The organism is Campylobacter concisus, from assembly GCF_003048445.1.
Classification (GTDB): Bacteria; Campylobacterota; Campylobacteria; order Campylobacterales; family Campylobacteraceae; genus Campylobacter_A; species Campylobacter_A concisus_BF.
In genome coordinates, this window is the sequence record NZ_PIQW01000007.1 from 1 (window position 1) to 55,576 (window position 55,576).

64 protein-coding genes, 1 tRNA gene and 1 CRISPR repeat array (1 of these 66 cut by a window edge) are annotated in these 55,576 nt (G+C 39.2%); of the genes, 29 read left to right on the forward strand and 36 right to left on the reverse strand.

Translation table 11 applies throughout. The features are described 5' to 3' along the window. Window positions 1–2 precede the first annotated feature (2 nt). Window positions 3–75: transfer RNA gene (locus CVT14_RS05115), tRNA-Lys, on the reverse strand. 210 nt (window positions 76–285) lie between these two features. On the opposite strand from CVT14_RS05115, the gene CVT14_RS05120 reads away from it, so the two are divergent. The 10 genes from CVT14_RS05120 (at window position 286) to CVT14_RS10825 (ending at window position 10,272) form a co-directional block, all read left to right on the forward strand. Beyond that, on the forward strand, window positions 286–969 hold the full coding sequence (locus CVT14_RS05120; protein ID WP_107849862.1) for a CRISPR-associated endoribonuclease Cas6: 684 nt from the start codon (window positions 286–288) through the stop codon (window positions 967–969). Between the two features lie 63 nt (window positions 970–1,032). Continuing rightward, complete coding sequence (locus CVT14_RS05125; protein WP_107849863.1) at window positions 1,033–2,424, forward strand: TM1802 family CRISPR-associated protein; 1,392 nt, start codon at window positions 1,033–1,035, stop codon at window positions 2,422–2,424. Between the two features lie 2 nt (window positions 2,425–2,426). Next, the gene (locus CVT14_RS05130) at window positions 2,427–2,843 is read left to right on the forward strand and encodes a hypothetical protein (protein WP_021089608.1); all 417 of its coding nucleotides are present in this window, start codon (window positions 2,427–2,429) and stop codon (window positions 2,841–2,843) included. Then, window positions 2,836–3,711, forward strand: a complete 876-nt coding sequence (gene cas7b, locus CVT14_RS05135; protein ID WP_107849864.1) for a type I-B CRISPR-associated protein Cas7/Csh2 — start codon at window positions 2,836–2,838, stop codon at window positions 3,709–3,711. The genes CVT14_RS05130 and cas7b overlap by 8 nt, the downstream gene beginning before the upstream one ends. Continuing rightward, a complete protein-coding gene (gene cas5 / locus CVT14_RS05140; RefSeq protein ID WP_107849865.1) occupies window positions 3,711–4,451 on the forward strand; it encodes a CRISPR-associated protein Cas5 in 741 nt (246 codons plus the stop codon). The genes cas7b and cas5 overlap by 1 nt, the downstream gene beginning before the upstream one ends. After that, window positions 4,448–6,661 carry a CRISPR-associated helicase Cas3' gene (cas3, locus tag CVT14_RS05145; RefSeq protein WP_199907322.1) on the forward strand — a complete coding sequence of 738 codons (2,214 nt, stop codon included), beginning with the start codon at window positions 4,448–4,450 and terminating at the stop codon, window positions 6,659–6,661. Before cas5 ends, cas3 begins: the two co-directional genes overlap by 4 nt. Next, window positions 6,661–7,161: a CRISPR-associated protein Cas4 gene (locus CVT14_RS05150; protein WP_107849866.1), complete on the forward strand. Its 501-nt coding sequence runs from the start codon at window positions 6,661–6,663 to the stop codon at window positions 7,159–7,161. The genes cas3 and CVT14_RS05150 overlap by 1 nt, the downstream gene beginning before the upstream one ends. A gap of 8 nt (window positions 7,162–7,169) precedes the next feature. Beyond that, window positions 7,170–7,448 (forward strand): CRISPR-associated endonuclease Cas2, encoded by a 279-nt coding sequence (gene cas2, locus CVT14_RS05155; RefSeq protein ID WP_021089505.1) that lies wholly within the window; start codon window positions 7,170–7,172, stop codon window positions 7,446–7,448. 9 nt (window positions 7,449–7,457) lie between these two features. Further along, complete coding sequence (gene cas1, locus CVT14_RS05160; RefSeq protein ID WP_021089609.1) at window positions 7,458–8,456, forward strand: CRISPR-associated endonuclease Cas1; 999 nt, start codon at window positions 7,458–7,460, stop codon at window positions 8,454–8,456. A 152-nt stretch (window positions 8,457–8,608) separates the two neighbouring features. Then, window positions 8,609–10,164: a CRISPR direct-repeat array (repeat unit 30 nt; unit sequence ATTAAAATTTACTCCGTTGGAGTTTGAAAC). A gap of 9 nt (window positions 10,165–10,173) precedes the next feature. Beyond that, window positions 10,174–10,272 (forward strand): S26 family signal peptidase, encoded by a 99-nt coding sequence (locus CVT14_RS10825; protein ID WP_222703071.1) that lies wholly within the window; start codon window positions 10,174–10,176, stop codon window positions 10,270–10,272. Window positions 10,273–10,434: 162 nt separating this feature from the next. On the opposite strand, the gene CVT14_RS11045 is transcribed toward CVT14_RS10825, so the two are convergent. The 17 genes from CVT14_RS11045 to CVT14_RS05250 form a co-directional block, all read right to left on the reverse strand. Beyond that, entirely contained in the window at window positions 10,435–10,956 is a 522-nt protein-coding gene (locus CVT14_RS11045) for a ComEA family DNA-binding protein (protein ID WP_021089554.1), read from the reverse strand. 136 nt (window positions 10,957–11,092) lie between these two features. Further along, on the reverse strand, window positions 11,093–11,449 hold the full coding sequence (gene rplS, locus CVT14_RS05175) for a 50S ribosomal protein L19 (RefSeq protein ID WP_002941851.1): 357 nt from the start codon (window positions 11,447–11,449) through the stop codon (window positions 11,093–11,095). 8 nt (window positions 11,450–11,457) lie between these two features. Next, a complete protein-coding gene (trmD, locus tag CVT14_RS05180; RefSeq protein WP_021089527.1) occupies window positions 11,458–12,150 on the reverse strand; it encodes a tRNA (guanosine(37)-N1)-methyltransferase TrmD in 693 nt (230 codons plus the stop codon). After that, complete coding sequence (gene rimM / locus CVT14_RS05185) at window positions 12,147–12,677, reverse strand: ribosome maturation factor RimM (protein ID WP_021089591.1); 531 nt, start codon at window positions 12,675–12,677, stop codon at window positions 12,147–12,149. Before rimM ends, trmD begins: the two co-directional genes overlap by 4 nt. Next, a complete protein-coding gene (locus CVT14_RS05190; protein ID WP_009293991.1) occupies window positions 12,670–12,912 on the reverse strand; it encodes a KH domain-containing protein in 243 nt (80 codons plus the stop codon). Before CVT14_RS05190 ends, rimM begins: the two co-directional genes overlap by 8 nt. After that, entirely contained in the window at window positions 12,912–13,139 is a 228-nt protein-coding gene (rpsP, locus tag CVT14_RS05195) for a 30S ribosomal protein S16 (protein WP_021089583.1), read from the reverse strand. The genes CVT14_RS05190 and rpsP overlap by 1 nt, the downstream gene beginning before the upstream one ends. Window positions 13,140–13,210: 71 nt before the next feature. Then, complete coding sequence (gene ffh / locus CVT14_RS05200; RefSeq protein WP_021089517.1) at window positions 13,211–14,551, reverse strand: signal recognition particle protein; 1,341 nt, start codon at window positions 14,549–14,551, stop codon at window positions 13,211–13,213. A 62-nt stretch (window positions 14,552–14,613) separates the two neighbouring features. Further along, window positions 14,614–15,372 (reverse strand): RluA family pseudouridine synthase, encoded by a 759-nt coding sequence (locus tag CVT14_RS05205; RefSeq protein ID WP_107849867.1) that lies wholly within the window; start codon window positions 15,370–15,372, stop codon window positions 14,614–14,616. Continuing rightward, complete coding sequence (gene waaA, locus CVT14_RS05210) at window positions 15,369–16,505, reverse strand: lipid IV(A) 3-deoxy-D-manno-octulosonic acid transferase (protein ID WP_107849917.1); 1,137 nt, start codon at window positions 16,503–16,505, stop codon at window positions 15,369–15,371. Before waaA ends, CVT14_RS05205 begins: the two co-directional genes overlap by 4 nt. Window positions 16,506–16,513: 8 nt before the next feature. Continuing rightward, the gene (locus CVT14_RS05215; protein ID WP_002941798.1) at window positions 16,514–17,221 is read right to left on the reverse strand and encodes a zinc ribbon domain-containing protein; all 708 of its coding nucleotides are present in this window, start codon (window positions 17,219–17,221) and stop codon (window positions 16,514–16,516) included. A gap of 16 nt (window positions 17,222–17,237) precedes the next feature. Further along, window positions 17,238–17,960, reverse strand: coding sequence for a Nif3-like dinuclear metal center hexameric protein (locus tag CVT14_RS05220; protein WP_107849868.1), 723 nt, complete (start codon window positions 17,958–17,960; stop codon window positions 17,238–17,240). Between the two features lie 6 nt (window positions 17,961–17,966). Beyond that, window positions 17,967–18,827 carry a glycine--tRNA ligase subunit alpha gene (gene glyQ, locus CVT14_RS05225; RefSeq protein WP_107849869.1) on the reverse strand — a complete coding sequence of 287 codons (861 nt, stop codon included), beginning with the start codon at window positions 18,825–18,827 and terminating at the stop codon, window positions 17,967–17,969. Window positions 18,828–18,837: 10 nt separating this feature from the next. After that, a complete protein-coding gene (locus CVT14_RS05230; RefSeq protein ID WP_103557713.1) occupies window positions 18,838–19,254 on the reverse strand; it encodes a GyrI-like domain-containing protein in 417 nt (138 codons plus the stop codon). 3 nt (window positions 19,255–19,257) lie between these two features. Then, window positions 19,258–19,731 carry a DUF3972 domain-containing protein gene (locus tag CVT14_RS05235; protein WP_107849870.1) on the reverse strand — a complete coding sequence of 158 codons (474 nt, stop codon included), beginning with the start codon at window positions 19,729–19,731 and terminating at the stop codon, window positions 19,258–19,260. Between the two features lie 11 nt (window positions 19,732–19,742). Then, on the reverse strand, window positions 19,743–20,237 hold the full coding sequence (purE, locus tag CVT14_RS05240; protein WP_021088047.1) for a 5-(carboxyamino)imidazole ribonucleotide mutase: 495 nt from the start codon (window positions 20,235–20,237) through the stop codon (window positions 19,743–19,745). Beyond that, on the reverse strand, window positions 20,234–21,493 hold the full coding sequence (locus tag CVT14_RS05245) for a peptidase U32 family protein (RefSeq protein ID WP_107849871.1): 1,260 nt from the start codon (window positions 21,491–21,493) through the stop codon (window positions 20,234–20,236). The genes purE and CVT14_RS05245 overlap by 4 nt, the downstream gene beginning before the upstream one ends. Then, window positions 21,493–22,242: a chemotaxis protein gene (locus CVT14_RS05250; RefSeq protein ID WP_103596045.1), complete on the reverse strand. Its 750-nt coding sequence runs from the start codon at window positions 22,240–22,242 to the stop codon at window positions 21,493–21,495. The genes CVT14_RS05245 and CVT14_RS05250 overlap by 1 nt, the downstream gene beginning before the upstream one ends. A gap of 136 nt (window positions 22,243–22,378) precedes the next feature. On the opposite strand from CVT14_RS05250, the gene CVT14_RS05255 reads away from it, so the two are divergent. Next, complete coding sequence (locus tag CVT14_RS05255) at window positions 22,379–23,158, forward strand: histidinol-phosphatase (protein WP_107849872.1); 780 nt, start codon at window positions 22,379–22,381, stop codon at window positions 23,156–23,158. A gap of 87 nt (window positions 23,159–23,245) precedes the next feature. Continuing rightward, window positions 23,246–24,676: a type I glutamate--ammonia ligase gene (gene glnA, locus CVT14_RS05260; RefSeq protein WP_009294014.1), complete on the forward strand. Its 1,431-nt coding sequence runs from the start codon at window positions 23,246–23,248 to the stop codon at window positions 24,674–24,676. Between the two features lie 682 nt (window positions 24,677–25,358). Here the strand turns inward: glnA and CVT14_RS05265 are convergent. Next, a complete protein-coding gene (locus CVT14_RS05265; protein WP_107849873.1) occupies window positions 25,359–27,020 on the reverse strand; it encodes a DNA polymerase III subunit gamma/tau in 1,662 nt (553 codons plus the stop codon). Between the two features lie 117 nt (window positions 27,021–27,137). On the opposite strand from CVT14_RS05265, the gene CVT14_RS05270 reads away from it, so the two are divergent. Further along, complete coding sequence (locus CVT14_RS05270) at window positions 27,138–27,746, forward strand: LysE/ArgO family amino acid transporter (protein WP_199907323.1); 609 nt, start codon at window positions 27,138–27,140, stop codon at window positions 27,744–27,746. On the opposite strand, the gene ccoS is transcribed toward CVT14_RS05270, so the two are convergent. From ccoS to CVT14_RS05285, 3 genes are read right to left on the reverse strand one after another with little or no spacing between them, the layout of a single operon-like run. Then, window positions 27,681–27,950, reverse strand: coding sequence for a cbb3-type cytochrome oxidase assembly protein CcoS (gene ccoS / locus CVT14_RS05275; RefSeq protein ID WP_103640143.1), 270 nt, complete (start codon window positions 27,948–27,950; stop codon window positions 27,681–27,683). The two genes, CVT14_RS05270 and ccoS, sit on opposite strands and share 66 nt — an antisense overlap. After that, on the reverse strand, window positions 27,950–30,328 hold the full coding sequence (locus CVT14_RS05280) for a heavy metal translocating P-type ATPase (RefSeq protein ID WP_107849875.1): 2,379 nt from the start codon (window positions 30,326–30,328) through the stop codon (window positions 27,950–27,952). The genes ccoS and CVT14_RS05280 overlap by 1 nt, the downstream gene beginning before the upstream one ends. Further along, window positions 30,325–30,945, reverse strand: coding sequence for a transcriptional regulator (locus tag CVT14_RS05285; RefSeq protein WP_107849876.1), 621 nt, complete (start codon window positions 30,943–30,945; stop codon window positions 30,325–30,327). Before CVT14_RS05285 ends, CVT14_RS05280 begins: the two co-directional genes overlap by 4 nt. Before the next feature lie 147 nt (window positions 30,946–31,092). Here CVT14_RS05285 and CVT14_RS05290 point away from each other — a divergent pair, with 147 nt between their 5' ends. The 3 genes from CVT14_RS05290 to rho all read left to right on the forward strand — a co-directional run bounded on the left by CVT14_RS05290 (window position 31,093) and on the right by rho (window position 34,072). Beyond that, complete coding sequence (locus CVT14_RS05290; protein ID WP_103607701.1) at window positions 31,093–31,476, forward strand: RidA family protein; 384 nt, start codon at window positions 31,093–31,095, stop codon at window positions 31,474–31,476. An 11-nt stretch (window positions 31,477–31,487) separates the two neighbouring features. Beyond that, on the forward strand, window positions 31,488–32,564 hold the full coding sequence (locus CVT14_RS05295; RefSeq protein ID WP_107849877.1) for a pyridoxal-phosphate dependent enzyme: 1,077 nt from the start codon (window positions 31,488–31,490) through the stop codon (window positions 32,562–32,564). A gap of 164 nt (window positions 32,565–32,728) precedes the next feature. Further along, window positions 32,729–34,072, forward strand: coding sequence for a transcription termination factor Rho (gene rho / locus CVT14_RS05300; protein ID WP_002941811.1), 1,344 nt, complete (start codon window positions 32,729–32,731; stop codon window positions 34,070–34,072). 130 nt (window positions 34,073–34,202) lie between these two features. Here the strand turns inward: rho and CVT14_RS05305 are convergent, their stop codons facing one another. Then, a complete protein-coding gene (locus tag CVT14_RS05305; protein WP_002941953.1) occupies window positions 34,203–34,415 on the reverse strand; it encodes a transcriptional regulator in 213 nt (70 codons plus the stop codon). A gap of 161 nt (window positions 34,416–34,576) precedes the next feature. Here CVT14_RS05305 and CVT14_RS05310 point away from each other — a divergent pair, with 161 nt between their 5' ends. Then, window positions 34,577–35,167: an outer membrane beta-barrel protein gene (locus tag CVT14_RS05310; RefSeq protein ID WP_107849878.1), complete on the forward strand. Its 591-nt coding sequence runs from the start codon at window positions 34,577–34,579 to the stop codon at window positions 35,165–35,167. Between the two features lie 63 nt (window positions 35,168–35,230). Here the strand turns inward: CVT14_RS05310 and CVT14_RS05315 are convergent, their stop codons facing one another. Then, window positions 35,231–35,710, reverse strand: coding sequence for a GNAT family N-acetyltransferase (locus CVT14_RS05315; protein ID WP_107849879.1), 480 nt, complete (start codon window positions 35,708–35,710; stop codon window positions 35,231–35,233). Further along, window positions 35,710–36,813: a transcription termination factor NusA gene (gene nusA, locus CVT14_RS05320; RefSeq protein ID WP_107849880.1), complete on the reverse strand. Its 1,104-nt coding sequence runs from the start codon at window positions 36,811–36,813 to the stop codon at window positions 35,710–35,712. Before nusA ends, CVT14_RS05315 begins: the two co-directional genes overlap by 1 nt. Window positions 36,814–36,985: 172 nt before the next feature. On the opposite strand from nusA, the gene CVT14_RS05325 reads away from it, so the two are divergent. The 8 genes from CVT14_RS05325 to CVT14_RS05360 all read left to right on the forward strand — a co-directional run bounded on the left by CVT14_RS05325 (window position 36,986) and on the right by CVT14_RS05360 (window position 42,338). Further along, window positions 36,986–37,228, forward strand: coding sequence for an HP0268 family nuclease (locus CVT14_RS05325; RefSeq protein WP_002941786.1), 243 nt, complete (start codon window positions 36,986–36,988; stop codon window positions 37,226–37,228). Continuing rightward, window positions 37,228–38,529 carry a tRNA (N6-isopentenyl adenosine(37)-C2)-methylthiotransferase MiaB gene (gene miaB / locus CVT14_RS05330; RefSeq protein WP_021087930.1) on the forward strand — a complete coding sequence of 434 codons (1,302 nt, stop codon included), beginning with the start codon at window positions 37,228–37,230 and terminating at the stop codon, window positions 38,527–38,529. The genes CVT14_RS05325 and miaB overlap by 1 nt, the downstream gene beginning before the upstream one ends. Continuing rightward, window positions 38,510–39,289, forward strand: coding sequence for a lysophospholipid acyltransferase family protein (locus tag CVT14_RS05335; RefSeq protein WP_021089516.1), 780 nt, complete (start codon window positions 38,510–38,512; stop codon window positions 39,287–39,289). Before miaB ends, CVT14_RS05335 begins: the two co-directional genes overlap by 20 nt. Beyond that, complete coding sequence (locus CVT14_RS05340) at window positions 39,279–39,725, forward strand: hypothetical protein (RefSeq protein ID WP_021089585.1); 447 nt, start codon at window positions 39,279–39,281, stop codon at window positions 39,723–39,725. The genes CVT14_RS05335 and CVT14_RS05340 overlap by 11 nt, the downstream gene beginning before the upstream one ends. 60 nt (window positions 39,726–39,785) lie before the next feature. Then, complete coding sequence (locus tag CVT14_RS05345; RefSeq protein WP_021089561.1) at window positions 39,786–40,790, forward strand: hypothetical protein; 1,005 nt, start codon at window positions 39,786–39,788, stop codon at window positions 40,788–40,790. Then, window positions 40,787–41,308: a membrane protein gene (locus CVT14_RS05350; protein WP_002941847.1), complete on the forward strand. Its 522-nt coding sequence runs from the start codon at window positions 40,787–40,789 to the stop codon at window positions 41,306–41,308. The genes CVT14_RS05345 and CVT14_RS05350 overlap by 4 nt, the downstream gene beginning before the upstream one ends. Continuing rightward, window positions 41,301–41,837 (forward strand): hypothetical protein, encoded by a 537-nt coding sequence (locus tag CVT14_RS05355; RefSeq protein WP_002942078.1) that lies wholly within the window; start codon window positions 41,301–41,303, stop codon window positions 41,835–41,837. The genes CVT14_RS05350 and CVT14_RS05355 overlap by 8 nt, the downstream gene beginning before the upstream one ends. A gap of 246 nt (window positions 41,838–42,083) precedes the next feature. Beyond that, window positions 42,084–42,338 carry a winged helix-turn-helix domain-containing protein gene (locus CVT14_RS05360; protein ID WP_107849881.1) on the forward strand — a complete coding sequence of 85 codons (255 nt, stop codon included), beginning with the start codon at window positions 42,084–42,086 and terminating at the stop codon, window positions 42,336–42,338. 44 nt (window positions 42,339–42,382) lie between these two features. On the opposite strand, the gene CVT14_RS05365 is transcribed toward CVT14_RS05360, so the two are convergent. From CVT14_RS05365 to CVT14_RS05380, 4 genes are read right to left on the reverse strand one after another with little or no spacing between them, the layout of a single operon-like run. Beyond that, window positions 42,383–43,006 (reverse strand): tetratricopeptide repeat protein, encoded by a 624-nt coding sequence (locus CVT14_RS05365; RefSeq protein WP_107849882.1) that lies wholly within the window; start codon window positions 43,004–43,006, stop codon window positions 42,383–42,385. 12 nt (window positions 43,007–43,018) lie between these two features. Then, complete coding sequence (locus CVT14_RS05370) at window positions 43,019–43,678, reverse strand: tetratricopeptide repeat protein (RefSeq protein WP_087582363.1); 660 nt, start codon at window positions 43,676–43,678, stop codon at window positions 43,019–43,021. A 10-nt stretch (window positions 43,679–43,688) separates the two neighbouring features. Beyond that, window positions 43,689–45,029 carry a dihydrolipoyl dehydrogenase family protein gene (locus CVT14_RS05375; protein ID WP_107849883.1) on the reverse strand — a complete coding sequence of 447 codons (1,341 nt, stop codon included), beginning with the start codon at window positions 45,027–45,029 and terminating at the stop codon, window positions 43,689–43,691. Further along, the gene (locus CVT14_RS05380) at window positions 45,026–45,343 is read right to left on the reverse strand and encodes a hypothetical protein (RefSeq protein WP_012139947.1); all 318 of its coding nucleotides are present in this window, start codon (window positions 45,341–45,343) and stop codon (window positions 45,026–45,028) included. The genes CVT14_RS05375 and CVT14_RS05380 overlap by 4 nt, the downstream gene beginning before the upstream one ends. 77 nt (window positions 45,344–45,420) lie before the next feature. On the opposite strand from CVT14_RS05380, the gene CVT14_RS05390 reads away from it, so the two are divergent. Further along, on the forward strand, window positions 45,421–45,972 hold the full coding sequence (locus CVT14_RS05390; protein ID WP_021089511.1) for a tetratricopeptide repeat protein: 552 nt from the start codon (window positions 45,421–45,423) through the stop codon (window positions 45,970–45,972). 406 nt (window positions 45,973–46,378) lie between these two features. Here CVT14_RS05390 and prfB read toward each other — a convergent pair whose 3' ends face one another. After that, window positions 46,379–47,479: a peptide chain release factor 2 gene (prfB, locus tag CVT14_RS05400; protein ID WP_021089507.1), complete on the reverse strand. Its 1,101-nt coding sequence runs from the start codon at window positions 47,477–47,479 to the stop codon at window positions 46,379–46,381. A gap of 120 nt (window positions 47,480–47,599) precedes the next feature. Between prfB and panC the strand changes: the two genes are divergently transcribed. From panC to tilS, 3 genes are read left to right on the forward strand one after another with little or no spacing between them, the layout of a single operon-like run. Then, window positions 47,600–48,421 carry a pantoate--beta-alanine ligase gene (gene panC / locus CVT14_RS05405; RefSeq protein ID WP_107849885.1) on the forward strand — a complete coding sequence of 274 codons (822 nt, stop codon included), beginning with the start codon at window positions 47,600–47,602 and terminating at the stop codon, window positions 48,419–48,421. 2 nt (window positions 48,422–48,423) lie between these two features. Beyond that, window positions 48,424–49,734: a 30S ribosomal protein S12 methylthiotransferase RimO gene (gene rimO, locus CVT14_RS05410; protein ID WP_107849886.1), complete on the forward strand. Its 1,311-nt coding sequence runs from the start codon at window positions 48,424–48,426 to the stop codon at window positions 49,732–49,734. Beyond that, complete coding sequence (gene tilS, locus CVT14_RS05415) at window positions 49,731–50,723, forward strand: tRNA lysidine(34) synthetase TilS (RefSeq protein WP_107849887.1); 993 nt, start codon at window positions 49,731–49,733, stop codon at window positions 50,721–50,723. The genes rimO and tilS overlap by 4 nt, the downstream gene beginning before the upstream one ends. A 34-nt stretch (window positions 50,724–50,757) precedes the next feature. On the opposite strand, the gene CVT14_RS10965 is transcribed toward tilS, so the two are convergent. The 6 genes from CVT14_RS10965 to gmhB all read right to left on the reverse strand — a co-directional run. Continuing rightward, on the reverse strand, window positions 50,758–50,886 hold the full coding sequence (locus tag CVT14_RS10965; RefSeq protein ID WP_021089606.1) for a hypothetical protein: 129 nt from the start codon (window positions 50,884–50,886) through the stop codon (window positions 50,758–50,760). 1,054 nt (window positions 50,887–51,940) lie between these two features. Continuing rightward, the gene (locus tag CVT14_RS05420) at window positions 51,941–52,336 is read right to left on the reverse strand and encodes an SseB family protein (protein ID WP_009294047.1); all 396 of its coding nucleotides are present in this window, start codon (window positions 52,334–52,336) and stop codon (window positions 51,941–51,943) included. A 1-nt stretch (window position 52,337) separates the two neighbouring features. After that, a complete protein-coding gene (gmhA, locus tag CVT14_RS05425) occupies window positions 52,338–52,907 on the reverse strand; it encodes a D-sedoheptulose 7-phosphate isomerase (protein WP_021089569.1) in 570 nt (189 codons plus the stop codon). Then, window positions 52,882–54,300, reverse strand: coding sequence for a D-glycero-beta-D-manno-heptose-7-phosphate kinase (rfaE1, locus tag CVT14_RS05430; protein WP_021089562.1), 1,419 nt, complete (start codon window positions 54,298–54,300; stop codon window positions 52,882–52,884). The genes gmhA and rfaE1 overlap by 26 nt, the downstream gene beginning before the upstream one ends. Next, entirely contained in the window at window positions 54,293–55,282 is a 990-nt protein-coding gene (rfaD, locus tag CVT14_RS05435; protein WP_021089610.1) for an ADP-glyceromanno-heptose 6-epimerase, read from the reverse strand. Before rfaD ends, rfaE1 begins: the two co-directional genes overlap by 8 nt. Next, window positions 55,279–55,576, reverse strand: partial view of a D-glycero-beta-D-manno-heptose 1,7-bisphosphate 7-phosphatase gene (gmhB, locus tag CVT14_RS05440; protein WP_413784377.1) — the 3' portion only. Its footprint extends 275 nt past the window's final position; the window shows 298 of its 573 coding nt (coding positions 276–573); its start codon lies off the right edge, out of view; its stop codon occupies window positions 55,279–55,281. The genes rfaD and gmhB overlap by 4 nt, the downstream gene beginning before the upstream one ends.

Sequence of the window (55,576 nt, forward strand, 5' to 3'; positions counted from 1 at the left end):
GGTGTCCTGCGTTGGATTCGAACCAACGGCCCCCTCATTAAAAGTGAGATGCTCTACCGACTGAGCTAGCAAGACATGATTATTTAAAAAAGAATTGAGATTATACAAAAAACATTATTATATGTCAAGAAAAGATCATTTAAATTTTAGAATAAGTTTTTGATTTTTCTAAAAACATTATTTTAATATAAAATTTAAAATCTAAAAAATTTATTTTATATAATTGTCTATTTTTTTACAAAATTTTGAGTTATAATCCATTTTATCAACAAATAAGGAGCAAGGATGATCATTATAAATTCACGCCTACCTACTCAAAATTTAAAAATAACAAAGTCTTTATCCAAGCTCATACAAGGCTATATTTACAGCTATTTGCCAAAGGCTGAACATGACGGATACACCCATAAAGAGAGTGGTAAAAATTTTAAAAGATCAAATTTTGATTTTAGATTAAATGGTTTAAGTTTAGAGATAAGATTTAGCTCGTTTGTACCAGAATTTGAAAAAACGATCGCTTTTGCTGTGCTAAAAGATGGATTAAAACTTGGCAATATTTGTTTGCTTGATACGTCTGTGTCAGTTAAAGAGCATAGAATTTCACAAAATGAGGCTGTTTTACAAGGATACGTAGCGTGTTCGGTCGTTGGACTTTTGAGATATAAAGTGTATCTTGAGCCGCAAGACTCCAGGCATCTTGAAATGATGAAAACAAACGCTCTGCAAAGATTTGAAACACTTATGGGGTATAAATATGAGGGTGAGTTTGAGCTAAAATTGCTTTGGCAAAATTTACAAAAGCCTTTATATTTTTACTATGGTAATAATAATATGCCAGTCAAAGCTTGGCCTGCAAAATGGCATATCAAAGCAAAGCCAGAGCTTATAAATTTGATCCTTGATGTGGGTGTTGGTAGTGGGTGCATGAACTGCGGACTTGGGTTTTTAGAAGTAGTGGAAGATAAATAAATTTTATAAATATTTAAGGTATGTTGTCTTAATATTAATAAAAATTTTTAAGGTCAATTTAAAATGGGACTTGCTCATAAGTTACATGTGATCGGAAATTTAATAAGCGATGACGACACTATCGCTATGATAAAAAATTCAAATTTTAAAGATAGCGAACATATTGTTTTAGCTATTGATTTTAAAATAGAAAATTTAAAACTTGTCGATAAGCCAAAAATATCTAGAGCCTCGCTAGATAATATAAAGACGCTTTTTACCAAAAAGATAGGCGGCACGAGCAATTCATACTATCTATATCCAAATTTTGAGTATCAAGGCGAAAAAGATATATATAAGAAATTTAAAGCCATCTCACATACACTACAAAATTCGGTTATGGTCTATGCAAACGACGACAATAAGCGTGTTGCCGCCTTGGTATTTGAATACATTAAAAATTATGAAAATGACGAGCTTGAGCTAAAAAATTTTAAGCAGGATGATTATTTTTTGGTTTTGCTTGTAAATGGCAAGAGTTTTTATGAGCTTATGCCTGAAGTTTTGCAAAACTATCTTAATGAATTCGTTCGCCCTCATATTAAAAACAGCAGAGATGAGCCAGTTCTAAAAGAGCTAACCGATGTCGTCACAAAAGAAAAAATAGCTTGCGGATACAATCCTGATATTAAATTTTTTACCATGGATAATTATGATGATAGCTACGGCATACAGCAGATAAACAAACTGCCTATGTCTCTAGAAAGCGCAAAGGCAATAAAAAAAGGTTGGATGTTTGCGATAAATAACTTAAAATTTTACTACAAAGGCTTAGAGTACATAATCATCCCTTCTATGGCAAATTTCAATGCTGAAATTTTCAAAGGATTAATAAGCTTTCTTAAAAATGCAAAAAATATGCAAGAAGAGTCCGAAAGAGAAGAGAGCTTTATGAGAAGATTGCGAAAGCAAATCGAAAATTACGACCAAATAAATAGCTTTACGATTGATATTTTATTCACCGAGGTTGATCAGACAAATTTATCCGTTAAGATATTTTCTACGCTTGAAGACGTTTTGCCAAGCAGGATAGCAAAGGTCGTAAATTTAATGCAAAAGCAGCATATCACCGACTCTTCAAAGCAAATTCAAGATACAGATGATGATATCAAATTTGCCTATCTCAAAGATTATTTTGGAGTTATTGAAAAATATGCTGCCGCTACAAAAGTCAAAGGACTTGATAATAAAATCATGCAGGAGAAAATTTTTCTAGCAAAGTTGTTACTTGGATATGCAAAAGTAAAATATATTGAGCTTTTGAAACGATTTGAACATTTTAGAGAATTTGATGCCAAAAACAAGAAAAAGATAAAGGACGGCGTCAAATACTGGATAGTCTTTCCTGAAAATATCATCAAAAATGAAAATAAAATTTTAGAGTTTTTACAAGAGATAAACGCGATAAGGATGTGATTATGAAGCTTTTTTCTGATTATTTTAAGGAGTTGTTGGAAAAGCAGTCAGATTATTTTAAAGATGATCTAATCAAAGGTGCTTATTTGATAGGTGCTTATTCAAAGAGTATTATAAATAGCTCTTTTGCCTCAGACGTTTCTAAAGAAAATAAGACATTTGAAAAGTGGCTTTCAAATCAAAAAATAATAGCGCCAAATTTAAAGAAAATTTTTAATAAAGCAAATGAGTTTGAAAGAAAACTGAAGCTAGGCAGCGCAACAAATAGCGATCTGTCACAGCTGATAACTACGCATTTTTGCAATGAAAAAAGCAAGAGCGTTTCTCGCTATGAAATTTCATTTGCATTTATACGAGGCATGAATGACTACATTAAATTTAAAAAAGATAATCAACAATCAGGAGAAAATAATGAGTGAGATAGCAAAACATAGTGAAATTTTGTTTTTATGGGACGCAAAGATGACAAATCCTAACGGAGATATGCTAAACGACAATGCGCCAAGATACGATGAGAGCGACAGAAAAGCTATCGTGAGCGACGTAAGAGTAAAGCGAACCATCAGGGATGATCTGCAATACAGAAAGTCTCAAACAATCTTTGTAAATAATGCCGAACAGGTACAGTCGGCAGAAACTAGATTTGCCGAAGTAAAGAAAATTTTAGCCGAATCAGACGATAAAAAGGCATTTTTAAGCTGCATAGACAATAGACTTTTTGGAGGCGTGGCACCAAGAAGCAATATCCAAATCATAGGCGCAGTGCAATTTTCTTGGGCTAAATCGCTAAACGAGACAGAGACTATAATGTCTCAAGGAACCGGTGCATTTGGTAAAGACGGTAGCGGCAATAAAACATTTAGAACCGATAACTACATACCGTATGGCTTATTTGCCATGTATAGCACTATAAATTCACTAAATGCTGCCAAATCAAACGCTAGCGAAGAAGATGTCGCACAAATGCTTGACTCGATGTGGCAAGGTACAAAGCTACTAAACACAAGAAGTAAGGTCGGCCAAAAGCCAAGAATGCTTATAAGAGTTATCTATAAAGACGCTTATATGATAGGCTTGCTTGACGAGCTTGTGAAGCTAGATAACGCAGACTCGGATCAGATCAGAAGCATTGACGAGTGTGAGCTAAATTTTAAAGCCCTTACTAGATCACTAAAAAATATGAGCCAAAAGATAGGAAAGGTTGTGATCTTTTACGATGACTCTTTTAGGAGGTATGTGGATCAGTTTAAAGAGCTGGGACTAGAAATAGACGCAAGAGAGCTATAATGTTTGCATTTAAAATTTGGGGTAAATTTGCTTGCTTTAGAGATCCACTTTCCATAAGCCAAAATATAACCTTACCGCTACCACCAAAAACCACCGCAGGCGGTATGCTAGCGGCGCTACTTGGTGTGGATGACTATTTAGGCGACGAAAATTTTATGGATTTTGGATATAGCGTCGTTTTGGGCGGCGCCATTTCAAAGAAAACCTTTTCGCAAAACTACATAAACGACTACACCAAAAAAACAAAAGCTCATCTAAATAGTCTTAAAAATTTAGATATGCAAAAGATTTCAAATGGTCTAAGAGACAGCTCGGCACCACAAAAACCTATAAACAGAGAATTGTTAATCGATCCAAGATATACGATCTTTATCGATAAATTTAAATTTGAAAACGAAGCGATAGATAGTCTAAAAAATAGAATTTCCAAATTTCCTTTTTATCTTGGCAATAGCGAATTTGCAGGCAATTTTGAGTTTATGGAGATAGCAAATTTTGTAAATAAAAATTTTGATGAGGTAAGTATTGACTCGTTTGTGCCGCAAAGCATGGCGCAAAAAATATGCTTTGATGAAAATGTTTTATACTCGCCAATCTGCTTTGCTAAAAGCCTAGATAGCGACAGATCTCCAAAAACGCACATAAATTTGATAGTTTCAAACGACCAAATAAGGACAAAAAATATAGAGGCTTGCGAGGTGATTTGCGCCCAAAAAACTTATCGATGCATATTTGTATGATGCAAATTTCAGACATTTTTAACTCACATCCGCAAAAATCATACAACTCACACATTAAAAATATAGCCAACAGCTTTGATGACGATGAGCACAAGGAAGCAGCATCTTTTCACGATCTAGCTAAAATTTCACAAAAATTTCAAGACTATATAAATTTAGACGCTAAAAATTTTAACTCGGTAGATGAATTTGAAAAAGCACGGCAAAAGCTAAAAACTACACACACGCTAGAAAGCGCTTTTATATACTTTTTTGCTAGAGCCAACAAGGATATAAATTTCTTAGCAAATTTCTTTGCTATCTTAAAGCACCACTCTGATTTGCCGGATATAGACTACTTTCTCTCAAGTATAGGCTCCACAAAAGCAAAATTAATAGACAGGCTTAAAAAGATAGATGAGGTAGCCCAAAGAGCAAATTTAGATATCGATATAGATATCTACGATTTTGTAGATTATTTTTTAGACTTAGAAAATGAACTATCAAAATATTATGGTTTGGAGAGCTTTTTTATTTTTAAAAAAAGATACTCAAGGCTCATTTTGGCTGATAAATTTGAAGCCATTTTTTCAGAAAGCTATCAAAATTTAGCCGTTTTAAATGCCAAAAAGATAGATCTTTACATAGACCGCATAAAGAGCTTAATAGCCACCAAAAAGCAAGATGATTATAAAGACAAAGCAAGAGAGATTATATTTAAAAATTTTAACTCCAACAAAGACAAAAAAACATTTCTCATAAAAGCGCCAACAGGTATCGGCAAAACGTTTTTGGCATTAAATTTAGCCCTAGAAATTGCTAAAAACGGCAATAAAAGGCGCATTATAACGGCTATACCTTTTACCTCTATCATAGATCAAACACACACCGAATATCAAAAGATCATAGCGGACCAAGACGTTTTAAAGTATCACCACCTAACAAGCTATAAAAGCCAAAACGACGATGAGCAAGAACAGTTTATGCAAAAGATATTCTTAGCCGACATCTGGCATGAAAATTTTATAGTCACGACTTTTAACCAGCTATTTTTTGCTTTTTTCTCAAACCACAATAAAGACAATCTCAAGCTTGAAACTCTGCGAGATAGCGTCATCATCATAGACGAGATACAAAATATTCCGCGAGTGCTGCTAAAATCCATCGCAGCTGCTTTTAACGAATTTTCAAAAAGATACAATATCCATTTTATAATCATGTCAGCAACTATGCCTCATATCGCAGCTGAGCTAGAGAGCTTTACCGAGCTTTCGGAGCCTATTTTATATAAACGTGAAAAAGATAGATATGAGATCACCTATGAGCCGGATATAAAAGGGCTTGATGATTTGGTAAGTGAAATTTTAAAACATCAAGACGAAAGCGCACTTTGCGTCGTAAATACAATTTCAAAAGCCAAAAAACTATATGAAACCCTAAAAAACAGTGGCAAAAAAGGCGTCTATCTTTTGACGACGCATCAGATCCCACTTCACAGAGTAAAAATAATAGACGAGATAAAAGAGAAGCTTAAAAGTGGTGAGAAAATCACTCTAGTCGCCACTCAGCTCATCGAGGCCGGAGTTGATCTTAGTTTTGACGTGGGGTTTCGCGAATTTGCACCCATTGGCGCCATCATCCAGGCAGCTGGTAGGGTAAATCGCAACGCCACATCTAGCAAGCCGGCAAAAGTCGTGGTTTTTGACTACATAGACGGCGAAACATTTCCATACCACGATATAGACCTACAAGAAGAGAAGGTAAAAGAAATTTTATCTCGCTCCATAAAAGAGAGTGAAATTTATCAAATTTTAGAGAGTTATTTTCAGAGCACCAAAGACGAAACGACAAGCATAGATCTGCTAAGCCTTGCTAAAGAGTTAAAATTTCAAACGTTATTTGATAAATTTAATGCCAACTTCATGCCAAAGCAAGACTACAAAGTATCGCTTTTTATAGAGCAATACAATGGTCATTTCAATGAATTTTTAGAAAAACGAGAGGCTCTTTTGACATCAGACAAAGATAAATTTATCATCTTGGCAAATATCAAAGAGCTTGAAAAAGAGCTAGCGCTATATACCATTGCGGTTGGCAAAAATATGCTTGGCGATATTAAGTCTTATACTAGAGAGTTTTTTGGCAGATATGTTTTAGCGCCTAGCAATTTTTATAATAAATTTGACGGATTTTTGCCTGAGCTAACGGTAGCAGACGAGGTATTTGACTAATGTTCTCAAAAGATCAGATCACCGGCACGCTTGTGAATTACTACGTCACCTGTAAGCGCGAGGCGTGGCTTTACGCGCATCAGATCCACGCAGATCAAGAAGACGAAAACGTGCTAATGGGCAAGGCGCTAGCGGAGATCAAAGAGAGCGATTTGCAGGATTTTGCATTTTCAAATTTGAAATTCGACAAACTCTCAAAGCAGCACGGTCACTACCTCATCACGGAGTATAAGAAAAGCCTAAAAAACGAGCTTGCAGGCAAGATACAGCTACTTTTTTACATCTATCTTTTAAAAACTGGCTTAAATTTAAAAGAGGTAAAAGGCAAACTAATAAGCGGTAAAAAGGTGATATTAGTGGAAGATAGCAGTGAAAATTTCGCTCTGATCGAACAAATTTTAGGCGAGATAAGCGCACTTGCAAATTTAGAAAAGCCGCCCAAATTTACGCAGGGTAAATTTTGCCAAAACTGCGCATATCACGACTATTGCACTGCTTAGGAGGCAAGATGTATGTGATACTTTTTTACGACATCGCAGGGCGCGAGCAAAAAGAGCGAAATAACGCAAATCGTATCAGAAAAGCGGTCGAGAAATTTCTGCCTCGCGTGCAGTTTTCAGTCTATGAGGGCGAGATCCGCGAGAGCGACTTTAAAAAACTAAGCAAGACGCTGCAAAAAGAGTGCGTAAGCGAGCTAGACTCCATCGTCATCTATACATTTAACTCACTAAAATACTCCGAGCGCATCGTCATTGGCGTAGATAAAAATAGCCCGGTATTTAGCTAAGGAGCAAATATGCAAAAGAACGACAGGACGCACTTTATACTTAGTCCAGGCAGACTTTATAGGCAAGATAACAATATCTACTTTGAAAAATTTGACGAGATGGGCGAGCGAGCTTCGTGCAAGATCCTGCCGATAAATGCGATCGATGAAATTTACATGCTGGCAAAGGTGCAGATCGATACCTACACCATCGCATTTTTGGCGGACAATAACATCCTTTTGCATATCTTTAGCCCGTATCAGAGCTTTCGCGGGAATTTCTACCCAAATACGCCAAACTCCGTAAATAAAAGTGGCTTTGTGTTGCTGTGCCAGCTCCGCTCTTTTGACGATCCGATCAAACGTGCATATATCGCGCGCGAGATCACTAGAGCCCACATCATAAATGACGCGGCAAACTGCAAGAGACACGGCGTGAAATTTGACGTGCAGCCACACTTAAAGGCACTAGATGCGGCCACTAGTGTGCCTGCTATCATGGCGGTAGAGGGTGCATTTCAAAAGCTCTACTACGAGAAGTGGAACGAGATCATTGCAGATCAGCGAAGCTTTAAATTTACCGTCCGCTCAAAACGCCCGCCCGCTGATAAGATCAACAGCTTCATAAGCTACGTAAATACGCGCATCTACAACATCTGCCTAAGCGAAATTTACAAGACCGAGCTAGATCCTCGCATCGGCTTTTTGCACGAGCCAAACTACCGCGCGATAAGCCTGCACCTCGATCTTGCCGAGATTTTTAAGCCGATCTTGGGCGATACGCTGATTTTTAACATGCTAAATAAAAAAGAGATCACCGCAAAGGACTTCCAAACGGACGCTGGCAGGATAAAATTTAGCAACGACGCCGTGCAAAAGATCGAGCTAAAGATGATCTCGCGCCTTTGCGAGACGCTCACGGTGGGCGGTAGGGAGCTAACGTGGAGGCAGGTGATCCGCCGCGAAGCAAATAAGCTTAAAAAGTGCATCTGCGAGGACGTGCCTTATGAGGGCTTTGGGTGGGAGTAAAATCGCATTTTAATAAAGCGTTTTTTAAGATTTTAAAATGCTTGAAATTTAGGGCTTGGCGTATTTGCACATGGCTAAAATTTAGTCAAATTTAAGGCGAAAAAATATAGACTTCTTGCATCAAAAGGCCTATAAATCAGCTTTTTGGTGCTATTAAAATTTACTCCGTTGGAGTTTGAAACATCGAGAAGTTAAATAATATAGTTGATAATGCTAAAATTAAAATTTACTCCGTTGGAGTTTGAAACAACATTGCTCATTTTCATCGTAATAATCAGCGTGCTATTAAAATTTACTCCGTTGGAGTTTGAAACTCTACAATTTGATTTAATTTTTCAACTAACTCGACTTTATTAAAATTTACTCCGTTGGAGTTTGAAACATAGCTCATTTTCAAGCTTTTTAACTTCGTTTCTGATTAAAATTTACTCCGTTGGAGTTTGAAACCAAGACAAGTTTAATCAGTTTGAGCAAACACTATTATTAAAATTTACTCCGTTGGAGTTTGAAACGTCTTTTTCATAATCGTAAGTTTCTGGCGCGTGCATAATTAAAATTTACTCCGTTGGAGTTTGAAACGTGTAACTTTTGCATATTCTGAATTAGAACCTATTGATTAAAATTTACTCCGTTGGAGTTTGAAACACTAACGCAAAAAGCGAATTATTAAACGTTACAACATTAAAATTTACTCCGTTGGAGTTTGAAACCCAAAAAACGGACAGCTATGAATATAAAGACATTGGTATTAAAATTTACTCCGTTGGAATTTGAAACCTGATAAAGCTTGCAACTTTGCAATAAGATTTTTTGTTATTAAAATTTACTCCGTTGGAGTTTGAAACGCATACCGACCAAGCGGAGATAGTAAAGCAATAACGCCAATTAAAATTTACTCCGTTGGAGTTTGAAACGCGCCAGCAAGTTATAAAGATCGGCGCTTTTGTCATTAAAATTTACTCCGTTGGAGTTTGAAACGCTTTTTTGCCTAAACTTGGGATGTGATAGCCTTTTATTAAAATTTACTCCGTTGGAGTTTGAAACTGTCCATCCATACTGGGCTTGCGTATCTTTGCCATACTATTAAAATTTACTCCGTTGGAGTTTGAAACTCATACGCCCACGCATAGCCATCGATAACCATTTATTAAAATTTACTCCGTTGGAGTTTGAAACAGTTTCTCGTGTGTGCCTTTGTCGTTGTAGCTAACTTATTAGAATTTACTCCGTTGGAGTTTGAAACAAATATGGCTCGTCTTCTGCGTATCTTACACCTTCCAATTAGAATTTACTCCGTTGGAGTTTGAAACTTGTGCCTAATGGCAGCACGTATAAGGCTGATTTAAATTAGAATTTACTCCGTTGGAGTTTGAAACCTAAATAAGGCAGGTTTTTATTTTTGGGTCGCTGTCGTATTAGAATTTACTCCGTTGGAGTTTGAAACGCGTCAAATCTATACTAGCTCGCTCCTCTACGCCATTAGAATTTACTCCGTTGGAGTTTGAAACGTGTGACCGACAAGTGCTGTTTTTTGCATTGTAAGAATTAGAATTTACTCCGTTGGAGTTTGAAACTATCAAGGAGAGGAAATGAGCGAGATAGTAGCCCTAATTAGAATTTACTCCGTTGGAGTTTGAAACTGGATAAGCAGTTTGGCATTCCGCCTAACGCTTGGTATATTAGAATTTACTCCGTTGGAGTTTGAAACCCACCAAACATGGTTGGCGATAACCGCAATCACTCTTTTGATAGTCGTTTTTTTGGGGCAGTTTCATACAAATTTTTAGTTGGTAAAGTTAGATGGCAGCTGTTTTAGCACAAATTAGCAAAAAACCTTGGCTAAAGATTATAATGAAGCAAATTATCGTATTAATGAAATTTAAAAAAAGTTGTGAAATTTTTTGTCAACTATAATTAAAACAAAAAATATATGAATTTCTAAAACCTACTTGTAAAAACAAGCAGGTTTTAAAATGTTTTATTTCTCTAGTTTTTCTTTAAGTTTTTCTTTTTTAGATTTAGCTTTTGAAGCAGCTTTTTCTTTCTTTTCTTTTACTTTGTCAACGACTTTGTCTTTTTCATCTTTTGCTTTTTCACTCATACTAGTTTCATCTTCTTTATTAGAAGTTAGCTCTTCTTTAGTTTTAGAAGCTTTCTTTTTAAATTTATCTTTTTTATCAGAGATTTTTTCTTTCATCTCGTCTTTTGCCTCATCCATTTTCTTCTTACCAGCTTTTGCTTTTTCGCTTACTTCGCTCTTGCCAGTAGTAGAAATTTCACCTTTTAGGTTATCAAAAGTTTTATCGCCAATGCCATTTACATTTTTGAGATCGTCGATTGAGTTAAATTTATTTGCTTTCCTATACTCGATGATAGCATCTGCTTTTGCACTGCCGATACCATCAAGACTCATAAGTTCCTCTTTTGTAGCTGTGTTTAGATTGATTGCTGCCATAGCCAAAGACGCAATAGCTGCAAGTGAAATCAAAATTTTTTTCATCTTTATTCCTTAAAAGTAAATTTGAAATAAAATTCTAGCAAAGAGTGATTAATGAAGTATAAATATCGAGTAATATAAAAATGATTTTAGATATAGTTTATAGGAGAGAGTCCCTGAAAATTTCAGGGAAAAAGTTTTATTTTCTAAGTTCGCGGATCTTAGCTGCTTTACCACGTAGTTCGCGTAGATAGAATAGCTTAGCTCTTCTAACACGACCTTTTCTAAGAACCTTTATCTCTTCGATAGAATCGCTAAATATTGGGAAAATTCTCTCAACACCAACACTGTTAGCGCCGATTTTTCTGATGATAAATGTTTCACCAGTACCGCTACCACGTCTAGCTATACAAATGCCTTCAAAATTTTGAATTCTCGTTTTGTCTCCCTCGTGAATACGAGTAGCCACACGCAATGTATCTCCTGCACGGAAGTCAGGGATATTCTTACCAGCAATTTGAGCATTTTCAAACGCTTCAATGTATTTATTTCTCATGTTTTTCCTTATTTATGTGGCTTTAGCTTTTGATATACATCAGGGCGAAAGTACCTTGTTTTGCAGTGAGCCATCTTGTTTTTTAAGTTGTGGATTTTAGCATGATTACCCTTTAAAAACTCTGAAACCACAAAGAGGGATTTAAAATTATCAGGTTTTGTAAAAGATGGGGCTTCAAGCAAATTATCCTCAAAACTCTCCACTTCAAGGCTCATGTCGTTTCCTAAAACTCCGGACACATTTCTTGATATCGCGTCACTCATACAAAGTGCGGGCAGCTCTCCGCCAGTTAAAATAAAATCACCTATACAAAAAACTTCGTCCGCCCAAAGTTCAACAACTCGCTCATCAAGACCTTCATATCTACTGCAGACAAAACAAATATGATCTTTTTTAGAGAGCCTTTTTGCGTCATTTTGACTAAATTTTTTACCAGCTGGCGTCAAAAAAATAACATGGGCATTTTTGTCTTTTTCTTTTACAAATTTGATCGACTCATCCAAAGGCTGTGGAAACATCAAAAGCCCTGCTCCACCTCCTATCATATAGTCATCAACTTTATTGTGCTTATCGTTGGTAAAATTTCTTGGATTTATGAAATCAATTTCAATAAATTTATTGCTAATTGCACGTTTTAAAATAGAATCGCAAAAGTAAGGTTTGACTAAATTTTCAAAAAGTGTAATAAACGTAAATTTCATGAATTTTCTAAGATATCTCTAGCGCCTTTTACCAAAATCTCTCCACTATCCAAATTTACGCTTTCGATAAAGCGCTCCAAATATGGAATGTAGAAATTCTTTGGTTTGCCAGCTGCGATAAGCTCTTCATCAGTTTTTATGTATAAAAGTGAATTTGCAAAATTATCTTGGATATCTTCCACGATACCCAAAATTTCACCATTTTCTACAACTTTTAAACCAATGATATCAAACTGAAAAAATTCGTCTTTTTTTAGTTTGCAGTTTCTTCTAGTAAGCTCTTTTGTGGTATAGATAGTTCTATTTACGAGTGTTTTAGCAAGGTCTAAGTCATCAAAATTTTCAAACAGAACCAGCTCTTTTTGTCTATTGTAGTCTTTTATGATGAGCTGATCATCGTTTTTATCAAAGAAGATTGCACCTTTTTTAAATTGCTCTGGGAAGTCGCTCTTGTTGTGAAGCTTTAAGTAGCCTTTTAAACCAACACATCTCCCGATGGTAGCGACTTCAACAATATCACTATTCAATAGCTTTTACCGTTACTCTATAACTTGTATTGTCTTTGGCTTTGCAGCCTATTATAACGGTCTTTATAGCATTTATCATTTTGCCATCTTTGCCGATAAGCTTTCCAGTATCAACCTTATCAGCACTTATAATGATCTCGACAAAATTTTCACCAAGCTCTTGACGCTCAATAGTCACCTTTTCAGGAAAATCAGCTATTAGCTTGGCGTATTCGTATAAAAAATTTTCAACCATTATTTTGTAATTTGTGCAACTCTGTCGCTAAGTTTAGCACCGACGCTTTTCCAGTAATCCAATCTCTCTTTGTCGAAATTTATAACATTTGGCTCAACCATAGGGTTGTAATAACCAATGCTCTCTATCCAACCGCTGTCGCGTCTTTTTCTGCTATCTGTAACAACTATACGATAAAAAGGTCTTTTTTTGCGTCCCATTCTTGTTAGTCTTACTACTGTTGCCATATTATATTCTCCTCTTGTTTTTAAATAAAGCTTAAATTTAGATAACGAATATCCAAATTTAAACCCTTTTATCAAACAGGTCTTTTTAAATTTGCTTGCGAAAGCATATTTGCAAGTCCTTTTGCTCCGCCCTTTCCTGAAAATTTCTTAGCAAGCTTTGAAGCATTTTCAAACTGCTTCAAAAAGCGATTTACCTCTACTTGAGATAGCCCAGAGCCAGCTGCCAAACGCCTTTTTCTGCTATTGTTTAAAAGGTCAGGATTTTCACGCTCTTTTTGTGTCATAGAGTTTATCATAGCTTTAATATGCAAAATTTCTTTTGAATTATCAAGGTCTATATCTTTTATCTGGTTTGCAATATTTGAAAGTCCAGGTATCATACCCATCAAAGATTTCATGCTACCAAGCTTTTTAACGCTTTCCATTTGATCCAAAAAGTCATTAAAGTTAAACTGACCTTTTTTTATCTTTTGATTTAGACGTTTTGCCTCTTTTTCATCAATAATAGTCGATGTTTTCTCGACCAAAGTAGCTAAGTCGCCCTCGCCCATTATACGGCTTACAATGCGATCTGGTATAAAGCTCTCGATATCAGCCACTTTCTCACCAGTACCGACAAATCTAAGTGGGATATTTAGCTGTTTTGCGATGCTAATAGCTACGCCACCCTTTGAGTCAGAGTCAAATTTAGAAAGGATAACTCCAGAAATTCCCAAAATTTCATTAAAACTTGTAGCTGTTTTTACTGCATCTTGTCCGCTCATAGCGTCAGCTACGTAGAAAATTTCATGTGGATTTATCGCATTTTTTACATCTTTTATCTCTTGCATCAACTTTTCATCGATCGCAAGACGACCAGCGGTATCCACCAAAAGCACGTCATAAAGACCGCTTTTTGCTTTTTCTAGTGCTTCTTTTGCTACTTTTATAGGATTATTTTCATTTTCTATATAAAAAAGATCGATCTCATTTGCAACGCAGAGCTGCCTTAGCTGTTCAACCGCCGCTAATCTTTGCAAATCACAAGCTGCAACTAAAACTTTTTTCTTTCTTAGTTTTAGATAGTTTGCAAGCTTGATAGTTGTCGTTGTTTTACCGCTACCTTGCAAACCAGCCATCAAAACGATAGTCGGTGCAACTGGCGCATAGACAAAGCCTTGATTGCCAGGAGCTGTTAAGATAGTAGTTAAATTTGACTTGATCGCATCTAGGAAATTCTTTTGGCCAACGCCAGTTTGCTTTAGTTCGCTTTCGATAGACGAGAGTAGATCTTTGGTGACTTTGTGGTGAACATCAGCTTTTAAAAGAGCTTTTTTGAGCACGTCAAGTGCGTTTTTTAGAGCTTTTTCGTCATCTACAAAACGTATCTTGCTAACGGCTAATCTAAAAGACTCGCTAATTTGTTCGAACACTAATCACCTTTCTAAGTTGTTATTAAAGGGCGTATATTACTAAATAATTTCTTTATTGCTCTTTAAATTTCAAATTTATTAGATAGCTCAAATCCAAGAGAGTTAAATTCTTTTGGTATCGGCGCTTTAAATTTATAGTCTAAAAGAGCGATAGAATAGGCATGCAAGAACATTCTATTTGCCCTATTTTTGCCGTATTTCTCATCGCCAACGATAGGTAAATTTAAACTAGCCAAATGCACTCTTATCTGGTGTGTTCTGCCTGTTTTTATGGCAACTTTTACAAGCGTTTTTTTACCCGCAACCATGAGCGGTGAAATTTCACTGATCGCCTCTTTGCCATCTTTTGAGATCTTAGAAAAGGCACCATTTTTATTTTTTATCGTTAAGATCGGCTCATTTACGACCACCTTCTCGCTCATGATGCCCCTAACTGCGGCCACGTAAATTTTCTCAACCTTCATCTTTTTAAACTCATTTATGGCAAGGCTCGCAAATTCGTCATTTTTTACAAGAAGCAGCACGCCGCTCGTGTCTTTATCGAGCCTGTGAAGGAGTGGAAATTTATAAATTTGACTGATTTTTTCGCTAGTTATGGCAGCTGGTTTGTTAATGGCTATTAAATTTTCATCTTCAAAGATAACACTTGGCTTTGGCATCTCTTCGACGTTAAATTTAGTATTTTCGCTCATTAGCGCACGAGCGATCATCACCTTTTGCCCCTTGGCATAGACTAGTCCGCTGTCGATTAGCTCCTTTGCCTCGTTGTTTGAGATGTTTTTTTGCTTGGCTAAAATTTTATACGCTTTTTCTTCACTCATAAAGTGCTCCTTATATCTTCTATGATCGCATCAGCGCTGGCCTGCACGGCGATCTTGCTCTTTTTGGCGTCACTATCTATTATGCCGCCGATCTCGCTAGTCTTTGCGATGTAGATGTTTTCAACTAGGCCAAATAACACCTTTTGGTTAAATATAAACTCACCACTAATTACCACTGGGTTAAATTGTGCGCACTCGATTGGATTGTGCCCACCTATATTTGGCACAAAACTGCCTCCAAGCACGACTACATCGCTAATAGCATAGACATTTACAAGCTCGCCTAAAGTATCAAGTAAATTTATCTTTGCTTCAAATTTATGTATTTGGCTAAATTTAGCAAAGCTAAAATCATGCTTTTTAGCGTACTCGCCTGCTAGCTTTTCCACCTCTGCAAATCTCTCAGGGTGGCGTGGTGCGATGATTAAAAGATCGTTTTCTTTTAAATTTAAATTATCTAAAATCATCTCTTCTTCGCCCGCATGCGTGCTTGCTAGCACGATCACTCTAGCTTTTGGCCTTTCATAAACTCTACTCACACTTGGTAAAAACGCAGCTTTTATGTTGCCAACAACTTCTATTTCACCTGCTCCAAGCGACTCTAGCCGCTCTTTATCAAGCTCGCTTTGGGCGTAAATTTTATCTATAAATTTAAATAGATATCTGTAAAAAAAACAAAATTTTAAGTAACTTTTATAGCTTCTATCTGAAATTCTAGCGTTTATCAGTATCACGCGACTGCCTTTTAGCTTTGCCATGAAAACTAGCATAAGCCAGAGCTCAGCCTCAAAAATGACTAAAATTTTGCTCTTTTTTAGCCAAAATGGCAAGAAAATTTCAAATGGCAAAAACCTCGTGTTAAAGCAAATTTTGCTCGCCGCTTCAAAGCCCGTATTTGTCACCACGCTTATGGCTTTGCTGTCAAATTTTTGCATCAAAGGCTTAAGCGCTTGCACCTCGCCAAACGAGCAAGCATGAAAATGCACATCTGCATCTTTAAATTTAGGATTATTAAAGAGAAAGAAACGTGCTGGGATTGATCTATGGTATTTTTTTTTGAAACTTAATAAAAGTAGAAAAATAGCCCCAAAAAAGTAAAGTATTGAGGCTAAAAAATAATATATTATTATCACGAAATGTGTTATTGCTCTTGTTTGTATAAAATTCTGCCACAATGCGGGCAAGTAACGATATCTTCGCCTTTTACAACCGCAGAGAAAGTTTTATCATTTATCTGCATAAAGCAGCCATAACAAGCTTGTTTTTTAACAGGCACAACGGCTGTGTTGTGAGCCCATTTTCTTATTTTCTCATAAAATGCTAGGATTTTTTGGTTCATCGCAGCAACAAGCTTATCTTTTTTAGCATAGACCTCTTTGCGCTCTTTTTCGATCTTTTCTAGCTCAGATGAAACCTCGCTTTTTATCTTTTCTAAATTTCCTTCAAGCTCTGTTTTTTTAGCATTTAGCTCATCTTTTTGAGCATTTTTATTGTCTATTAGTTTTTCAAGTCTAGCGATCTCTTCATTTGCTGCTTCAAGTTGCTCTTTTGCGATATCTTCTTCAAGACCTAGAGCTTTTATCTCTTTTTCGCTTTTTGCGCTTGAGCTTTTTTTAGCCACGTCTTTGATCTTTGCGCTAAACTCTGCGATATGAGCGTTTGTGCCTGATTTTTGTGATTTTAGATCATTTACCTCTTCGTCAAGTCTTTCTACATTAACCGCTATAGTTTCACACTCTTCTTCTATGCTTTTATAGGCTTTTTCTACTTCTTGTATGCGTGGCGTGAAACCATCTATTTGTTTGTCAAGATCAGATAATTCAACTAATTGTTGCAAATATTTATTCATAATGTTTCCTTTTTTGTTAGCAATATGTAAATGGGTTTTTAGAATTGCTTATTATAACTTCAATTTTTAGATTTTGCAAATATTTTGCTAAAAAATCACTAAAATAACGCTCGCTTTCATAGTGATTTATGTCGATCAAATTTAGTCCATTTTCCTTTGCGTAAAGGGCTTGGTGATACTTTAGATCGCCTGTTAAAAAGGCGTCTGCTTTGACATCTTGCATGAGATCTGCGCCGCTTCCAGTGCATATGCAAATTTTAGAAATTTCATCTTTTGCATAAACTGCTCTTAAATTTTCTAGCCCAAGTTTTTCTTTTACAAATTTACAAAGCTCACTAAATTTCATCTTCACATTAGCGTAGATCAAAAAGCCTTCTTTGCTTGAAATTTCAAGTCCCAAAACCTGCGTCACAAATTTTTCATTTAAAAATGCAAGGTCGGCATTTGTGTGAAGCGAGATGAGCGAGATATTTTTTATCATCATCTCTCTTATGAGTGAGCTTGGATAGAGGCTGTAGTCTAGGCTCTTTAGTCCTTTAAAAATGAGCGGATGGTGGGTTATGATGAGCGAGTTTGGCAAGACATTTTGCAAAAGCTCACTATCAAGATCAAGACTTAGATAAATTCGCTCAAATTCGCTATCAAATGAGCCAACTTGCAGGCCGCTATTATCCCAAGACTCTTGGCTCACAAATGGGCAAATTTCATCTAAATTTTTATAAATTTCAGCTATTTTCATCAAATTTTACTTTTGCTCTAAGCTCTCTTTATATGTTAGCGCGCACTCTTTTGCAAGCTCGCGAATTTTTAAGATGTAGTCTTGTCTTTGCGTCACACTGATCGCTCCGCGCGCATCAAGGACGTTAAATGTATGAGCCGCAAGCATGCAGTAGTCGTAAGCTGGCAGTGAAATTTTAGCCTCCAAGCAGCGTTTGCACTCGCCAAATGCATTTTCAAACTGGTTAAAAAGCATATCAACGTTTGCCACTTCAAAGTTATATTTACTCCACTCATACTCGCCTTGTTTATGCACGTCGGCGTAGGTTACGATGTTGCCATTAGAGTCGTCCCAAACGATGTCATAGACGCTATTTACATCTTGTAGATACATAGCTAAGCGCTCAAGACCGTATGTTATCTCGCCAGATATGAGCTCGCATGCGATGCCGCCAACTTGTTGAAAATAGGTAAATTGCGTAACCTCCATGCCATCTAGCCAGACCTCCCAGCCAAGCCCCCAAGCGCCAAGTGTAGGGCTCTCCCAGTTGTCTTCGACAAAGCGGATATCGTGATTTTTCAAATTTAGACCAAGTCTTTCAAGGCTTTTTAGATAAAGCTCTTGGATATTTTCTGGACTTGGTTTTATGAGCACTTGAAACTGATAGTAAGCGCCAAGGCGGTTTGGGTTTTCGCCGTATCTGCCATCAGTCGGGCGGCGGCTTGGAGCTACGTATGCGGTCGCCCATGGCTTTGGTCCAAGGCTTCTTAAAAATGTCGCTTGGTGATATGTGCCCGCACCTGCTGGCATGTCGTATGGCTGAAGTATGACGCAGCCTTGCTCTTGCCAATAGTTTTGAAGCGTTAGTATTATTTGTGAAAATGTCATTTTTTGCCTTTTATTTTATTGATATATAAATTTCTATTTTGTCTTTTAAGTATTTTTCAAAGTCCGTTTTATAGGTTCTTTTTAGCTCACTACTTTCAAAATATCTCCAAATTTCACCCCAAAATTTTGCAACATTTTGTGGCTCATTTGCAAAACTAAAAAGAGCGTATTTTCCGCTTTGTATCTTTAAATTTTCATCATCTTTTTGGCATGATCTTGTGCCGATGAAGTTATCGTAATGTCCATTAAGATCACTTTCGTAGTTGCAGTAAACGCTATAAATTTCACTCTCGCCATCATAGTATTCACTCATAAATTTAGACCATAAAGCTGGAATTTTACCCTTTCCGTCTATCTCATCTTCATTTTTAGTTCGAGTTTTTACTCCGCAAATTTCAAAGCTATCTTCTAAATTTATAATCTTCATAAGCTACTTTTGTCCGTTAAAATTTTCAACCGCTTGGTTCCACATGAGCTTGTATTTTCGTTTTAAAAATTCAACTTCATCTTGTGAAATTTTAAGCTGTTTTGTAAGCGTCTCGACCGTTTTTCTATCTTCATCATAGAGCTCTTGCATCGAAATGAGTGCCTCTTTTAAAAATTTATTCTCATTTCTTAAGGTCTCAAGCGTCTCATCTTTTGCGTCAAGCACCTTTTCGTGTAAATTTAATATCGTGCCAATCGTCTTTTCGACAAAGCTAAAACCATCTTGGCTTCGCGGCTGCAAGGATAAATTTTGCGAAACACTAGGCACCACGCTCATCGTTCCCTCGCTCGCCTCTATCAAAATTTCTCCATTTTCCTCTTTGGTCTTCAAAACGCCACGATTTATCATATCCTCGATAACTTCGCGCTCCAAGTGCACAAGTTTGCAAAATTCATCAACTCCAAGATAGGTCTGCACCGCTTCTCCTTTTATAGTATCACTTCAACCTTTGAAGAGTCTTCCTCTAAAGCCTTTATCTTTGCCTCTCTGTCGGCCTTTAGCGCACTTGCTAGCCCCTCATCTTCAAGGGCTAAAATTTGCACCGCAAGATAGGCTGCATTTATCGCGCCAGCCTTGCCGATAGCCAAGGTTGCCACTGGCATGCCACTTGGCATTTGCACAGTTGAGTAAAGTGCATCAACGCCGCTAAGAGCCGATCCTGCCATTGGTATGCCGATCACTGGTTTTGTTGTGTTTGCAGCGATCGCTCCAGCTAGGTGAGCTGCCATACCAGCAGCTGCGATGAAGACTTTTGCGCCCTTTTTCTCGGCATTTGCGACGTACTCGCTAGTTCTTTTTGGGCTTCTGTGGGCTGAGCTGATTATCAGTTCATATTTTACGCCAAATTTCTCCAGAGTCTTTGCCGTCTCGCTAACGATCTCATAGTCGCTTTTACTTCCCATTATAATAGAAACAAATTTCATATCTTCTCCCTTAAAAAACTAAATTTTGGCAGCTTAACGCCGAGGTTTATCTCATTTTCATTGCCGCTGTGAATTTCGCTCATGACCTTGCCTTTTTTGGTGATGAGCTGCTTAAATTTGATAAATTTCTTGCCATCTTGCGAATAGACTTTTGAAATTTCATTTTCACTATCATCTATGTGCGAGCCAGTTGGAGCTACGATCTCGTAGCTCTTATCTGGGAAAATTTTATATTTACATTTAAAAAACTCACCGTCTTCACTTATAGCATTTACCTGATGAGTGCCCTCTTCTAGGCTGCTAACGTGGTTTTGCGTATCGGTTCGCTCATAAGGTCTATGCACCAAGTAGCCGTCCGTAAAGCCGCGATTTTTCAGCGTATTTATCTCATTTTCATAAATTTGCGCGTCAAATTTATCACTCAGCGCATCATCTATCGCCATTTTATAGGCTCTTGCTGTGCAGGCTGCGTAGTACTCGCTCTTTGTGCGACCCTCTATCTTAAAGCTATCAATGACACCGCTATCAACGATCTCTTTGATGTGCGAGATGAGGCAAAGATCCTTTGAGTTCATGATGTGAGTGCCGTTTTCGTCCTCTTCTAAGCGAAAAAGCACGCCGCTCTCTTCGTTTTTGGCGTAGAGTTCATACTTAAATCTGCAGTCATTTGCACAGCTGCCGCGGTTTGACATACGTCCGCTTTGCACTGAGCTTACCAAGCACCTGCCAGAGTAGGCAAAGCACATCGAGCCATGGACGAAAATTTCAATGTCAAGGGTTGGAATTTCCTCTTTTATCTTTATAACATCTTTTAAATTCATCTCTCTAGCCACGACGATGCGTTTTGCGCCCATATCATGATAAATTTTAGCGTCCAAAACGTTCATAACGTTTGCCTGAGTTGAGAGGTGTATCTCGATATCTGGAGCGATCTCTTTTGCTAGGCTCATGACGCCCGGAGTTGCGATGATAAAGGCATCTGGCTTCATCGCTGAAATGGTTTGCAGGTGCCTTTTTAGCGGCTCTATCTGAGAGTTAAAAGGGAAGGCATTTATGGTCGCATAAAATTTCTTTCCCTTTTCATGAGTGTAGTCTATCGCCTCTTTGAATGTTTCAAGGTTAAACTCCCTTGCTGATCTAGTCCTTAGCGAAAAGCTAGCCACTGAGCCGTAAACAGCGTCGGCTCCATATTCAAGGGCGATTTTAAGTTTTGTTAAATTTCCAGCTGGAGATAAAAGCTCAGGCCTTTTTAGCACTATTTTTTACCTAGACTTTCTATCAAGGCTTCGATGTCGTCGTTGCTGACAAGGTTTTCAGTCGTTGTATCGCCAGCGATATGAACAGCTGAACCAACACGCTTATCGTCATCGATACGACCTTCAAACAAGGTATTCATATATTTGCTAAGCGCCCTCATAACGTTGATAACGCGCTCGATCTTTTGTCTGTGGATGTCTTGATACTGCATCATATCCATAGCCATCATGATCTCATCTTGTCCCATTTGTAAATTTCCGATGATGTTATCGATCGTGCCAAGAAGTGCGTTGTTTTTCTCTAAAGCCTCACTAAATGCGGCAATATTTGGAAATTTCTCACTTAGTGTCGTAAACAGCTCAACGTTTGAGTTTATCGCCTCTTTTAGGCTATTTGAGTCGCTCTCAGCGTCCATAAAAAAGTTATTTATCGTCTCAAGCTTGTCAAACATCTGAGTAGCTTTCTCTTCACTATCTCTTGTCACATCGTCAAGCTGATGCACCATTTTGTGGTCTTCAGTCGGTGGTGGTGGTGGCCAAACGCCATCTGCGCTCACTCTGTAGTTTTCGCCATGTTTTGAACTATTTGCTTGTGGCTCATCTGCTTTAGCACTCATTGCCTCTGCAACTTCTGCTACCTCGTCTGTTTCCTCTTTGACGTCCGCGACCTCTTGGCTGGCATCTTTAGTATCACCTAAATCATCCTCTAATCCGCCCGCCATAAGCGCGTCAAGTTCCTCTTGGGTCATAAAAGCTCCTAATAAAATTTGCCTTGATTATATAGGATTTAAATAAAAAGAAAGTTTAAAAAGCATGCGTTTATCTTTAAATTTATCAAATTTTAGGTAGCATTTTTGAAAAATAAACGACTTTAAAAGGCTAAAAATGACCGTCGATCTTCACAACCACACACCTCTTTGCAACCACGCAGTTGGCGAACCGCTAGAATTTGTGAGATGTGCCATAAAAGCTGGCACAAAATACTTTGGCTTTAGCGATCACGCGCCAATGACCTACGATGAAGCTTATAGGATGAAATTTGAGGAGATGCAAAGCTACGAAGACGAGATTTTACGTTTAAGAGATGAATTTAGCGGTGAGATAGAAATTTTACTTGGTTATGAGATGGACTTTTTAGATGGTTTTATGGACGAGCGAGTTTTTGCTAGAAAGGTTGATTATCTAATAGGCTCTGTGCATTTTTTTAACGGCTGGGCGTTTGACAACCCTGAATTTATCGGCGGCTACGAGGGCAAAGACTTGGATCAAATTTGGCAGGAGTATTTTGACCACATAGAAAGATCAGCTAGGCTTGGTAAATTTGACATCATGGGGCACATCGATCTTTTAAAGCTATTTAAATTTTTACCCAAAAAAGATGTCAGGATCCTAGCCAAAAACGCTATAAAAGCGATAAAAGAGGCAAATTTAGTCGTCGAGATAAACGCAGCTGGCTTTAGAAAACCTATCGGCGAGCAATATCCAAGCGTAAATTTACTTGAGCTAATAGCTGAAAATGACATCACCATCACCTTTGGCTCAGACGCTCATGCCAAAGAAGATATCGGTAAAAACGGCGAAATTTGCGAGCAGATAGCTAGAAATTTGGGATATTCAAAGTGTGCGATATTTAAAAACAGAGATAGAGAATTAGTAAAATTTTAGTTTGGGGTCAAATAAAATATAAAAATAATCTTAAATATAAAATTTTGTGATACAATACGAAAATTAAAAACCAGAAGGAGATAAAAAATGGGAAAATTTGTCCAAAACATCGATCATTTTTTTGATTTTTGCAAAGAAAATGAAGTTAAATTTGTAGATTTTAGATTTACCGATCTAAACGGCGCTTGGCACAGCATAAGCTACAACATAAAAGCTGTTACAAAAGAGAATTTCACAAACGGCATCCCAATGGACGCTAGCTCGATGAACGGCTGGCAGCCTATCGACAAGAGCGATATGATAATGAAGCCAGAAGCGACATCGGCGTTTTTGGACCCATTTACCTCTGACATCACAGTCGTTGTTTTTTGCGATATCTACGACATTTACAAAGGTCAAATTTATGAAAAATGCCCTCGCTCGATCGCAAAAAGAGCGATGCAATATGTAAAAGATAGCGGACTTGGCGATGAGGCATATTTTGGCCCTGAGAATGAATTTTTTGTATTTGACAACGTCAAAATCATCGACAGCCCAAACTGCGCGATGTATCAAGTAGATAGCGAAGAAGGCGAGTGGAACGACGCTGCAGACTTCAAAGATAGCTACAACACAGGTCACCGCCCACGCAGAAAAGGCGGCTACTTGATGACCCAGCCAATCGACAGCATGGTCGATCTAAGAGCTGAAATGATGCAAGTTTTAGAGCAAGTTGGCCTTGAAGTATTTTTAGGACACCACGAAGTCGCGCAGGGTCAAGGCGAGATCGGTGTGAAATTTGGCAACTTAGTCGAGGCTGCTGATAACGTTCAAATTTACAAATACGTCGTTCGCATGGTCGCTCACCTAAACGGCAAGACAGTTACATTTATGCCAAAACCGCTTTATGGCGACAATGGCAGCGGCATGCACGTGCATCAATCAGTCTGGAAAGATGGCAAAAATTTATTCTACAAAGAGGGCAACTACGCAAATTTAAGTGACTTTGCAAGGCACTACATCGGCGGTGTTTTAAAACACGCAAGAAGCGTTGCAGCCTTCACAAACCCAAGCACAAACAGCTACAAACGCCTAATCCCAGGCTTTGAAGCGCCATCTATCCTCACTTACTCGAGCCAAAACCGCTCAGCGAGCATCCGCATACCTTACGGAGCTGGCGAGAAGTCAGTTAGGGCTGAGATGAGATTTCCAGATAGCACAGCAAACCCTTATCTAGCCTTCTCAGCGATGCTAATGGCAGGTCTTGACGGCGTTAAAAACAAATACGAGCCGGTTGGTCCGATGGATGAAAATTTATTTAAACTTCACCTAGATGAGATCAGAGAGCGTGGCATCGAGCAGCTACCACACACACTTCGTGGCAGCCTTGAAGCGCTTATCCGCGATAACGAATACCTAAAACCGATAATGAGTGATCTTTTCATCGACACTTATCAGCACATGAAATTTGAAACTCAGGTTTGGCCTTACGAAGCACGCCCAACTGCTTATGAGTTTAAAACCTGCTTCTCTTGCTAAAACGCAATCTCCAAGCTCATTTTGGGCTTGGAGACTTCTTTTAAATATAAAATCTATATAGTTAAATTTTGAGCTAAATTTCACAAAGCCTTAGCACATCTAAATTTACAATTTTAAGCTTACACCTAAAAATAAATTTAAAACTTCAGATTTGAAATATAAAACTTACACAGCTAAATTTTCATATAAATTTGGCTTTGCACACAAGGCTAAATTTTAATTTTAATAAGCAATAACACGTGTAATTTTGCAAATTTAAGTTTTTGGATTTTGTTTAGCAAATGACCAAAACAGATAAATTTATGCTTTAAATTTAAGCATTAAAGCAAAGGCGGCTAGCCAAATTTCGACTAGTTTTGCTTGGAAAATTTGCGGTAGCGAGGTTAAATTTTAAATTTAATAAGACTAAACTCATGCAAATTTAGAAATTTAAAGCTTATAGATAAAAATAGTCATAGCAGATAAATTTGAGCTAAATTTGATTTTGCAAACAAGGGGGCAAATTTGCCAGAGTTTTAAATTTATCTGCCTCATTAAAAGCTCAAATTTAATAAGCCCTAGCTCTTTTAAATTTGCAATATAAATTTAGGATTTCATTTAGTCAATATTGTCACAGCAGATAAATTTATAAAAAAGCTAAATTTGACCACTTTTATTTAGAAATTATAAAAGAGCCAAATCCCTAGCTATTTTGCACTTCAGGCTGTCCAAAGAGCCTATTTGCCTCTTTTATCACGCCCTCTTCTCTTTGCTTTTTAAGCTCCTCTGGGCTTTTGCTCTGACTTAGCGACATCAGCTCTTTTGCAAAGTCATTTTGAGGCTGAGATAGCGTATTTACCCTAGTTTCAGGCGCAGCAGGCTCGCTTGCTGGCTCATCTTTTTGCTCGTCTTGCTGCCTAGCCTTTATCTTAGCGATCTCCTCGTCAAGGTAGCTATATTTGTCCTGTGGCTCTTGCGCCGGAGTTTGAGGCTCTGGCTTTGTGGTTGAAATTTGCGTCTTAGCATTTACGATCTTGATTTTTTTACCAAAAATTGTATGTAAAATTTCATGCATTACGCCCCAGCTTTTTTTGAAAAATGCCAGCTCATCGCCAGTTGCATTGACGATTAGCCCAAGCTCATTTTCATTTAAAAAACTAAAACTTATGTGATTTTTAAAAATTTCACCAAGCTCAAAGCTTCTATCATAAATTTTCGCCACAAACTGCTCGTATGGCGTCTTTGGCGCCTCTTTTACGGCTAAAATTTGCTCACTCACGCCAGCTTTTGGCTCGATCACAGCCACGCCAGGCTCGCTCTTAGCAAGCTTTATAGCTTCATCGATATCTTGCAGATTTAGCGCTTCTATCATCATAAAAAGCATAAGCATTAGCACAAAGCCATTGTCGCTTGATACGCTTAGCATCGACTTTGCCTGCGCCAAAATCCTAAAAAATCTCTCATATATAAGAAGTGAAAATTTTGGATCATTGTCTAAAAATCTCTGCTTTAAATTTGCCAAAATTTCATCTATGATCATCTCTGGCTCATAGGTCTCAAGCTCGGTCACAAGCACTCTAATGGCGTTTTTATCGGCATTTGCAACGTGTTCGATGATCTGCTCGATCCTACTTGGATCAAGAAGTCCAAGCATCTCCGCCACGCTTGATTTTGTGATATTGCCAGCACCATAAATGATAGCTTGATCAAGTAGTGTTAGCGTATCTCTTAGCGAGCCGCCGCCACTTCTAGCTAGTATCTCAAGCGCCTCCCTCTCGTAGCTCACGCCCTCTTTGCTAAGGATAAATTCAAGATGTTTTACGATCTCATATCTGCTTATTTGTTTAAATCTAAAGTGCTGCGTCCTTGAAAGAACCGTCGTTGGCAGCTTGAGCGGGTCGGTGGTAGCAAGTATAAATTTAACATAGCTTGGCGGCTCTTCAAGCGTTTTAAGAAGGGCATTAAACGCCTCTTTTGTTAGCATGTGCACTTCGTCGATGATAAAAATTTTATATCTAGCAGCGCTTGGAGCGTATTTTGTCTGCTCGATGAGCTCCCTTATATCGTCGATCTTTCTGTGGCTAGCTGCGTCCATCTCGATGATGTCCATGTGGCGCGACTCGTTTGCCATCACGCACTGCGCGCAGACCTCGCAAGGCCTAGAAGTTGGCCCTTTCTCGCAGACCAAAGCCTTTGCAAATATCCTAGCACTCGATGTCTTACCGCTCCCCCTAAGGCCTGAAAACAAATAGGCATGGCTCACTCTGTTTTCGTCAAGTGCGTGAGTTAGGCTCTTACTTACGGCTTCTTGTCCGATGAGCTCGTCAAAATTTTTCGGTCGGTATTTTAGGGCTAGTGCTTGCAACTGCTTTCCTTTTTGCAATTTTAATTTGCTGATTTTATAAAAAAAGGCATAAATTTATGGTTATGATAAAGTTAAATTTCGCTAAATTTAAGCCAAACTTTAGCGAAAAGGATAAATTTGCAAGCATTTATATCTGGATTTTTCACCTCTTTATCGCTCATTTTAGCCATTGGCGCGCAAAACGCATTTGTGTTAAAACAGGGCATAAAAAAAGAAAATATCTTTATCATCTGCCTTATTTGCGCTATTAGCGATGCCCTCTTGATCTTTGCAGGAGTTTTTGGACTTGCTAGCCTAGTGCAAAATTTTTCTATCATCAAGCAAATCGCCCTATATGGCGGCTTTTTATTTTTACTTTTTTACGCACTAAAGAGCTTTCACACGTGCTTTTTTAAGGACCTTAGCATGGATACCAGCGGCGAAAATGCCAGATCAAATTTAAAGAAAAATATCCTTTTAACGCTCGCTTTTACCTGGCTAAACCCTCACGTCTATCTTGACACCATGATCCTAATAGGCTCGGTTTCTACTAAATTTAAAGATGAAAATTTGATATTTGGCGTGGGAGCTAGTCTTGCCTCGTTTTGTTTTTTCTTCACACTTGGCTATCTGGCTAGGTTTTTAGCGCCCATTTTTGCAAGGCCCATCTCTTGGAAAGTTTTAGAGTTTTTTGTCGGCCTCATCATGCTCGCCCTTGCCTTCATGCTCCTTTTTGCTAGCTTCTAGCCTCTTTTTTAGCGCCTCTTTTTTGCGAAGTTCAAGCGCATAGGCTTCATTTAGCGCGTCTTCGCCATCTAAATTTGCTCCGTCTAAAAATTTGCGGTAGTCTTCAAACTGCCTATTTTTTATCCCCCAAAGCACGCCAAAAAGTAGGGCCGCCCCCATCAAAACCGAGATAAAAACAAGCATCGCAAGAGTCGTTGTATCCACTATTTATCCTTAAATTTTCTAACTATAAAAAGCGAGTTTAGTATGACACTTAGCGAGCTTGCCGACATGAAAAGCGCGGCAAATAGCGGCATGACGTAGCCACACACGGCAAATGGCAGGCTAAGGGCGTTATAAAGCAGGCAAAAAAGTAAATTTTGCTTTATCGTTTTGTAGGTAAATTTTGAAATTTTCACCGCTTTTGAAAGGCTTTGCAGGCTATCATCAAGTAGCACCACGTCGCTTTTCTCTAAGCTCACCGCGGCACCACTTCCCATACAAATAGCCACGTGAGCAAGGCTAAGCGCGGCTGCGTCGTTTATGCCGTCTCCTACCATTAGCACCTTTTTGCCTTGATGTTTGAGACCAGCTATAAATTTAGCCTTCTCATCAGGCAGCATCCCTGCCCTAAACTCGCTCACATCAAGCTCATCTGCCACGTTTTTTACCACATTTTGCACGTCGCCACTTAGGATACACACCTTCATACCAGCACTCTTTAGCTCATCTATCAAAGCCTTTGCCTCGGGCTTTACGCTATCTTTTAGGTAAAATTTAGCCACCAGCTCGCCCTGCTTGCCCACAAAAAAGCTCACATTTTCTTCGCTCTCATCAAATTTCACCCCATTTTCAGCCAAAAAGCGCCTACTTCCAGCCACAAAGCTTTCACTCATAATATCAGCGCTAACTCCCTTTGCCACGCTTAAATTTGCATTTTCAAGCTCAACTTTTTTTGCGCCTTTTTGCTTTAAAAACTCGGCCACCGCCACGCTTATTTGGTGGTTTGAGATGAGGCAAAGCGAGTAAATTTTATCAATACTCACGCTCTCTTTTATAAAAAACTCGCTCACTTCAAATTTAGCCTTTGTGAGCGTCCCAGTCTTGTCAAATACCGCCACATCGCACTTTGCAAGGCTTTCAAAAAATTTAGCCTCCTTAAAAAGCACCTTGTTTTTAAAGGCAACCCCAAGGGCGCAAACGCTGCTAACTGGCGTGGCAAGAGCAAGCGCACAAGGGCAAGCGATCACGATGACGCTCACGGCTGTCACCACCGCTTCTGAAAAGCTAAATTTAAAGTACCAAAACCAAAATGTAAAAAACGCTAGAACAAGCACGCCAAGAGAGAATTTCGAGGCGATTTTATTGACTGCTAGCTCGATATTTGGCTTTTTTAGCTCTGCGTTCTGAAGTAAATTTATAAGCTTATTAAGGTATGAGTTTTTAAAAATTTGCCTTGCCTCATAGACGATCTGCCCGTTTAGACAGACAACGCCACTTTTTACCTCGCCCCCAGAGCTTAGTAAAAGTGGCAAACTCTCACCTGTTAAGCTTGAGCTATCCACGCTCGCCTCGCCACTAAGCACCACCCCATCAAGCAGCGCTCTCTCGCCTGATCTAAGCACGATATTTTCGCCTAAATTTACATCCTTTGGCTCTTTTAAAATGTCCTTGCCATCTTCTAAAACGCACACTTTTGCAAGCAGCATATCACTTAAGAAATTTGAGGTCTCAAGCGCCTTTTTCTTGCCTAAAATTTCTAAAAATTTACCGATAAAAACAAAGGTTATGATCATCGCAACCGAGTCAAAATAACTCTCGCCGCTTCTCGTAAGCATCGCAAAAATCGAGTAGATATATGTTATGCTAGCCCCAGTAATAACGAGCAGGTCCATATTTGGCGAGGCATTTTTAATGGCGATTTTTGCCCCCTTAAAAAACTCGCTACCAGTATAGAAAAGCACAGGCGTTGCCAGCACAAACTGCGCGAAGCTTAGCAGGTCCTTCACATCGCTTCTGATACCGCTAAAGTAGCCGCCATACTGCGCGATCGCCAGCCACATGATATTCATCGTGGCAAAGACGCCAACAAGCGCTTTTGCGTAGAAATTTCGCCTTTTTTTGACTAGCTCGTCCTCTTTTTGGCTCGTTACATAGGCCTTTGGAGTGTAGCCAACGGCGTAAATTTTCTCAACTATCTGCTCTACCAAAAGCTCTTGCTCGTCAAAAACAATGACCGCCTTTTGACTAAGCGAGTTGATATTTACCTCCAAAATTCCAGGCAGGCTAAAAAGTGCCTTTTCAAGCAGCCAAATGCACGCCGAGCAGGTGATACCGTCAATCAGAAGCGAGATTTTAGAAAACTCGCCCTCTTTTGTCACTAGCTCGCTAAAATTTGCCGCTAAATTTTTGACATTTGCACCGCTACTTGCAGGATTTAGCGTGTTTTTGCCAAGTCGTTCATAAAACTCGCCAAGGCCACTTTCATTTAAAATTTCATAGACGCCTTTGCAGCCAGCGCAGCAAAACTTAAGCCCGCCACTAGCTTCTATCATCACGCTTTCGTCAAAGCTTTGCTTGCAGTGAGCGCACCTACACTTCACGGGCGCTTCTTTTTAAGCTGGTCTAAATAGCCATATATCGTGATCTTTGAGACGTTTAGCTTGGCTGCCACGACCTCGATAGCGCTCTTTATGTTAAAAATGCCCTTTTCGTTCATAAAGCCCACGAGCTCTAGCTTTTGCTCCTTTTTGAGCTTTTTGCCATCGTTTTTGGCGATGATCTTGTCGATCAAATTTAAAACGATCTGCATCACATCGTCGTTTTGCTCGCTCTTTGGCTCATTTTCACTCGTTTTTAAGAAATTTCCAGCCATTTCAAAAAGGCTCTTTGCCACGCTCGCATCGACATTTACGCATATCGCCCCTATGATCCCTCCGTGCTCGTCTCTGATAAATGCAGTTGAGGACTTCACCAGCTTTTCATCCTTTGTAAAAAAGTAGTTTGCCACGTAGTCATCTTTGAAATTTTTGCTGTTTAAGACCTCGCTTACAAGGTGGTCAAAACTTTGTCCAACCTTTCTGCCAGTGACGTCGCCAGCTACATAGACGACTGAGCGTTGCGGGTGAGAGAGATCGTGCAGCACGACTTCGCAGGCAAATGGCGAGCTTTTTTGTATGAGATTTGCCGTTGGGATAAATGCCTTTAATATAGGATGCATCAGGCGCCTTTTGTTTTTGTTTAAGTTTAGCCAAAATATTTTTAAATTTTCGATAAGAAAAAATATAATTTTTTATGAAAATTTGTGAAATTTAAGTGGTAATAATAATTTTTTATCTATAATTTTTTAAATTTTTAAGGAGAAAATATGAAAATTTACGAAACCGAAATTTCAAAAAAGAAAAAGGCTCACTACTCTTTAGCGACCGAGCACAACGGCATCCTCTACATCTCAGGACAGCTTAGCATGGACCCAGAGACTAGGCAGATCCCAGAAGGACTAAAGGCGCAAACAAGGCAGGCTTTAAAAAACCTTGATAACGTGCTAAAGCTGGCAAATGCGACAAGAAACGATATCTTGATGTGCCGCATCTATACGCCAGATATCGACTTTTGGGACGAGATAGATGATGAGTATGCGCTATTTTTTGGCGAGCATAAGCCAGCTCGCGTCGTAGTGCCGACAAACAAACTTCACTTTGGCTGCCTGCTAGAGATCGAAGCCACAGCGATACTTGATAGAAAAATTTAAAAGGAGCAAAAATGCCTAAATTTATCTGCTCAAAGTGCGGCAAGAGCGCAGATTTTGAGACGCCTATATTTGCGTGCGAGTGCGGTGGGCTTTATGATCTGGAGTTTAAAGCGGCCAAATTTGATCTAAATTTGATCGACCAGCGCGAGTTTAGCCTATTTAGATACCGCGAGTTTTTCCCTATCAAAAATGAGCTCTGGCGCAACATCAGCCTTGGCGAGGGGCTAACAAAGAGCGTGAAATTTGATGACTCGCTCTACCTTAAAATGGACTATGCGATGCCAACGCTCTCTTTTAAAGATAGAGGTGCGGTGATGCTTATTTGGTTTTGTAAAACTCATGGCATTAAAAAGATCTTGCAAGATAGCAGCGGAAACGCTGGAAACTCAGTCGCTGCATACGCTGCTAGAGCTGGCATTGAGTGTGAAATTTACGTCCCAAAAGGCACAAGCGAGAAAAAGATAAAGATGCTTGAGTACTACGGCGCAAAGGCGGTTGTCTTTGACGGCACACGCGACGAGACGGCAGATGCTTGCAGAAAAAGGGCAAAAGATGATGGCATATTTTACGCAAACCACGTATTTAACCCGCTTTTTTACCAAGGCACTAAAACATATATATATGAAATTTACGAGCAGCTTGGCTTTGTCCCTGAAAATCTCTTTTTGCCAGTTGGCAACGGCACCTTGCTACTTGGCTGCGAGATCGCGCTAAATGAGCTATTTGAGGCTGGAGTGATCAAAAAACTACCTAAAATTTTCATCGTTCAAAGCAAGAAGTGTGCACCATTTTTAGGGGCAACAAACGAGCCACTTGCGATCAAGCCAGAGCCAACTTTAGCCGAGGGCATAGCGATCGCAAAACCTGCTCGTGGCGCTGAGATATTAGCTAGCCGTTACGCAGGAGAACGCAAGGTGATCACGATAAAAGAAGAGGATATTGAGCCAGCTAGAAATTTCCTAGCAAGTCGCGGCTTTTACGTCGAGCACACCACAGCAGCGATCTACGCAAGCTACGCAAAATCACACAAGATAGAGGGCAGAAGCATCATCTCGATGTGCGGCGCTGGGCTAAAGAGCGAACATTAAATTTAAATTTGCAGGTCATTTTGCCTGCAAATTTGCCTATTTTAGCGACTTTGGTTGTGGCATTTCTTGACAACAAAGTTTTATTTTTATAAAATGCCAAAACTTTCAAAAAACTTTTGAAGCCCAGAATTCTGCAATCTTATCCCCGCATTTAAAGAGGAAAAATGGAAAACAACAACCAAACCGAGCAAAGTGCTGCTCAAAACACAAAAACTACAAAAAAACATCAAGCATCAAGAACTCACGTACCAGTCGACGGACACAAGATCGAAGAGCTAAGAACGCTTAGCTTAGATGAGCTAGTGCAGATAGCAAATGGCGTTGGCGTCGAAAATCCACGCGAATTTCGCAGGCAGGATTTGATATTTGAGATACTAAAAACCCAGACAAAACAAGGCGGCTTTATACTATTTACTGGAATTTTAGAGATCACAAACGAGGGTTACGGCTTTTTAAGGGCTGTTGATGCAAATTTAAGCGACAGCTCAAACGACGCTTATGTTTCAAACTCGCAGATCCGCAAATTTGCACTTCGTGTGGGCGACATCATCACCGGCCAAGTAAGAGAGCCAAAAGATCAAGAAAAATACTACGCCCTTTTAAAGATCGAAGCGGTAAATTATATGCCTCTAGCAGACGCGAAAGAGAGGCCACTCTTTGATAACCTAACCCCACTTTTCCCAACTGAAAAGCTAAATTTAGAGTATGATCCGATGAAGCTAACAGGCCGTGTGCTTGACCTTTTCACACCTATTGGCAAGGGTCAGCGTGGCCTCATCGTCGCACCTCCAAGAAGTGGTAAAACTGAGCTTATGAAAGAGCTAGCTCACGGCATCGCTAAAAATCACCCAGAAGCCCAGCTAATGGTGCTTCTAGTCGATGAGAGACCAGAAGAAGTTACCGATATGCAGCGCTGCGTAAAAGGCGAGGTATTTAGCTCGACATTTGACCTGCCAGCGCTTAATCACGTCCGCGTAGCAGAGCTTGTCATCGAAAAGGCAAAACGTCTAGTTGAGATGGGCAAAGATGTCATCATCTTGCTTGATAGCATAACACGTCTAGCACGTGCCTACAACACAGTGACCCCACCAAGCGGTAAGGTGCTAACAGGCGGCGTGGATGCAAACGCACTTCACAAGCCAAAACGCTTCTTTGGCGCAGCTAGAAATATCGAGCACGGCGGCTCTCTAACCATCATCGCAACAGCACTTATCGACACTGGCTCACGTATGGATGAAGTGATATTTGAAGAGTTTAAAGGCACTGGAAATAGCGAGATCGTGCTTGACCGCAACATCTCAGACCGCAGAATTTACCCAGCTATCAACGTGCTAAAATCAGGCACCAGAAAAGAAGAGCTACTTCAAAAGCCTGATGAGCTTCAAAAAATTTGGGCTATTCGCTCTGCGATCGCTACTATGGACGACGTCGAAGCGCTTAAATTCTTATACGCAAAAATGCTAAAAACAAAAGACAACAAAGAGCTTCTCTCTATCCTAAACGAGTAAATTTGACTGAGCTTGAAGCGCTTGCTTTGAGCTCAAATTTTTTCACTTAAAATATCCAGCCAAAAATATCTTAGAAATTTTGAATTTTTCAACACTTGTAATTATAAAAGAGATTACGATTTTTAAACGATTATTTACTAAATTTTTCTATGTCTTGATTGATTAAATTTTCATATTCGCAAAGCTCGTTGCAAGTCTTTTTGCTCTGCTCTATAAGCTCATCAAATTTAAATCCAAGCATCACGATACGATAAAGGTTTGGCTTGTGTTTTCGCCAGTTGTAAAGCGTTGCGACATCAACGTCTAAATGATAAGCCATATCACGTTTTGTCATCTTAGCCACTTTACACTCCTTCTTTTTGAGTGATTTTATAAATTTTATTCTGATAAGAAAACAATTGAATTATTTTATGTTTTTTATTAATTTCATTGAATATTTAAACTTTATTTAATATAAGAAAACTTAAAATAGTCGCGTAACATTTTTTTAAATAAGGAGTAAAAATGAAAAATGTAGTTTTAAAGGTTGCTTTAGGTTTAAGCCTAGCTAGTGCCGCTGCTTTAGCGCAAGGAGCCTTTGTAGGAGTTGAAGGGGACTACTCTTTTGGATCAAACTTAAGCAACAAAGGCACATCAAAAGTCAAAAAAGCACAACCAGGTCTTGGCATAAAAGCTGGTTATGACTTTGATGTAGCTAGAGTTTATGGAGCTTACATATATGACTTTCAAGCTAAAAAGTCACTTGGCAACGAAGATGGCACAATAGTAAAATGGAAAACACATAAATTTATAGTAGGAGCTGACTACACTCCAAGCGTAGCAAAAGATCTTAAACTAGTTCTTGGTGGCTACACTGGCTACTCAAAGCTCAAAATGGATGTATTTGATATTTATGATGGCTCTGAAAAAGCTAGTATAAATGGCTGGATGCTAGGTGCAAGAATTGGTGCTGAGTACTCTATCAACGAAAACAATGCGGTTGAGTTTGGTCTAAAAGCTGATAGAACAAAATATAGCTCTATAACAAAATATAACAATGCAAAAATAAAAGAGACAAATGTGGGTCTTTATATGGGATATACATATAAATTTTAATCACCTAAATTTTAATCACCAGCAAGCTCAAATTTCAAAGCAAATTTGAGCTTTTATTAGAAACTATAAATTTACCAGCTTTTCTAAATTTTCGCCGTCTAAGCGGTAGGTTCTCCACTCAAGAGATTGATTTTTAGCGCCCATGCTTTCATAAAATTTGATACTTGGCTCATTCCAGTTTAGGCAGCACCACTCAAGCCTCTTTAAATTTTCATCCTTGCAAATTTGAGCTAGAAATTTAAAAAATGCCTTGCCGATACCTTGATTTCTAAACTCTTTTTTGACGTAGATGTCCTCAAGATACATTCCGCCAAACCCCAAAAATGTAGAAAATGTGTAAAAATAGATAGCGTAGCCAATAGCCCTGCCCTCACTCTCGCAGATAAGAGCTTTTGCGTGATTTTTATTAAAGATAGAGTCTGCAAAAATTTCATTTGTAAAAGTGACTTGATCACTCATCTTTTCATAGCTAGCAAGCTCTCTTACAAGCTCACAGATCACGTCAATATCGCCTCTAGTCGCTTTTCTTATTTGAAATTTCATTAGTTGTCACCAAAGAGTGCTTTTAGATCCTTGACCATTCCGCCGTCACTATCGCCGCTACCAGTTTTAGAGCCAAGCTCGTTTAGCTCGATCTCGTAGCCAGTTAGCATGCTTGCTAGGCGGATATTTATGCCATTTTTGCCGATAGCCTTGCTCTTTTGTTCGCTCGCAAGTGTCACGATCGCCTTATTTTCTTCGATCTTTACAGATGTGATGATCGCAGGAGCCATAGCGCGAGCTACCAAGATCGCTGGCTCGGTGGTGTATTCGATCGCATCGATGCTCTCACCATGAAGCTCTTTGCTTACGGCATTTATCCTAACGCCCTTTGTGCCGACAGTTGCGCCGACTGGATCGATGTTTGGAGTGGTTGAGATGAGTGCTACTTTAGCCCTTTCGCCAGGGATCCTCGCACTTCCTTGGATAATGATGCCGCCATCTTTTATCTCAGGGACTTCTGAAGTTAGCAGCGCTTCAAGAAATTTAGGTGAAGTCCTTGAAAGTTCGACCTTTATGCCTAAATTTTTATCTGTAAAAACCTTTCTAATGACCGCTTTTACCACGTCGCCAACTTTAAATTTCTCGCCTTTTATGCGGTTTTTACGTGGCAAGATGGCACGAAGCTCGTCTATCTCGATAAATGTGTTTTCATCGTTATCTACCCTAACAACTGGTCCAAAGACCATGTGACCGCTCATCTCATTATATTTTTGTAAAATTTTCTCTTCGACTAGGCGCTGGATGTGATACTCAAGCTCCTTGTGAAGCGTTTGAGCGGCTGTTCTGCCGAGATTATCAAGGCTTAGCTCGTAAGTGAGCTCATCTCCGATCTCTACGCCACTATCTATCTTTTTAGCCTCTTTTAAGCTTAAAAAGTGTTCATTGTCTTCAGCAAGCCTCTCATCGTCGTTTGCTACGATTGAAATTTTTTGATAAAGCTTTAAGTTTTTATTAGCATCGATGCTCACGTCATACTCATAATTCTCCCCATAAACCCTTTTTGCAGTGTTTATCAAGGCTCTTATGACGCGCTCTTTTACATCTTCTATCTCTAAATTTTTCTCATTTGCAATTGACTCGATGATATCTGAAATTCTTTCCATTTTTTCTCCATTGTGACGATAAATTTCGGGGATTTTTCGTGAAGTTTTGAAATTATACATAAGCCATACTTTTAATAACTTTAAGCTTGTTATTAACTTTTATTTAATCCTTTTTTTATGATGTTTTGGGTATATTGACCGATTAAAATTTAAGATTTTGAAAGGATTAAAAATGGAGCTAAAACTTGCAAGAGCCGAATTAGACGCAAAACCAAAAACGATTTCACTAGAAAAGATAGAGGCAGCTGTCGAAAAAGAGGGTCAGAAAATTTTCTACTTTGATAAAGAAAACACGCACAAACAACTAATCGCCTTAGTTGAGCACTTTGAAGAAAAAGGGCTAAGCGTTTATCACAGAACCGTGAAATACGGGCTTGATGATAGCGATTATATGTATGAAGTGCATATACTTTAATGAGTAAAAAACTCTTTATCCAAACTCTAGGTTGTGCTATGAATGTTCGCGACAGCGAGCATATCATAGCCGAGCTCTCACAAAAAGAAGACTACTCCTTAACACAAAACATCGAAGAAGCTGATTTAATCCTTATAAATACCTGCTCGGTTCGTGAAAAGCCAGTTCATAAGCTCTTTAGCGAGGTTGGAGCCTTTGAAAAAGCCAAAAAAAGAGGTGCAAAGATAGGCGTTTGCGGCTGCACTGCAAGCCATTTGGGTAGTGAAATTTTCAAGCGTGCGCCTTATGTTGATTTTGTCCTTGGCGCAAGAAATGTTAGCAAGATCACAAAGGCGGTAAATACGCCTAAATTTATCTCGACCGACATCAACCACGACGAGAGTGAATACGCATTTGGCGAGTTTAGAGGCTCGCCATATAAAAGCCACATCAACATCTCAATCGGCTGCGATAAAAAATGCACCTACTGCATCGTCCCACACACCAGAGGCGATGAAATTTCTATCCCCTCAAGCCTCATCTTAAAAGAGGTAGAAAAGGCCGCAAAAAGCGGCGCAAAAGAGATATTTTTACTAGGGCAAAATGTCAATAACTACGGCAAAAGATTTTCAGGTGTGCAAGAAAATATCGATTTTAGCGACCTTTTAGTAAAGATAAGCGAGATAGAGGGCGTTGAGAGGATAAGATTTACAAGCCCGCACCCACTTCACATGGATGATAAATTTCTTGAAATTTTCACAAATAACCCAAAAATTTGCAAGTCAATGCACATGCCACTTCAAAGCGGAAACACCAAAGTTTTGCGCGAGATGAAGCGCGGATACACAAAAGAGTGGTTTTTAGACCGCGCGCTAAGACTTAGAAAGATGTGCCCAGACGTCAGCATCTCAACTGATATCATAGTCGCATTTCCAGGCGAGAGCGAAAGCGAATTTGAAGATACGATGGACGTGCTTGAGCAAGTTAGGTTTGAGCAAATTTTTAGCTTTAAGTATTCACCTCGTCCGCTTACAAAGGCAGCTACTTTTACAAATCAAATAGATGATAAAACCGCCTCAGAAAGGCTCACGCGTCTGCAAAATCGCCACAGCGAAATTTTAGACGAGATCGTGGCAGCGCAAAAAGATAAAATTTTTGATGTATATTTTGAAGAGCTAAGGGCAAATGGCGGCGTTGCTGGGCGAAGTTTTAACAACTTTTTAGTTCAAGTTGATGGCAGCGAAGAGCTTCTTGGCACTACGCAAAAAGTAAAGATCACAAATCCAAAACGAATGGTTTTGTATGGCGAGCTGCAAATTTAAAAACACCCTTGAAAAGGTCGCCCTAAATGCTGGCGTCTTTTTCATCTACATTTTGATGTGGCTCATTTTTCTAACCTGCAAAAAAAGCTACACTCCAAATTTCTTGCCACAAAATGGCTGCGTCGTCGTCTTTTGGCACGGCAGACTTAGCTTTATGAGCTTTGCTTACAGACGCTGGTGGAGCAGCCAAAACAGAAAACAAGGCAAGGTGATAATAAGCGACCACAAAGATGGCGAGCTAATCACCAGAATAATCAAATTTTTTGGCATCGGCACCATTAGAGGTAGCAGCTCAAAAGGCGGTGCAAAGGCGCTTATAGAAGCCCTAAGAGAGATAAAGCAAGGCCACGACGTCATCATCACACCAGATGGACCACGCGGACCAAGACATAGCGTAGCAGACGGAGCTGCAGTGATCGCGCAAAAGTCATCTTGCGAAATTTATGCTCTAAATTTCGAAGCAAACTCGTTTTGGGAGTTTAAAAGCTGGGATAAGATGATACTTCCAAAGCCATTTTCAACTATAAATTTTAGCCTCTCAGCCCCTTTTAGCGTGGCAAGTTTAGAACAAAAAGAGGCAAAAGAGAAGATACAAAACGAGCTTTGGCAGGCCTCACAAAATGACGGTGGCAAGAGCGTGCTGCAAAATAAAGAGGACTTTAGGTCAAATTTAAAAATTTGGTGGAAAAAATATGCGCATAAAAATCCGCAAATAAGCGATGAGATAAGAGAAATTTTGGACGAAATTTATGAAAAATAAAATTTCTATCTTTATAGCCATTTTTATAATAGCCTTGTTTGGGCTCTTTTTTTACAGCGACAACTCCTACAAGCTCGCCCTTGAAGCGAAATTTTACTACGAGAGCAAAGAGTATGAAAAGGCTATAAATTTAAGCCAAAACGCCCTTGATCTTGACGCCTACAACAAAATGGCCGCCACCACGCTTAATCAAAGCAAGACAGCTATGAAATTTAGCTCATACATAAAAAATGGCAAAGAGTATCTTGAACGCATCAAAAAAATGAGCCAAAATGGCGTCAGTAAGGCTGATAATGAGCGCATCAAAATGATGTGTGATGTGATGATAGAGGATTTTGAAAGCTTAAAGAATTCTGCACTGCTTGATGAGGAGCTAAAAAGCGAAGCTCTGAAGATGAAAGAGGCGTTTGCAAAACTAAAAAACGAGCTGTTTTAAACTTATTTAATCCCTTTTTAGCTAACATATCAAAAATAATGCACTAAATTTAGGAGAGTTATGTCTTTTAGCATCAAAAAGCTTTTTTCAAACCTTTTCTTAAGCGCCGTGATCGAGGGTAATGAGTGCGTTTTTTACGGTCAGGTCTTTAGAAATGGCAAGCTTATAAAAACCATAAATGCTAAATTTACAGACATAAGCATCGATAGTGTCGATGAAAAAGTTTTAAAATACATAGAAGAGCAAGAAAAGACCTATTTTGGCGTCTATGTTTCGCTCTTTTTTAATGACGACTCACAAGGTGCGCTGCCTACTGCTAACTTTGACGAGTATAAAAAATTTAACATCAACACGCAAAATTTAACCAGCCTTGTGATGCAAGATAGCTGGAGCATATATGCAAATTTAAACGCTATAAGAAGATATAAAAACCTCTTTGGGCAAGGTAGTGTCGATCTTATCTACTCGCCTATCGCCCTGCTCTTTCACGAGCTTTTAAAGCGTGGAATTTCGCCAAAAACCACGCTATATCTCTACATCCACTCGCACTCTTTTGCGCTTGCGATATTTAAAGATAAGCAGATGAAGCTCTCTACGTTTTTAAATATGAGTGACGCTGAAGAGGGCAACGAAGAGATCGAAAGCCTAAAAGAAGAGGATATAACAGACATCGACAACCTTATCGTCAAAGAAGAAGATGGCGCAACGGCGCTTGATGATTTCAAGAGTTTGGATGATTTCTTAAGCGACGATAAGCCAAAAGAATTTGAAGATCTAAACTACGAGCTAAACATGCCAACTTCGACCAATGTCGAGAAGTCAGTAGCGATATTTGGGCGCGATATGAAGATGTTTGACTACATTGCAAAGGCCATGAAAGAATTTTATGAAAATCCGATCTACGGCGGCGATTTTATCGAGCAGATCATCGTTTTTGAAAATACAAAGACAAGCGCGACATTTTTACAATACCTGCAATCTGAGCTATTTGTAGAGACATCAAGCTATCCGATCAACACAAATCACATCATGAATGAGATCATGCAAGAAGAGATAACACTATGAAATTTAGCTTCATCACTCCAGAACCAAGACCGCTTCTCTCTATCTTTAGTAAGCTCTGGCTAAGCCTCATCGGCTTTGTCTTTGTGGTGCTTTTGGTGGCAAATTTCTTCATCGTTTATAAAAACTACTCAACCAAAAAAAATATAGAATTTCTAGCAAACGAGCAAAAAGAGCTTAGCCAAAAGATAGTTACCACGGATGAAATTTCAGCCAAACTTGCCGTGCAGATAGACTCTGCAAACGACATCTTTACGTCAAATTCCATCCTAAAGCAAAGCTTGCACAACCTTTTTGACCTTGTGCCTGATAGCATCACGCTTGAAGAGGTCTTTATGGATAAAAACTCACTCATCATCCGCGGCATAACGCCAACAAAGGATGTCTTTAACCAGCTCTTAGCCTCGCCGCTAAGGTCGATTTTCACCACGTCAAACACTAGCTTTTATCAGAGCAAAAACGGCTGGTACGGCTTTATAAGCACAAATAAGATTGATAATTCTGAGGGATATAATGAGTAAAAAAGATACGAGCTTAGAAAAAATCGACCCAGTAAAGCTTCTACTTTTTATATTTGCTTTTATCATAGTTTGCTTCATTATGATATTTGGCTTTATCGTGCCAAACATAAAAGAATTTAAAAGCCTCTCAAGACAAAACTACTCGCAAACCTCATCATATACGAAGGTAAAAAATGAATTTGAAGCTAAATTTAAAGCACTTGAAGCGACAAGACAAAAAGATGGTGCTATCATCTTGGCTTATGATACAGCTTTTGATAAGGATAAATTTATAAATTTCGCATCACAATTTTTTAGCGAAGTGAGCCTTAGCAAGATAGAAGAAGGCGAGAATAACGCAACTGAGAAGTTTTTTAGATACCGCCTAAATGTCACTAGCTCGCTTAAAACCCCACAAAAATTTTATGACTTTTTAGACGCACTTAGCAGCTATGACAGCATCATAAAAGCAGAATTTCCTATCGTCATGAAGGGCGAAAACGACAAGATCCACACAACCTTTAACATAAAAGTTTTTGGGTTGAAGTAACCAAATTTAATAAATTTCTCCACATAAAATTTAAAACTGCACCGCTTCTTAGCAAAGACATGGATATAAAAGACAGCTAGAGCCACCACCACTGTTGCAAGGTGCCAAACAAAGTTCTTACACGCAGGCGCTGGCACACAAAGCGAGGTTGCAAAACTATGTAAAGAGCTTCAAACCAAGATCATAATAGCGACAAAAGATATTTTTGAAAGCAGGATCAAATTTAAAGAAATTTACGAATACGATATGAAGAGTAAGCAGCTTTTTAAAAATGGCGAAGAGGTGCAGATGCCAAAAAATGAGGCAAAACTCTTCTTTTTGCTCGTGAGTAATATAGAAAAAGTGGTGAGTTACGAAGTGATAGAAAACTACGTCTGGAGCGAAAAATCGATGAGCAACGAAGCACTTAGAATGACTATCAAAAAGATAAGGGCAAAAACTGACGCCGACCTCATCAAAAACATCTCAGGTGTGGGATATAGACTTAGTGGATTAAACTAAATTTAACTTTGTGTAGCTTTTATAAATTTAAGCTACACAAATTCTTACTTTTTATCCACGCATTTGCCAAGTTGGCAGGCTCTTTTATAAAGTGCGTCCGCCTTTGTTTCATCGCCGCTTAGCTTCGCAAGCAAGAAGCAAGACTGCGCATACTCAAGCTCGCAGCTCTTTGCCAAAAGCCTTAGCACCCTAGCCTCGGCCTTAGTTCTATCTATCTTATGAGTTTTTAAATTTTCGCTTTCGATGTATGACTTTAGCCCCATAGCCTCGTTGTAGCAGCCAACGCCGTCGCCACTATCGCAAGCTAGTTTATAAAGCTTTAGAGCTTTTTCGATATCTTTTTGCTCATCGACTAGCCCTTGCTCGTAAATTTGACCCAAATTTGAGCAAGCAGTCGCAAGCCCAGCGTTGCAAGCCTTTTCATAGTAGCCTTTTGCCTTTACAAAGTCCTTTTCGTTGCTAAAATTTACAGCTAAGTTGTTGCAGTCGATGCTATTTCCACTCTCGCAGTTTTGCACCATCTTCTCTTTTTCAAGCTCAAGACGCTCCGCCCTAGCCTCCTCATCACTTTGCCAAAAGCCAAAGCTCACCATCTTTTGCCACGACCAGCAGCCACTTAGCATAAAGCTAGCAGCTACGATAAGCCCAAAATTTAAAACTTTTTTCACTTATTTTCCTGCTTACATGCCAAGCTTTGCGCCTAGTCTTTTCATCTGTGGGCACGCCTTGTTTAGACCGCGAAAACAAGCAACTTTGTAAATTCCATAAGCTCTTTTTTCGTCCTTGTTCATACCAAGTCCTAGCTCATACATCGCACCGATATTTGCGCAGCTTGGCAGATCTCCAGCGTTGCAAGCGTTTGTGTAGGCCTCCATCGCAAGATAGTAGTCTTGTTTTACGATCTCGCCCTTGCGGTAGGCATTGCCTAGATGATAGCAAGCTTGCACACCGCCACTGTTGCAGCTATCTTTGTAAATTTCTACCGCTTTTTTTGGATCTTTTTTTACGCCAAGACCGTTTTCATAGAGCGTGCCAAGGTTTGAGCAAGCAAGCTGCACCTTCGCATCGCAAGCCTTTTTGTAGTTTGCGTAAGCGTTGTCATACTCTTTCATAAGCTCAAAATTTACGCCCAAGTCGTTGCACGCTTCAGCATCGCCGCTCTCGCACTTTGGTGTTAAAAGATCGATAGCATTTTTTGAAATTTGCTCTTTGTTTTGCACCACTTTTTCGTCCTTTGGCTGCTGCCATGAGTCATCTTGCTTTGGCGTATCCCCTATGCCGATGACATTTAAGCAGCCTGTGAAAAATAGAGCAGTTAAAAGTAGTAGATATTTTTTCATTTTTGTCCTTTTAGTATTGTCCAAACAAGTCATTTAGGGCTTCGCTGATGCTTGGGTGAGTGAAAATTTGGTTTTTAAAGAAATTTGCATTTGCTTTTAAATTCATAGCGATCACGATCTCATTTATGATCTCATTTGCGTAGATGCAGTGAAAGCTCGCCCCCAAAATTTCGCCGCTACTTGCTTCAACGATCGCTTTTAGCATACCTACATCGTGATTTAGCACCTTTGCTCCTGGCACTGCCGCCATGCTAAGCTTTAGCTCCTTGAAATTTAGCCCAAGCTTGCTAGCTTCTTTTGCATTTACGCCAACTCTTGCTAGTGGAGTGTCGGTAAATAGCACATTTGCGTGGATGCTTCTGTTTTGTGTGGTGCGTTTTTTATCGCCAAAAATTTGCGAGAAAACTATCCTAAAATCATCCAAGCTAGTGTAGGTAAAAAGCTCTCCGCCGCGCACGTCGCCCACTGCGTAGATGTTTGACACATTTGTTTGAAGGCGCTCATTTGTCTTTATAAAGCCTTTTTCATTTAGCTCGATGCCAGCTGCTTTTAAATTTAGATCATCTAAATTTGCCACTCTGCCAAGCGCTACTAAGAACGCATCTGCCTTAATAATCCTATCTTCATTATCTTGTTTGAAATTTAGCGCATTGTCTTTTAGGCTCTCTATCTCGCAGCCCTCTAAAATTTCGACGCCTTGCACGTTTAGCGCATCTTTTACGCTTTTAGCTATATCTTCATCTTCGTTTTTTAGAAGTGGTGAGCGTCCGACGATGGTCACTTTTGAGCCAAAATTTGCAAACATCGATGCAAACTCGATGCCGATAAATCCACTGCCAACAATGACTATATGCTTTGGTAAATTTTTTAGATCAAGCAATGTTTTGCTTGAAAAAACGTTTGAATTTACTATCTCAAATGGCGCTTTTGCCTCTTTTGAACCAGTGTTTATGATGATAAATTCGCCCTCAACGACTTTTTGCTCGCCATTTGAGGTTGTAACTAGGATGCTATTTTTATCTTTAAACGAGCCAACACCATCGATCACATCGATATTTTCTTTATCATTTAGCATCGCGTAGTTTTTAGAATTTAAAGCTGAGATTAGCTTATTTTTGTTTTCGATACTAAGCGTGTAATACTCGTTTTCAACGCTATTGTCTGCATATATCGCCTCTTTTGCAGCTGTGATTAGGCGTTTTGTCGGTATGCAGCCCACGTTTATGCAAGTGCCTCCGTACATCTTTGGCGATCTCTCGATTAGCGCGACTTTCTTGCCAAGCGCGGCAGCCTTTACAGCTAGCGTCTTGCCAGCCTTACCAAATCCAATAATAACAATGTCATATTTCATTTAATTTTTCCTATTATGTAGTATGTAGTTTCGTTTATCTTTTTGATATCCATTTTGTATTTATTTGCCCAGCTTTTGATGATCTCATCAACCCGCTCTTTTATCTCTTTGACGGTTGCGACGTTTTTTATCTTTAGCCTATCCTCACTCCCGCTCATCGCTACAAAGCAAAGGTGTGGCTTTAGATGATCGTTTAGCTCAATCACACTCTTTGGCAAAAGGCCGTCAGTGTTATTTAAAATTCTACGCATATGCTCAGTGGTCGTTTCATCTATGTTGTAGCCAAGCTGTGTCAAAAGTGCGTTATGATCCATATCGTTCCTTTTTGCTTAAATTTGCGATCATTATAAGATAAAATTCGATAAAATCGCCTAAATTTTCAAGGACAAATATGAAAAAATTTATCATTTTTCTATTTAGCATTTTGCTATTTTGGGGCTGTTCAGCAGAGCAAATTTCGCAAAATTTAGGTCTTAGCGAGCCACCACTTGATCCTGAAGTAGAGCAGATAGCAGACGCCATCTACTTATATAACGAGGGCAACTACCAAAAAGCTTGCAAGAGATTTTATGACTACGCAAAAGATGGCAATGTCCTAGCCATGCAGCAAACTGGCGTTTGTTTTCGTGACGGCAAAGGCTTTAGCAAAGATATCTTAAGAGCACTTTTTTGGTTTGAGACAGCTGGCAGATACGGCAACATAGACGGGCTAAGAAGCGCTGGATATATCTACGAGTACGGTCTTGGGGTCAATAAAAATTTAGAAAAAGCGATATATTTTTATGAAAAAGCCACAAGCCTTGGCTCAAGTGAAGCTAGCTACGATCTAGGGCTTATCTATCTTGGTAAAAATGACTATAAAAAAGCTAGAATTTATCTTGATGAAGCTTGCTATCACGGCAAAGAAGAGGCCTGCACGAAGCTAAAAGAGATGAAATTTTAGCTCTTAATTAGTTTCAACAGAATTTAGAGCCGAATATCCGATCAAAATCACACTTGCTATCATAAGAACAGATACAAAAATTCCCATTTTTATCCTTTATTTCTTTAAATCTTTTATCTCTTTTAATATCTTTTTAGACTTTGCGTTGCCAAGTAATATCAAAATCAATAAAAGAGCTACACACATGCAAACACTATAAAATTCTAGCTTGTCGGCATAGTCCTTATAGTGAGTAAAAATCCAACTTATAAGACCAACCAAAATTGTAACAAAAATTCCGAGCCAAAATTTTAGCATGCCTAAGCGCTCTTTAGCTTCATCCAATTTTGGCATTCTCTTCCTTTTTATTTTTGAAGTGATTATAGCATTTAACGCATAAATTTAACAGCTAGCTATATTTTAGCTCCTACGCTTCAGCCTTTTGAGCGATCAAAACGCCCTCTATCATCTTTTTGATATCCCCATCAAGTATCGCATCAGTTTGTGAGTATGCCTCGCCGCTGCGGTTGTCTTTTACCTGCTGATATGGGAAAAGCACGTATGATCTTATCTGATGTCCCCAGCCGATCTCGCTCTTTTCGACGCTGTTGCTCGCCTCTTGCTGCTTCATCAGCTCAAGCTCGTAAAGGCGTGACTTTAGCATTTTCATCGCTGTGGCTCTGTTTTTGTGCTGGCTGCGGTCATTTTGGCACTGCACGACGATGCCAGTTGGTATGTGCGTGATGCGGATGGCTGATTCAGTCTTATTTACGTGCTGACCGCCTGCGCCACTAGCCCTATAAGTGTCTATCTTTAGATCTTTCTCTTCGATCTCGATCTCGATATCATCATCTACTTCAGGGCTTACCATAACGCTAGAAAAGCTTGTGTGGCGGCGTCCTGCGCTATCAAATGGGCTTGTGCGAACGAGCCTGTGGATGCCATTTTCTGCTTTGAAATATCCATAAGCATTTTCGCCTTTTACGATAAAGCTCACATCCTTTAGCCCCGCCTCTTCGCCCTCTTGAAAGTCCAGTGTCTCGACCTTAAAGCCCTCACGCTCGCAAAATCTAAGATACATCCTATAAAGCATGCTCGCCCAGTCGTTACTCTCAGTGCCGCCAGCTCCAGGATGGATCGATACGATCGCGTTTTTGCCGTCATCCTCGCCACTTAAAAGCATAGAAATTTCTAAATTTACTATCTTTTCATCTAAATTTTTAGCATCTTCAAATAAAGAATTTATAGTCTCCTCGTCATTTTCAGAATTTGCTAGCTCAAAGAGCTCTTTTGCGTCGCTAACTGCTTGGTGAGCGTCGCTAAATTTAGCAAGCATATTTGAAATTTTTGTCTTTTCTTTGTTTAGTGCCCCAGCTTTAGCGATATCTTGCCAAAAGTCAGGGTCTTGCTCGGTCGCCTCGATCTCTTTTAGTCTGGCTTTGATATCATCAGGCTTTACGATAGAGCCTATGTTTTCAACTTTTGTTTGTAGCTTCTTTAAAAGCTCGTTGTATTCGTAACTATCCAAGTTTTTCTCCATAAATTTTTGCCGATTTTAGCCAAAAGTTGCTTACATTTTTAAATTTACGCCCTTTTAATCCTTTTTTGTTACAATGCCAAGTTAAAATTTAGATAAAAAGAGTCAAATATGCAGATCATAAGAACTATAAAAGAGCTTGAAAATTTTGTCCAAAATGCAAGCGGCAAGATCGGTTTTGTGCCGACAATGGGCGCACTTCACGACGGACACGTTAGTCTCATCAAAAAATGCGTGAGCCAAAACGAGACAAGCATCGTCTCAACTTTTGTAAATCCAACTCAGTTTTTGCCAGGCGAAGATCTGGACAAATACCCAAGAAAAGAGCAAAGCGACATCCAAATTTGCGAGCAAAACGGCGTTAGCGCTATCTTTATCCCAGACTCTCACGAGCTTTACTTTGAAGATGAGCCTCTCATAGTCGCTCCAAAGAAGCTTTCGACCATCTTAGAGGGCAAAACTAGGCCTGGTCACTTTGATGGCGTTTTAAGAGTACTAAACAAGCTATTTCGCCTAACTCGTGCAAATAGCGTCTATATGGGCAAAAAAGACACACAACAACTAATCATCGTGCAAAATATGATAAAGACATTTTTCTTAAACATCGAGCTAGTGGCTTGCGATATCGTTAGAGAGCCAGACGGACTTGCGCTTTCAAGCAGAAACGTCTATATCTGCGACGAAGATAAATGCAACGCGCTAAGGCTTTCAAGGTCGCTAAATAAAGCGTTAAATTTGATCCAAAACGGCGAAGAAGACGCGAGTGAGATCAAGGCAAATATGCTTGAAGTTTTAGAGCCACTAAAGGTTGATTACGTCGCGGTTACGGATAGAAATTTAAATGAAATTTCAAAGGTAGAAAAAGGCAACACCATCATCTTAGTAGCCGCCTATGTTGGCAAAACTAGGCTAATAGACAACATCTGGATCTAAAAATGCCAAAACTTCATCTAATCTCGCTTGGTTGTAATAAAAATTTAGTTGATTCAGAGATCATGCTAGGACGCTTGCAAAACTACGATATCACGGACGATATCAGCGATGCAGATGTCATCATAGTAAATACTTGTGGCTTTATCAAATCCGCCAAAGAAGAGAGCATACAAACCATACTTGAGATGCACGAAGCACGTAAAAATGACTCTTTGCTAGTAGTGACTGGCTGTCTTATGCAGCGCTACAAAGATGAGTTAATCAAAGAACTACCAGAGGTCGATCTCTTTACTGGCGTGGCTGATTATGACAAGATCGATGAGATCATCTTGAAAAAACAAAATTTATTTAGTCCAGAAACTTATCTGCAAGCAAACGAAGAGCGTGTGATAACTGGCTCAAACTACCACGCCTACATCAAAATTTCAGAGGGCTGTAACCAAAAATGTAGCTTTTGCGCGATACCGACATTTAAGGGCAAACTAAAATCACGCTCGCTTGAAAACATCGTAAATGAGGTCAAAAATTTGGTTAAAAAAGACTACTACGACTTTAGCTTTTTATCCCAAGACTCAAGCTCATACATGCGCGATCATGGCGTTAGCGACGGGCTAATAAATTTAATAGACGAGATAGAAAAGATAGAAGGCGTAAGGAGTGCTAGGATACTTTACCTCTACCCAAGCACGACCAGTAGGGAGCTCATTTCGCGCATCATCGCTTCACCTATCTTTCACAACTACTTTGACATGCCCATCCAGCACATCAGCGAAAATATGCTAAAGATAATGAAGCGTGGAAGTGGTGCTAAAAAGATAAAAGAGCTTTTAAATTTGATGAGAAATGCCGAGAATTCATTCTTGCGAACTGGCGTCATTGTGGGACACCCAGGCGAGAGCGAGGAGGATTTTGAAGAGCTTTGCGAGTTTTTAGAAGAGTTTAAATTTGATAGAATTTCAGCCTTTGCCTACTCAAAAGAAGAGGACACAGCCTCTTTTGAAATGGAGCAAATCCCAGCCAAAATCATCTCAAAAAGGCTAAGCAAGATAGAAAAGATCACCAAAAAAGCGATAAATGAGAGCTTGCAAAAAGAGCTTGGCAAGCAAATTTACGCATCGCTTGAGGGCATTAGCAGTGAGGGCGAGATGTTTTACGCTGCCAAAAAAGATATCTGGGACAAAGATATAGACGGCGAAATTTTGATCAATGAAAGCGACGTAAAAGAGCTTGAGATCGGCTCGCTCTACCTTTGCGAGGTTAGCGACGTGGTTGATCAAAAACTAGTCGCTACCATCATCAAAAAAGCAAAATGATAAGCCAAAATGTGCTTGGTAGGCTAAGCTCAGGTGCTAACCTGCTAGCCTTCTCGCACGGCATCGATAGCACTGCACTTTTTTACATTCTACACGAAGCTGGGATCAAATTTGACCTAGCCATAGTCGATCACAACGTTAGAGAGCAGAGCAAATTTGAAATAGAAAGCGCCAAAGAGCTTGCCAGCAAATTTGGCAAAAAGATCTACGTAAAAAGTGTAAATTTAGCTGGTTCAAATTTTGAAAAAAATGCGCGTGAGGCGAGATATGAGTTTTTTGGTGAAATTTGCCAAAAATATGGCTATGAAAATTTGATCCTAGCGCATCAATTTGACGATAAATTTGAGTGGTTTTTGATGCAGCTTGGCAAGGGCGCTGGGCTAAAAGAGCTCTTTGGCATGAGCGAGCTTGAGAGGAGAGAGCACTTTTGGTTAGTTAGGCCGCTTTTAAATTTACGCAAAAAAGAGCTTCAAAACTACCTTGACGAGCGAGGTTTGCGCTATTTTGTCGATGAGACAAATTTAGATGGCAAGCTTAAAAGAAGCTTTGTTAGGCTAAATTTTAGCGAGCCATTTTTAAACGAGTATTTTAGCGGCGTGAAAAGAAGCTTTGAGTTTTTGGAGGCTGATAGGCAAATTTTGCTGCCAAATATCACAAAGATAGATGATGAAATTTTCATTATAAAAAATGATAGTAACGTGGTTCGAGGCATCGATATGGCGGCAAAAGAGCTAAATGTGCTTTTAAGCAAGGCTCAAAAAGATGAACTGAGCGCAAATTTAGCAAAGCAAACAAGTGTGGTGCTAAGTGGCAAGATCGCCGTTGGCTACGCTAATGAATTTGTTTTAGTGACACCATTTTGTAAAGCCGTAATGCCAAAAATATTTAAAGAAAAAGCTAGAATTTTAAAGCTCCCAGCGATAAATAGAGGCTATTTATTTGCAAAGGGCGTTCAAATAGAAAACCTTTCTAAATTTTTTAGCAAATAGAGCGTTTTAGTCTGTAAATTTGATCTACTAAAGGTTAATTTAAACTTTTTATCACCAAATTTTCTACAACAATCTTAACAAGTCTGCAAAAATTTAAAATTTCTATCTGCGAATTTGATCTACAAAGATCAAATTTAAAACTAAATTTTACTCCAACTCTCAAGCTAGAGCGCCCACAAACATTAATAATTAGAGTAAAACCGTGAATTTGATTTTAGTTATTTTATCTCTGAGATAAACTGCTTTTGCATTTAAATTTAGAGTATAAAGGCAACAAATTTGACCCACAAAAGAGTGAATTTTAAAGCTCAACCAGTAAATTTTACCTTTACGATATTTACACTAAAGCGTTAAGCCTGCAAAATTTAAAATTTCTATCGGTAAATTTATTTATTTTTAGTTTATTACAACTATTTTTTGGGCTTAATTTTAGCTATAAATTTAATCTGAAAAGTAAAATTTAAAGCCTTAAGCAGCAAATTTACTCAGGTTTTCAGGTAAATGTCCGCTTCAACCTTAGCAAATACAGCACTAGACCTGTAAATTTTCTATGCTGAAAGTCAAATTTAATCCATTAAGAGCCAAATTTAAAGCATCATCGAATAAATTTAATTTCACAGCTGTTTTAAAACAGCCCAAAAACTCATCTGCGATGTAAATTTCTCAAGCAAAAAACTATAAAATTTATGCACATATCTTTGCTGCAGGATAGCAACCAATCTTCAAAATTCAAAGCGCCCTTTTGGCTTTGAAAATCGTATATTAAATTTAATCTTACTACCAATAATAAAAGCGTAAATTTGATATATGAAACTAAGTTTTATAAACGAGATAATGAATTTTGCAGCTCATTAAATTTAAGCTCAGTTATAAATTTTAGTCTTAGCTTATGTGGTTATCAATCTCTCTAGTAAAAGCTAAAGTTACGTATCACTAGAGTGCTAAAATATAAATTTGAAATTTTCAGCCAATAAGCATTTAAAAATTAATAAATTTTTGTGGTTCATTAAATTTAAACCCTCATACAAATTTAGCCTCAACTCATCTCTAATATCAAATTTAATAAACGCGCTCAAAAAAGTTAAATTTATAAATCAGCGCCAGTCCCAGCAAAGCTAGCCCATAAAACAAAATCAAACAAGCCAGCAGTTTAAATTTACCTCATCAAAGCCATTTGCATAAAATAATACATAAAATTTTATAAATTTTATTACGCACTAAGCGAGGATTTTCTCTATCAGCTCTCTTTTTAGCACAAAGTCATAACTAAAAGCATCCACAACGACGCCAGCATAACTGCTCTCTTTTAGCATCGCAAGATACTCCTTTAGGCCTATCTCAATGCTCTCTTGCTCGCTGTCGTTTCGCCAAAGCTTCATCGCCTCTTTGCTAGTAAATGCCGGAAAATAGCTAAGCTTCTCGCCCTCATCTTCAAGCAGGATAAATTTGATATTTGAGCCCTCCTCCTCATAAACTACGCCGCCATCAGGCTTTGCAAGTGCTTGGTTTAAAAGCACTGGAGCAAAAAAAGTAGCCTTTTTTAAAGCCGATATCAAATTTATCTCATTTTTCTCGCTAGGATCACTTAAAAATTTATCCATCGCTTCTTGCATTTTAGCCCCTAAAAGCCTCATCTACAGCTTGGCAGATCGTGTGGATAAAAAAGATGTGTGACTCTTGAATTCTTGCTGTATCGCTTGAGCTAACGACTAAATTTAGATCGCAGCCCTCATTCATAGCGCCACCTCCTTTGCCACTAAGTCCAAGCACTGATACACCCATTTTCTTAGCACTTTTTATAGCCTCAAGGACATTTTTGCTGTTGCCACTTGTTGAGATCGCCACGAGCAAGTCACCAGGACGAGCTAAGGCCTCAAACTGACGTGAAAAAACGTAGTCAAAGCCGTAGTCGTTGCCAATGGCCGTAAGTGCCGAAGTGTCGGTAGTTAGCGCGATGCCAGGTAGTGGCTGACGCTCGCTTTTATATCTGCCAGTTAGCTCGGCTGCAAAGTGCTGTGCGTCCGCCGCAGAGCCGCCGTTGCCACATATCAGTACCTTTTTGCCATTTTTTAGCGTATCAGCCACCATCTGGCAAGCACGCTCCAAGCTGTCAAGTAAATTTACATGCTCGCTAAAGGTCTTTTGGTGAGCCTCGAGCTCATTTTTTATCATCGTTTTTAGCATCTTTTATCCTTTTTATTATCCCTGTTGTGCTTTTGCCCTCGACAAAGTCTATCAGCCTGACCTCTTTTACGATCTCGCTGCCAACGACCTCTTTGCCTTTATAGTCAGCCCCTTTTACAAGCACGTCAGGCTTTATCTTTGTTATCAAATTTAATGGCGTATCCTCATCAAATATCACGACATAATCAACAAATCCAAGCCCGCTTAGCACGCAGGCTCTATCATCTTGCGAGTTTATAGGCCTTGTTTCGCCTTTTAGCCTCTTAACTGAAGCGTCTGAGTTTAGCCCGACAACCAAAAGATCGCCAAGCTCTCTTGCACGGGCTAGGTATTTTACGTGTCCAGCGTGCAAGATATCAAAGCAGCCATTTGTGAAAACGACCTTTTTCTTGCCCTTTTGACTCAAAATTTCTTCTAGCTCCTCAACGCTTTTAAGCTTATGCTCGAAATTTGCCCCAAACGAGCTATTTAGCAGCTGCTCGATCTCGCTAAAGCTAGCCGTTGCGCTACCTATCTTTGCCACGACGACGGCTGCAGCGAGGTTTGCTATCTTTATCGCCTCTTTTATATCAGCTCCGTTTGCTAGCATGTAGCCAAGTGTGGCCAGCACCGTATCTCCAGCGCCAGTGACGTCAAAGACCTCTTTTGCTTTTGCCGCAAAGATGTGCAGCCTATCGTCATATAGCGCGATGCCCTCTTCTGAGATCGTGATGATCGAATAGGTCAAATTTAGCTCGTCTTTTAGCTGTTTTATCGCCTTTTCAAGCTCAGCCTTGTCTTTTATCTTTAAATTTGTAGCTTCGCTCGCCTCTTTTTTATTTGGCGTTAGAAGGGTTGCGTTTTTATACTTTGAATAGTCACTACCTTTTGGGTCAATGAGAACTGGTATTTTTAGCCTCGCGCACTCGCTTATGATCTCTTGGCAGACCTTTTCGCTAAGCACACCTTTGCCGTAGTCACTTAGCAAGACAGCCTTGAAATTTGCAAGGTTTTCTTTGACCTTTAAGACGAGCTCATCTTCTAAATTTATCTTTACAACGCTCTCTTTATCGATCCTGACAACTTGCTGATGAGATGCCATTATGCGGCTTTTTATCGAGCTTTCGCGCCCTTTTTCGGTGAGGATGAGCTCATCTTTTACATTTAGCTCAGCAAGTCTCTCTTTTATCTTTTTGCCAGCCTCGTCATCTCCTAAGACGCTAGCCACGCTCACATTTGCGCCAAGGGAGAGTAAATTTCTCACCACATTGCCAGCGCCACCAAGCGTGTAGGTTTCGTTATTTATCTTAACAACCTGCACTGGCGCTTCAGGCGAGATGCGCTCGCAGCTGCCCCAGATATAGTGGTCTAGCATGAGATCGCCGACGACTAAAATTTTAACTCTCTTAGCCATTTAACTCTTCCTTATAAATTCTCTTTATCTCTGGCAAGTAGTCTTTTATCGCCTCTTCCAAGCTCCAAGTCGCGCTAAAGCCAAATGCCTCACGAGCTGGGGCCACGTCGGCCTCTGTGTGAAATTGATAAGAGCCGATAAATGGGTTTTTGATATATTCGTTGCCTAAATTTACGCCGATCTCGCGTTGCAAGATGTCAGCGATATCTTGAAAGCTTCTAGCCTTGCCAGTAGCTGCGTTATAGACGCCACTTGGCGCGTCAAGCGCTTTTATATTTGCGTCAATGATATCTTTTATATAGACAAAGTCGCGTTTGATCTGGTCGCTGCCCTCAAAGAGCCTTGGAGTCTTGCCAGCTAAAATTTGCAGTCCAAACTGCAGCACCATCGAGGCGGTCTTGTTTTTGAAAAACTCGCCTTTGCCAAAAACGTTAAAATACCTCAACCCAACCACGCTCACGCCGCGCTTTGCGTAAATTTTATTGATATTATCCATGCTTAGCTTGCTAAAGCCATATACGTTATTTGGCGCTTCGCACTCGCCAACTGTTTGTGGGCTCTTTGCGTTGCCGTAAGTCGCCCCTGAGCTAGCATAAATCATCTTTGCACCCAAGTTCTCGCAGATATCAAGCAAATTTACAAAGGCATTTACATTTGTTTTTATTAGCTCGTCTTGCTCTTTTACGGTCGTGTCTGAGATCGCTGCCTCGTGGTAGATGACGTCTGGACGAAAGCTTTTTATCTTTTCAAGTGTGCTGCGATCGTTGATGTCACCAGCGTAAATTTCACCTTTAAAACCAAGTAAATTTTTAAAATGCCCAAAGCTTTTTAGGTTGCCATTGCTAAATGTTTCGTCGTTTCTAAATTTATCCACGACAAGCACGTGAGCATCTTTATAGTTTTCATCAAAATAATGCGCCAAAGCTGAGCCGATAAAACCAGCGCCGCCAGTTATAACTATCTTTTTTCCGTTTAAATTCATAGTGATTTTTCCTTTTTTAGCTTATTTAAAACATCTCTTACATCTTTAAAATTTATCCCATCAAGCAAGAAATTTCTACTCACACCTGCCCTTTTACCAGCCTCGACGTCGCTTGGTTTATCGCCTATCATGAGCGAGTTTTCAAGGTCGATGTTAAACTCTTTGCAAGCATCAAGTATCATTTTTGGATTTGGTTTTCTGCAGGTGCATTTTTGCTCTGGAGCGTGCGGACAAAAATAGACTTTGGTGATAAAAATTTGCTCTTTCTTAAAGCTTTCTAGCATAAATTTGTTT

What these genes read in the sequence shown, in the direction of transcription:
- CVT14_RS05120 (WP_107849862.1), top strand. Translation starts at nt 286, where the DNA reads ATGATCATTATAAATTCACGCCTACCTACTCAAAATTTAAAAATAACA.
- CVT14_RS05125 (WP_107849863.1), top strand. Translation starts at nt 1,033, where the DNA reads ATGGGACTTGCTCATAAGTTACATGTGATCGGAAATTTAATAAGCGAT.
- CVT14_RS05130 (WP_021089608.1), top strand. Translation starts at nt 2,427, where the DNA reads ATGAAGCTTTTTTCTGATTATTTTAAGGAGTTGTTGGAAAAGCAGTCA.
- cas7b (WP_107849864.1), top strand. Translation starts at nt 2,836, where the DNA reads ATGAGTGAGATAGCAAAACATAGTGAAATTTTGTTTTTATGGGACGCA.
- cas5 (WP_107849865.1), top strand. Translation starts at nt 3,711, where the DNA reads ATGTTTGCATTTAAAATTTGGGGTAAATTTGCTTGCTTTAGAGATCCA.
- cas3 (WP_199907322.1), top strand. Translation starts at nt 4,448, where the DNA reads ATGATGCAAATTTCAGACATTTTTAACTCACATCCGCAAAAATCATAC.
- CVT14_RS05150 (WP_107849866.1), top strand. Translation starts at nt 6,661, where the DNA reads ATGTTCTCAAAAGATCAGATCACCGGCACGCTTGTGAATTACTACGTC.
- cas2 (WP_021089505.1), top strand. Translation starts at nt 7,170, where the DNA reads ATGTATGTGATACTTTTTTACGACATCGCAGGGCGCGAGCAAAAAGAG.
- cas1 (WP_021089609.1), top strand. Translation starts at nt 7,458, where the DNA reads ATGCAAAAGAACGACAGGACGCACTTTATACTTAGTCCAGGCAGACTT.
- CVT14_RS10825 (WP_222703071.1), top strand. Translation starts at nt 10,174, where the DNA reads ATGGTTGGCGATAACCGCAATCACTCTTTTGATAGTCGTTTTTTTGGG.
- CVT14_RS11045 (WP_021089554.1), bottom strand. Translation starts at nt 10,956, where the DNA reads ATGAAAAAAATTTTGATTTCACTTGCAGCTATTGCGTCTTTGGCTATG.
- rplS (WP_002941851.1), bottom strand. Translation starts at nt 11,449, where the DNA reads ATGAGAAATAAATACATTGAAGCGTTTGAAAATGCTCAAATTGCTGGT.
- trmD (WP_021089527.1), bottom strand. Translation starts at nt 12,150, where the DNA reads ATGAAATTTACGTTTATTACACTTTTTGAAAATTTAGTCAAACCTTAC.
- CVT14_RS05190 (WP_009293991.1), bottom strand. Translation starts at nt 12,912, where the DNA reads ATGGTTGAAAATTTTTTATACGAATACGCCAAGCTAATAGCTGATTTT.
- rpsP (WP_021089583.1), bottom strand. Translation starts at nt 13,139, where the DNA reads ATGGCAACAGTAGTAAGACTAACAAGAATGGGACGCAAAAAAAGACCT.
- CVT14_RS05205 (WP_107849867.1), bottom strand. Translation starts at nt 15,372, where the DNA reads ATGAGTGAAGAAAAAGCGTATAAAATTTTAGCCAAGCAAAAAAACATC.
- CVT14_RS05215 (WP_002941798.1), bottom strand. Translation starts at nt 17,221, where the DNA reads ATGAATAAATATTTGCAACAATTAGTTGAATTATCTGATCTTGACAAA.
- CVT14_RS05220 (WP_107849868.1), bottom strand. Translation starts at nt 17,960, where the DNA reads ATGAAAATAGCTGAAATTTATAAAAATTTAGATGAAATTTGCCCATTT.
- glyQ (WP_107849869.1), bottom strand. Translation starts at nt 18,827, where the DNA reads ATGACATTTTCACAAATAATACTAACGCTTCAAAACTATTGGCAAGAG.
- CVT14_RS05230 (WP_103557713.1), bottom strand. Translation starts at nt 19,254, where the DNA reads ATGAAGATTATAAATTTAGAAGATAGCTTTGAAATTTGCGGAGTAAAA.
- purE (WP_021088047.1), bottom strand. Translation starts at nt 20,237, where the DNA reads ATGAAATTTGTTTCTATTATAATGGGAAGTAAAAGCGACTATGAGATC.
- CVT14_RS05250 (WP_103596045.1), bottom strand. Translation starts at nt 22,242, where the DNA reads ATGACCCAAGAGGAACTTGACGCGCTTATGGCGGGCGGATTAGAGGAT.
- CVT14_RS05255 (WP_107849872.1), top strand. Translation starts at nt 22,379, where the DNA reads ATGACCGTCGATCTTCACAACCACACACCTCTTTGCAACCACGCAGTT.
- glnA (WP_009294014.1), top strand. Translation starts at nt 23,246, where the DNA reads ATGGGAAAATTTGTCCAAAACATCGATCATTTTTTTGATTTTTGCAAA.
- CVT14_RS05285 (WP_107849876.1), bottom strand. Translation starts at nt 30,945, where the DNA reads ATGCATCCTATATTAAAGGCATTTATCCCAACGGCAAATCTCATACAA.
- CVT14_RS05290 (WP_103607701.1), top strand. Translation starts at nt 31,093, where the DNA reads ATGAAAATTTACGAAACCGAAATTTCAAAAAAGAAAAAGGCTCACTAC.
- CVT14_RS05295 (WP_107849877.1), top strand. Translation starts at nt 31,488, where the DNA reads ATGCCTAAATTTATCTGCTCAAAGTGCGGCAAGAGCGCAGATTTTGAG.
- rho (WP_002941811.1), top strand. Translation starts at nt 32,729, where the DNA reads ATGGAAAACAACAACCAAACCGAGCAAAGTGCTGCTCAAAACACAAAA.
- CVT14_RS05310 (WP_107849878.1), top strand. Translation starts at nt 34,577, where the DNA reads ATGAAAAATGTAGTTTTAAAGGTTGCTTTAGGTTTAAGCCTAGCTAGT.
- CVT14_RS05315 (WP_107849879.1), bottom strand. Translation starts at nt 35,710, where the DNA reads ATGAAATTTCAAATAAGAAAAGCGACTAGAGGCGATATTGACGTGATC.
- nusA (WP_107849880.1), bottom strand. Translation starts at nt 36,813, where the DNA reads ATGGAAAGAATTTCAGATATCATCGAGTCAATTGCAAATGAGAAAAAT.
- CVT14_RS05325 (WP_002941786.1), top strand. Translation starts at nt 36,986, where the DNA reads ATGGAGCTAAAACTTGCAAGAGCCGAATTAGACGCAAAACCAAAAACG.
- miaB (WP_021087930.1), top strand. Translation starts at nt 37,228, where the DNA reads ATGAGTAAAAAACTCTTTATCCAAACTCTAGGTTGTGCTATGAATGTT.
- CVT14_RS05335 (WP_021089516.1), top strand. Translation starts at nt 38,510, where the DNA reads ATGGCGAGCTGCAAATTTAAAAACACCCTTGAAAAGGTCGCCCTAAAT.
- CVT14_RS05340 (WP_021089585.1), top strand. Translation starts at nt 39,279, where the DNA reads ATGAAAAATAAAATTTCTATCTTTATAGCCATTTTTATAATAGCCTTG.
- CVT14_RS05345 (WP_021089561.1), top strand. Translation starts at nt 39,786, where the DNA reads ATGTCTTTTAGCATCAAAAAGCTTTTTTCAAACCTTTTCTTAAGCGCC.
- CVT14_RS05350 (WP_002941847.1), top strand. Translation starts at nt 40,787, where the DNA reads ATGAAATTTAGCTTCATCACTCCAGAACCAAGACCGCTTCTCTCTATC.
- CVT14_RS05355 (WP_002942078.1), top strand. Translation starts at nt 41,301, where the DNA reads ATGAGTAAAAAAGATACGAGCTTAGAAAAAATCGACCCAGTAAAGCTT.
- CVT14_RS05360 (WP_107849881.1), top strand. Translation starts at nt 42,084, where the DNA reads ATGAAGAGTAAGCAGCTTTTTAAAAATGGCGAAGAGGTGCAGATGCCA.
- CVT14_RS05370 (WP_087582363.1), bottom strand. Translation starts at nt 43,678, where the DNA reads ATGAAAAAATATCTACTACTTTTAACTGCTCTATTTTTCACAGGCTGC.
- CVT14_RS05375 (WP_107849883.1), bottom strand. Translation starts at nt 45,029, where the DNA reads ATGAAATATGACATTGTTATTATTGGATTTGGTAAGGCTGGCAAGACG.
- CVT14_RS05380 (WP_012139947.1), bottom strand. Translation starts at nt 45,343, where the DNA reads ATGGATCATAACGCACTTTTGACACAGCTTGGCTACAACATAGATGAA.
- CVT14_RS05390 (WP_021089511.1), top strand. Translation starts at nt 45,421, where the DNA reads ATGAAAAAATTTATCATTTTTCTATTTAGCATTTTGCTATTTTGGGGC.
- panC (WP_107849885.1), top strand. Translation starts at nt 47,600, where the DNA reads ATGCAGATCATAAGAACTATAAAAGAGCTTGAAAATTTTGTCCAAAAT.
- rimO (WP_107849886.1), top strand. Translation starts at nt 48,424, where the DNA reads ATGCCAAAACTTCATCTAATCTCGCTTGGTTGTAATAAAAATTTAGTT.
- tilS (WP_107849887.1), top strand. Translation starts at nt 49,731, where the DNA reads ATGATAAGCCAAAATGTGCTTGGTAGGCTAAGCTCAGGTGCTAACCTG.
- CVT14_RS05420 (WP_009294047.1), bottom strand. Translation starts at nt 52,336, where the DNA reads ATGCAAGAAGCGATGGATAAATTTTTAAGTGATCCTAGCGAGAAAAAT.
- gmhA (WP_021089569.1), bottom strand. Translation starts at nt 52,907, where the DNA reads ATGCTAAAAACGATGATAAAAAATGAGCTCGAGGCTCACCAAAAGACC.
- rfaE1 (WP_021089562.1), bottom strand. Translation starts at nt 54,300, where the DNA reads ATGGCTAAGAGAGTTAAAATTTTAGTCGTCGGCGATCTCATGCTAGAC.
- rfaD (WP_021089610.1), bottom strand. Translation starts at nt 55,282, where the DNA reads ATGAATTTAAACGGAAAAAAGATAGTTATAACTGGCGGCGCTGGTTTT.